Genomic DNA, 57671 nt, shown 5'->3' on the forward strand with positions numbered 1-57671 from the left:
TGATTTAACACATCGCCATTCCAAAAATCTTGATAGCCATAAATATAGGCAATTTCTTGGGCTAAACGCAAATTAAAGGCAAAGAATTGTAATAAATCAGCAGGCACTGTCGCCGCTAATGCTAATCCACCAGGCAGACCCGCCAAAAAAGAACCGCTAGAACACATCAACTTTCTTTTATTAGCAACCATTATGGCGGTCTTTTTGGCTTCCTTTTGAGAAATTAAGCCTGATGCGATTGGACCTTTTTCCAGCAATAGTGAAATATCAGATTGCTGAACCTTGCCTTTAAAAACATCAAGTAAAAAAGCATTTCGCTCAACTTTAATACCAGGTAAAGCCAAAGATTTTTCAATCAGCTCATAGGTGAAATTTGATTCATTTGACATAACAACACTCCAATTAAAGTTAAAAAATAAGATAACCCATTCTAGCACAGATTATCTTATTTTATCATCTCAAAACGTTCGCACGTCCACAAAATGCCCCGCAATCGCCGCCGCTGCTGCCATGGCAGGAGATACTAGGTGCGTGCGACCGCCATTGCCTTGACGACCTTCAAAGTTACGGTTGGACGTACTGGCACAATGCTCGCCTGATTGCAGTTTATCAGCATTCATCGCAAGGCACATAGAACAGCCTGGTTCACGCCATTCAAAGCCTGCTTCGGTAAAGATTTTATCAAGCCCTTCTTGCTCGGCTTGCTCTTTGACCAAACCCGACCCTGCCACAATCATCGCTTGTTTGATACTTGGGGCGACCTTACGACCCTTGACAACTTCTGCCGCTGCACGAATGTCTTCAATGCGTGAGTTGGTGCAAGAGCCGATAAACACACGGTCAAGCTGAATCTCGGATAGCGGCTGCCCTGCCGTTAGCCCCATATATTGATAGGCACGAGTCCAGTCATTACGCTGGACGTCATCTTTGGCATCGGCTAGGGTTGGCACGTTTTGGCTAATGGGAATGACCATTTCAGGCGATGTTCCCCACGATACCTGTGGCTCAATCTCATCGCCATTTAGCACGACCACCGTATCAAAATGAGCGTCATCGTCCGAATGCAAGGTGTTCCAATAAGCGACCGCACGCTCCCAGTCATCGCCTGTTGGGGCGTAGGGGCGACCTTTAACATAGGAGGTGGTCTTATCGTCCACCGCCACAAGACCGACCCTAGCACCGCCTTCAATCGCCATGTTACACACGGTCATACGCCCTTCAATGGACATATCACGGAACACTTGTCCACCAAATTCAATGGCGTGTCCTGTCCCGCCTGCCGTGCCGATTTTACCGATGATAGCAAGCACGACATCTTTTGGCGTAACGCCTTTGCCCAATTTGCCGTCCACACGGACAAGCATATTTTTCATTTTCTTTTGGACAAGGCACTGCGTGGCAAGGACGTGCTCTACTTCTGATGTGCCGATACCGTGAGCCAAACAGCCCAATGCCCCATGCGTGGCAGTATGGCTATCCCCACACACCACCGTCATGCCTGGTAGGGTCAAACCCTGCTCAGGCCCGACAACGTGAACAATGCCTTGACGGACATCATTGATACCAAATTGCACGACATTAAAGGATTTGCAGTTGTCATCAAGGGTTTTGACTTGAATGCGAGAGGTGTCATCAGCAATCCCTGCAATGCCTTGCTCACGCTCGTTTTTAGAAGTTGGGACGTTGTGGTCGGGCGTTGCGATATTTGCCGACAGTCGCCACGGCTTACGGTTATTAAGCTCTAAGCCTTCAAAGGCTTGGGGGGAAGTTACTTCATGTAACAGTTGGCGGTCAATGTAGATAAGTGATGAGCCGTCATCACGCTGTTTGACCAAATGGTCGTCCCAAAGTTTGTCATACAATGTTTTCGCTGTCGCTTGGGGGGTTTTGCCTGCCATTGTTATTCTCCAAATGTAAAATGGTCTGGGTATGTTGAATTTTAAAAGATTATAACACACTTTAAAAATAACAATAATTTATAATTTTTATGGTTTATTTAACTTTTTGGAAAAAGTTTTTTGGCATGATAATCTTGCCACTTATGATAAAATAGCCCAAATTCCCACGCATTGTTTTTATGAAAAAATACCTAGTCACCGCCCTACTGCTCGGCTCGCTCACACCCCTAGCTCACGCCTGTACCCTGCCCAAAAGCCACTATAAAAACGTCAGCTGTACCGCACGTTCGGGCGTATTTTTGGCGGTCAAAGACAACGGCTCGCCCGTGGCACTTTTGGACAAAAAAGGCAACAAAACAGCCGATTTATTCGCTTATGACGCGGTGCTAGGCTCGGAGTTTAGAAACGGGCTACTCCCTGCCCTAAAAAACGGTAAAGTCGGCTACATCAATGACAAAGGCAAAACCGTCATCGCCTTTAACTACGACCGCATAGACGGCAACCAATGGGCAAGGGGCGTGCGGGGCGAACGTATCATCATCAAACAAAACCGTGGCTTTGGCGTGCTAGACACTCGGGGCAAGGTCATCGTCCGTCCCGAGCGAGCCATCAGTCACATCAGCGACTACTCCCAAGGTCTTGCCACCGTCACCGCTGGCGGTAGCACCTACGCCATCGACAAGAACGGCAATCGCACACGGCAAGCCCCCAACCCATCGCCCACCCCAGAGCCGACACTTGCCCAAGGCAGTCTGCCAAACCCGAGCACGCACCTGACACTCACGCCAAGACAACAAGACGGCAAATGGGGCTTTGTCGATGACAAGGGCGTGCCGATGATTATCTACGCCTTTGATGATGTCCGAGCTTATAGTGAGAATCTGGCAGGGGTACGCATGGGCGATAATTGGGGCTTTATTGATAAAAGTGGGCAACTGGTCATCGATTTTCGTTTTCATAAAGACGGGTTTATTTTGGACAGCACTAAAAATCCCGAACTGCCCGAACCGCTGATGTTTAAAAACGGCAAGGCATGGATTGGCAATCTAAATAATGGCGACAAGCTGTGTATCAATTCGCAAGGGGTTAATGTGGCTTGTTAAGGATTGATTATTTTTAGGACGTGCCCGCCTTTGGTATTTGCAATGAAAAATGACTGTTTAAAAAAGCAGGGGAATCGCACGTTTTTTATGCAAAAATTGATTTAAAACGTTAAATTTTTATCTTATTTTACCTTATTCTCAACTTTGTATAAGTGATTGATTTATCAAGGGCGAATTGCAATTCGCCCCTACAACCCAAAAAATAATCATTGGAAAATCAATAAGTTGCAACTTTAAATTGAGATTGAAGTTTATTTTATAAAAATGTCATCAATGGTAGGTACGCTCTAAATACTCCATTATTTTAAATCCAACCAAAATCACATTTGGTCGGATATTTTGTATCAAATCCCCATCAATCATGCTAAAATATCAACCCATCTGATGTGGTTATCTAGTCATGCATTTTAAAACAGAACTGTTTATACGTCTGCCTGTCAGATTATCTTAATTCAACAATTCATTTTGTCACACGGTAAAATAACTTTATAAAGGACTTTTTATGATTAGTATTTTTGACATGTTTAAAATCGGTGTTGGCCCTTCAAGCTCGCACACGGTCGGTCCAATGGTCGCCAGTGGGCGGTTTTTGGCACTGTTAGATGAGCGACTGCATGGCGATTTTAGTCCGATTACAGGCATTACCATAGAGCTATATGGCTCGCTGTCCGCCACGGGCAAGGGACACGCCACCGATACCGCTACCTTGCTTGGACTACTCGGACACGCCCCACGCACGCTAGACACCGAACGCACGGACGAGTATTTATCAGACATTCGCACGCACCAAAAGATGAACTTGGGCGGTCGTCATATCATTGATTTTGATGAAACCACTGACATCTTATGGTATAGCGATGTTACCCTGCCCCAACACCCTAACGGCATGACACTCATCGCCACCTTAGCCGATGGCACTCGTATCAGCGAAACCTACTTTTCTATTGGGGGTGGATTTGTCGTGGATAATGATGAATTTAAAGCCCAAACCGCACAAGAGCAACTAGATACCCCCAAAAAATCGCCCTACCCTTATCCCTTTGAGCTGGGAGCGGACATTGAACGGTTATGCCACACGCATGGGTTTAGCATTAGCGAGCTTATGCTCCACAACGAAACTGCTGTCCGAGATGAAGAAGAAGTTAAAGATTATCTTAACGACATCTGGGCAACCATGCAGGCGTGTGTCAATGCCGGCTACCAAAAAGATGGTATCCTGCCCGGCGGTCTGAACGTCAAACGCCGTGCCAAAGCCTTATATGACCAGCTTAGCAAAGAATATGGCAAAGCCGATGGCGGACTGCTTGCGATGGATTGGGTGAACCTATACGCTCTGGCGGTCAATGAACAAAACGCCTCAGGCGGACGGGTCGTTACCGCTCCCACCAATGGGGCGGCGGGTATTATCCCTGCGGTGCTACATTATTATCAAGGCTTTATTCCGTCATTTAGTTATCAGGGCGTGCGTGAATTTTTGCTCGTGGCAGGGGCGATTGGGGCGTTAATCAAACAAAATGCGTCCATTTCAGGGGCGGAAGTTGGCTGTCAGGGCGAAGTTGGCTCTGCCTGCGCGATGGCAGCAGCAGGACTGGCTCACGTCATGGGCGGTACGGTCGCCCAATGTCTCAACGCCGCCGAGATTGGGCTAGAACATAACTTAGGGCTGACCTGCGATCCCATTGCAGGACTGGTGCAAGTGCCTTGTATTGAACGCAATGCGATGGCATCGGTCAAGGCGATTAACGCCGCTCGCCTTGCCCTGCGTGGCGATGGCTCGCACCATGTCTCACTGGACAAAGCCATTTTGACCATGAAAGAGACCGGACTTGACATGATGGACAAATACAAAGAAACCGCTCGTGGTGGACTGGCTATCCATGCCGATAACCGCATTCCTGTGGCAGTAGTCGGTCATGTGGGCGTGGGATTTAGCCAGTGTTGATGACACCAACAAACTCCTTTAACAAGATTTAGCAGGGCAAATAAAAGACGGGTGTAGATGTTTTACTCCGTCTTTTTGTTTATCTATCTTTACTTCGCCAAATATGTAAATATCATTGCCAAAACTCTCATAACTGTGTACAATGGCAACAAATTTTTACCGCTAAATACTCATGACTTATTCTGTAACAACTCTGCTAGACCACCCTACTTTTCGCCTGTCCGCTGTGGCTGTTGCCACCATCACGCTACTGTCCTGTGCTTCGGCTCCCCAAGCACCACAGCGACCCATCGTGGTTAAGACACCAACGCCCACGCCTGCCCCGTCTCGTGTGGTCATTGTTCAGCCCCAAACACCAACCGCCCCAATAACCGCCCCCACGCCCACGCCTGCCCCATCGGTAGAAAATCGTTACTATGGCAGTTTTGGCGATTGGAAAAGCGACTTTATCACTCGCACCATCGCTGGCGGTCATGTCTCTCATGCGGTGCATGCACTGATGGGCAGTGCCAGTCTCAACTCACAGGTCATCAGCCTAGACGGTCGCCAAGCCGAATTCTCCAAAATGCCGTGGTCGTACGTGGAATCTGCCGTTACCTCAGGGCGTGTCTCTAACGGTAGAGCCAAATTACGTGAATACCCTTCCCTACTCTCACGAGCCGAAAACCAATATGGTGTCCCCAAAGAGATAATGGTCGCCATTTGGGGTATTGAGTCCTCATATGGGGCAGGCACCGGCTCAACCGACTTAGTCGATGCCTTATCTAGCCTTGCCTTTGATGGTCGCCGTCGCAATTTTGCCGAAGGTGAACTGCTTGCCATGTTACAGATGATAGAGCGTGGCGATGTCAGCCGTTCACAACTGCGTGGGTCATGGGCAGGGGGCATGGGTCATACCCAATTTATCCCCTCTACTTGGATAAAATACGGCGTGGACGGTAACGGCGATGGACAAAAAAACCCGTGGACAATCTCGGACGCTCTCACCTCCACCGCCCATTATCTAGGGGCAAGCGGTTGGGTGTCAGGTGTGGACGCTTTTTATGAAGTTCGCCTGCCAACTGGCTTTAACTACCAACTCTTAGGGCAAAAACAGTCCCTAGAATCGTGGAAATCCTTGGGCGTGGTCTCTGCCAATGGCGAGTACTTTGGCGGTCATGCCCAAGCCGAGCTGTGGTTACCTGCCGGCGTGAATGGTCCTGCCCTGCTACTGACACCCAACTTTGACGTTATCAAAGTTTATAACAACTCATCTAGCTACGCCCTAGCCGTGGCAACCCTTGCCAAACGTATCGCTGGCGGTGCTGGCATTCGTGGCAACTGGCCACGCCACGAACAGCCACTGTCTCGCTCAGAAGTCATTCGCTTACAAGAAGCCTTAAACACCAAAGGTTACTCTGCCGGTAAAGCGGACGGCGTGGCAGGAGCGAACACCTCTCGTGCCTTTGCTCGCTGGCAGGCGGATAATGGACGCATTCCTGATGGTTTTATCACCCAAAACTCGGTGCGTGGCTTGGTCTGGTAATACAAAAGTCGGTGCGTGATGTACCGACTTTTTATTTAATCGCTCATCATGCGGTTAAGCCATCGTTGCAAATGATAACAATTTAAAACTTTTCATCTTGATAAAAATCTGTTAGATTATAGCACTTTTAACTTTTAACCTTTGGAGCTGTTATGAAAATCAAATCCCTACTACTGCTTAGCACCCTATTTTGTGCCAGTGCCTTTGCTGCACCGAGCAATCAATCCCTAGAAGAACTTGCCAAAATCATGCCTTACGAATCCACATTTTACCAAGCGGTCGTTGCCCCACTTGAAATGGAACGCATGGCAATCGCTCAGGGCATGGCACAGGACAATACACTCACCGACGACCAACGCAAAAAAGCCCTAAAAGCCTTTGACGACTATGCCGAAGGTCTTATTAAAAGCCTAGACACCAAAGCAACCAAAGACGGGCTTAAAAAATCCTACCTAAACGCCGCCAAGTCATTTAGTCAAGCCGAAGTGGATGCCATGATTGCTTTTTATGGCAGTAAAGACGGGCAAAGTGCCTTAAAAAAACAAGATGCCGTCTTTGAGTCCTATATGAAAAGTGCAGGCGAGAGCAACAAAAAAACCGTAGAAGCCTACGAAAACAAACATCTTAAAAAAATGCAGGATGATGTTAAGAAGATTTTAAATAAATAAGTTGCATAAAAATGGGTCAGAGTAAATCCGACCCATTTAGATTTTTACCCATTTTTATTAAAGCTTATTTATCACTGATTGTCTTACTAGCAACTGCTCCTACCGTGCCTGCCGTGCCTGTGATGACCGCTTTGCCACCTACGACCGAGCCACCAATTTTTGCCAAAGACGCATTGGTTAAGGCGATACCTTTTAATGTGCTAATCGCTGTGCCAGTTGATGCAGCTCCTAATGCACCCGTCGCCCCTATACTCGCTGCAATGGCAGGAGCGGCAACATATCCAGCACCACCTGTTGCTACGCCCACCGCAACGGCAGTTTTAACTGGGTTTTCTTTAACAAAATCCACCGCTCGGCTTAATAAGCCAGACTTTTTCTCTTTTTCTGTATCTATTACTGTGATAATCACTCGATTATCAACAATGGAAACTTTATTGGTTACGCTCATGGTTGACTCCATTTTAGACTAGGGGTTTTATAGATTTTAGCCACTTTCAGCCCTTTACGCCATACCCAAAAAGTGCTAAAATTTACCGAATTTCACTATTTTTTAGGGCGATGAGCAGTGGCTACCATTCATGAAAATATCCGCAAAATCAGAGACTTTCGCCAACTCTCCCAACAAGATATGGCGGAGCGTTTGGATATGTCGGTTAGTGCTTATGGCAAGATTGAACGTGGCGAAACGTCTATCATTCATAGCAAATTATCAAAAATCGCTGAGATTTTAGAAGTGGATATTTTAGACCTTTTGAAAAACAATTATTACAATTCCATTCATGGCTCACAAAATAATGCCAGTGCCATTGGCATTATCCAGCACCAAAATAATTATCACAGTGATAGCGAATTGTTACACAAGATTGAATTGCTTGAAAGTCGGCTAAGACACCAACAAGACATCATTGAGAGCAAAGATAGAGAAATAGAACTTTTGCGTAAATTAATAGAATAAGTCCGCCCTACCATCGCTTGCAAATCCTTATCATGACCCCATTATGATAAGGATTTCTTTTGATAACAACAACACCATGCAACAGCCCAAAACCACTCGTGCCAAAATCACCGAAAGTCAGCTTACCAAACAACTAGGCAATGACGATAAAGTCTTTAAAATGGTTACGCCCTTTGCCCCCAGTGGCGACCAACCAACCGCCATACAGTCCCTAGTGGACGGGGTCAAGGCAGGCAAAAAAGACCAACTTTTGCTTGGTGTGACAGGCTCGGGTAAGACTTATACCATGGCAAAGGTCATTGAGAGCTTGGGGCGACCTGCGATTATCATGGCTCATAACAAGACGCTGGCGGCACAGCTTTATGGCGAGTTTAAGGAATTTTTCCCCCATAATGCGGTAGAGTACTTTGTCAGTTATTATGACTACTATCAGCCTGAGGCGTATGTCGTGGCGAGCGATACCTTTATTGAAAAGGATTCTGCCATCAACGACCACATCGACCAAATGCGACTGTCCGCCACTCGTGCCTTACTCGAACGCCGTGATACCATCATTGTGGCGAGTGTGTCCGCCATTTATGGTTTGGGCGACCCTGAGAGTTACCTAAAAATGCTCCTGCACGTGGTCGTGGGCGATGTCGTGGACAGAACCAACCTTATCAAACGCTTGGTTGAGCTACAATACGAACGCAACGAGCTGGACTTTGGGCGTGGCACTTATCGCTTACATGGCGAGACCTTGGACATCTACCCTGCCGAGAGCGAACAGTTGGCGGTGCGGATTAGCATGTTTGATGATGAAGTCGAAAAAATCACATGGTTTGACCCTTTGACGGGCAAAAACATCAAATCCGTGCCACGCATTACCATCTACCCCAAATCTCACTACGTTACCCCACGAGAAAAATTAGAAGTGGCAATGGGTACGATTAAAGAAGAGCTTGCCGAGCGGTTAGACTATTTTCGCTCGCATGATAAGCTACTAGAAGCCCAGCGTATCAAAGAACGCACCCAATACGACTTAGAGATGATACAGCAGTTAGGCTACTGTAACGGCATTGAGAACTACTCTCGTCATCTGTCAGGGCGACAGGCAGGCGAGGCACCGCCCACACTTTTTGACTATCTACCGTCTGATGCGTTGGTGTTTTTGGACGAAAGCCACGTTACCGTTCCCCAAATCGGAGCGATGTACAAGGGCGATAGAAGTCGCAAAGAAAACTTGGTTAATTATGGCTTTCGCTTGCCGTCCGCCATGGATAACCGCCCCATGATGTTTGAAGAATGGGAGGCGGTCGTGCCAACTCGTATCTTTGTATCGGCAACCCCTGCCCCTTATGAGTTGGAACATAGCGAGCAAGTGGTCGAGCAAGTCGTCCGCCCCACAGGACTCATTGACCCCATACTAGAAATACGCCCCGTACTCACCCAAGTGGACGATGTGCTTGGCGAGATTAACCTGCGTAAGCCACTCAATGAGCGAGTGCTGATTACCACGCTCACCAAACGCATGGCGGAGGATTTGACCAGTTATTTAAAAGAATATGGCGTGCGTGTGGCATATTTACACAGCGACATTGATACGGTAGAACGCATGAAAATCATTCATGAACTTCGAACAGGGGTGCATGATGTGCTGGTGGGTATTAACCTTTTGCGTGAAGGCTTGGATATGCCTGAGGTGTCGCTTGTGGCGATTTTTGATGCGGACAAAGAAGGCTTTTTACGCTCGGAGCGGTCACTCATTCAGACCATTGGGCGGGCGGCACGGCACGTCAATGGCAAGGCGATTTTGTACGCTGATAGCATTACGCCGTCCATGCAAAAGGCGATAGATGAGACCGAACGCAGACGAGCCAAGCAAATCGCCTTTAATACCGAGCATGGCATTACGCCAAAATCGGCAAGCCGTGCCATCACCGATAAGATTGACACGGGCGAAATTGAGAGCGTGGACGCCCCAACAATTGATGTGCCTTTTGCCCTAAATGACATTGATGTGGAAATCCTACGCCGTCCTGAGCTTATGATAAAAGAAATTAACCGCCTAGAAAAACAAATGAAAAAACTCTCGGGTGAGCTAAAATTTGAAGAAGCGATGAGAGTGCGTGATACCATGCTGGCGTTAAAAGATGAGTTTAACAAACTGTAAAACATACTCCATGCTCAACTTAAAATTATAACTCATTGATTTTTAATAATTATTTTTTTGGTTGTAGGGGCGAATTGCAATTCGCCCTTGATAAATCAACCAATTATATAAAGTTGAAGTGGGACAAAATACGCCTTTTATGGTACACTTAACGGACACCCAAGGAGCATACCATGACCCAAATCATCATCAATAGCCCCACCGACAGCAGTTTGTCTATCATGTTGCCACTCAATGCGGACGGTAGTGTGGTGTTTCCTAAGTGGTTGATTGATGACTTAACCCATTCTCATCGCTTGGTAAGTTTTAAAAACAATCAAAAAACTGCCAAAGATGATGATGTACTTGCCATGATTGAAAATACAGGCGGACTGCTTGCCCCTTATGTCAAACAACCGCTAACCATTGATGAGATGAATGACGGCATAAACCACCATTTTTCACAAATGGATAAGGCGGAGTTATGATTAGTCTTGATACTAATATTTTGGTGCGTTATTTAACCAAAGACGATACCGTGCAATATCAAAAAGTGGTGACGTTATTTCAAAAATTACATACAGATAATGAACAAGGTTTTATCTCTTTATTGGTGGTTTTGGAAGTAAATTGGGTATTGGCATTTAGTTATAAAATCCCCAGAAATGAAATTATCCATTCGCTATTAGCTTTATTAAATTTTCCTTTTTTAACGTTTGAGCAAGCCAATCATCTACAACAAACCCTACTATACGCCCAAAATAATACTTTTGATTTGTCTGATTTATTGATAGCGTGCAAAAGTCGTAGTTTGCATAATTTGCCTGTTTGGGCGTACCCGCCTTTTGTATTTGCAATGAAAAATGAGAAAAATCGCACGTTTTTCAAGGAAAAAGTGAAGTTTGATAGCCATTCTATCAAACAAGCTTTTGACGATGAAAAACAAGATTTAGCCATTTTTCATGCAAAAACTGAAAGTTTAATTCTAAAAATTTTCAAAAACCAATTGAGTTACAAAGGGTGGGTACGCCCCATACCTTTGATAAAAAAGCAAGTCGGGCGGACGGTTTTGTTTTATTATAAACGGTTTTGTTTTGTTATAGAATATTATGCAAGAATCCCACCCCTTAGCCCCATTTACCCCACCCCATGCCAAAGTGCTGATGCTTGGCAGTTTTCCGCCACCGCCCATTCGCTGGGCGATGAATTTTTATTATCCCAATTTAAATAACGATATGTGGCGGATTATGGGTTTGGTATTTTTTGATGATAAAGAGTATTTTATTGACGGCAAAAAGTTTAAAGAAGCACTTTTAAAAGATTTTTTAACCCAAAAAGGCATTGCCATTTACGACACTGCCAAAACAGTCATTCGTGAAAATAACAATGCGTCCGATAAATTTTTAACCATTATCCAAAAATCCGACATCAAAGGCTTATTAGCCACTTTGCCTGATTGCAACCATATCATCACCACAGGCGAAAAAGCGAGCGAGATTCTATTGTCCAATTTTGATATAAAAATCCCAAAAGTTGGGCAATCGGTAGAGCTAACCTTTGACAATAAAATTGTTACTCTGCACCGTCTGCCGTCATCATCACGGGCGTATCCGCTTGTCCTTGATAAAAAGGCACAATTTTATAGGGCGGTGTTTGAGAAATTAGACTTATAAATATGATTGTATAACTACCATGCACAGCATGACCGCCAATAGGAGTTTTTATGAAATTATCCAACCCCACATTATTCCACGAACACGCACTCATCAATAACACATGGCAATCCGCCAAATCCGCCAATACCATAGACGTGTTTAACCCCTTTAATGATGAAAAAATCGGCACCATTCCCGATTTGTCCGCCGATGAAGTCGTAGAAGCCATCGGTTTTGCCGATGAAGCCCAAAAATCATGGGCAAGTCTAACCGCCAATGAACGAGCGGTCATTTTACACCGCTGGGCGGATTTGATTGATGAACATCGTGAAGACTTAGCCATCATCATGACCACAGAGCAAGGCAAACCCTTAAAAGAATCTCGTGGGGAGATTGGTTATGCCAACAGCTTTATCCGCTTTTTTGCCGATGAAGCCAAACGGGCGTATGGGGATGTGATACCCAGCCCGAACGCTAGCCTACGCTATGTGGTGCTAAAACAGCCCGTGGGCGTGTGTGCCAGTATCACGCCGTGGAACTTCCCGTCAGCGATGATTACCCGTAAAGTCGCCCCCGCCCTAGCGTCAGGGTGTGTGATGATTGTCAAGCCTGATAGCCAAACGCCTTTTTCTGCCCTTGCCCTAGGCGAGCTTGCCATGCAAGCAGGCATTCCTAAGGGTGTTTTACAAATCGTAACAGGTCAAGCGGACATTATCGGGGGCGTACTCACGTCCGATGAACGCATTAAAAAGCTGTCCTTTACAGGCTCTACTCGGGTCGGAAAACTGCTCATGGAGCAATGTGCCAGTACGGTCAAAAAGCTCTCCTTGGAGCTTGGCGGTAACGCTCCTTTTATCGTGTTTGACGATGCCGACATTGATAAGGCGGTCAAGGGGGCGATAGCGTCCAAATATCGTAACGCAGGGCAGACGTGCGTGTGTGCCAACCGCATATATGTTCATCAAAAGATAAAAGATGAGTTCATTGCCAAATTTACCAAAGAAGTCAATGACTTACACGTTGGCAATGGGCTGTCAGATGACACGGACATCGGCTGTCTTATCAATGATACCGCCGTGCAAAAAACCCAAAAACTGCTCCAAGATGCCCTAGATAAAGGAGCGACACTCATCACAGGGGGCAAGCCCCACCCCACACACGCACGCTGTTTTTTACCAACAGTCATCACGGACATCACGGACGACATGGACATCGCCCACGAAGAGATTTTTGCTCCGATTGCTCCGATTTTTGTGTTTGATGATGAAAAAGAAGTCATTCGCCACGCCAATAATACCCCCTATGGTTTGGCGTCCTATTTTTACACCCAAAGCCACGCCCGAGCATGGCGAGTGAGTGAAGCCCTAGAATACGGCATGGTCGCCCAAAATACAGGGCTACTCTCTACCGAAGTCGCTCCATTTGGCGGGGTTAAGCAGTCAGGGTTTGGACGTGAAGGCTCAAAATATGGCTTGGATGAATATCTCACCACAAAGTACTGGTGTATGGATGTAAGTTGATTAAATATTATGCAACCAAAAACCGCCATCCTATCTAAAATGGCGGTTTTGGCGTTTTTACCTTTACTTTTTACCTTTACTGATTAATCACGTCCACTCCCTTAGGTGGGGTAAAGCTAAATTGACTGGCAGGAATGTTTTTATTGATATTAATGTTGCTAAAACGAATCGACGTGGTCTGTCCGATACTGTCATTTAACACCATCATCACAGGCTTGCCGCCATTAAAACTGATTGACAAATCTCTAAAATTAGCCGAACTTGATTTGGGTTTTAGAACATAGTAGTTTTTGCCTTTGCTTGGCTGACTGACGGTAAAATTGCGTGTGATTTGATTGGGGTCGCCTGATAATAGCAATGCAGGTGCGTCCCCGACTTGGTTATTTACCGACTGCTTGGTTGCTTGTTGCAAGTCCTTATCATACACCCACATGGTACTGCCATTTGCCACGATGAGCTGTTCTGATGGCGATTTGGTGTCCCAGCGAAATTTGTTGCCACGCTCTACCGCCATGCTACCGCTAAAACTTTGGCTTTTCCCGCCTGCTTTAGTCGTTTGTGAGAAATTGGCGGTCATTGATTTGGTGTTTTTAAGCAGGTTATTTAAATTGGTCACTGCCGTGTCATTAGCATGAGCGGTCAAAGCCGTCATGGGAAGCAAAGTCAATGCCAATGTGCTTAGGGCGATTTTTGTATTCATGATAACTCCAAATAATAAAATGATTGGTTTGAATGCCTTATGCCACTTTTTATGGCTTTAAAGACTGATTAAAAGCTGATTAAAAAATTGTCCCATAATCATAAAACAGCCATTAAACGCTCTTAAAAAGCCATCAATGCAATTTAAGGCACTCTTGGAAAGTGGGGTCATTGTGCCACGTTTTTATGTTGCAATCTAGCCTAGTTTTGCAAAAATTTGGGGGTAATGTTACTTCTATGTGGCTAATTTTTGGCTAAACTTGATAATCGTGCCGTGATTTTATCAGTTTTGGCTTGTTTTTATCATTTTTATCAAAACTTTTGCCATTTTACCAAAATCATCGGTCAAATCAAATGTCGGCAATCGCCAACTTTTAAAAGATTTTAAATAACTTTAAATGAATGCCAATCAGGAATATTCATTGAAATTTCACCCAAATATTGGTAACATAAGCCCCCATTTTAATCATTTTAAAAAGACGGTGTTTTATGTATCTTAATCACAACCACACCTTACGCCCCATTCATCTGCGTTTGACGGGCGAGATTGTGGAACATTTGGAAAAAGTCAAGGGCGAGCATGGCTTTGAGTGCATTCAACCACTCATTCGCTTTTATATCCGTCAAGGGCTTGACCGTGATAATTCCGAATACTCTCTTAGTGATGATGTTGCCTTTATTAACGAACTCAAAGAACAAGGAGTCAGCGAGCAGTTAATAGAAAAAGCCTTGGAAAATGTCTGCAAAAAAGTTGACCAATAACTTTAATCAGCTTTAATCAGCCATCATAAGCAGTTGAATAAACGGTTGTTTTTTGGCGATTAATTGTTGCTTGTTTGTTACAATAATTTTGTTGTTTTAAACAAGAAATCATGGTAGTATTTTATAGAATACAAATGTATTTTACAATACCTGTATCGCCCAATATTTATCTGCTTATGGAGTATTGATGATGAAGTTAAAATCATTATTTATCGCTTTGATTGCGACCAGTGCCATCGGTTTTTCTACCAACATTTCTGCCAAAGTAGGTCCTGCCTATAACGGCGGTGGCTCATACGGATATGCCTGCACTCACCAAACCAATGGTAATGTACTCCTCCGTTCAGGCCCTGGTCAGAATTATAAAGTTCTAGCTCGCATGTCTAACGGAAGTGATGTTAGTATCATTGGCGAACGCAACTCTAATGGTTGGGTGTGGTACAAAGTTAAATTCGGTCGCAGTGTCGGCTGGGCTCGCTCAGATTATATTTGCAGTTAATCCATGATATTTAAAAGGCGAGCGATGCATTTTTTGCATTGCTCGTTTTGCAATCTGATTCAACCATTTTTATTTGGGTATTTTAAAAACCCACAACAATCCACTTAGTAATGGTAATCTAATAATGAATGATTTAGGTAATTTTATGAAAAAACGCACAAGAGATTTATTGATTGGTGCAGGGCTTTTGGGGGTTGGCACGGTTGGTGCGATTGCAACTTTTACAAACAACCAATCAGGCTCGGGGTATATCGCAAGCCCAAGCAAAAACACCGTTCACGTCATCAGCCAACCCACTAACCCTACCGCCATTGCCGACCAAAGTGGGCGGTCTTATACAGGGTACAACCAAAACCAACAGACCCATCATCAACACCAGCCACAGCAAGCGATGAACCAAGGCCCCGCCTATCAAGTAGAGCAAGGCAATTTTAACACGCCAACACCCCAATATGATGCTAATGCCACAGGTTCGGTATGTGCCCCCGAAGCTCTAAAAGTGGGTATCAAGCATTTTAGATATGCCGATGCCGACCCTAGCGACCTTGTGCCTAGTGGCTATGGCAGTGACCCAAAATTCAAGATTCATCGTGCCGCCAAGCCTGCCTTACAAGAGATGATTAAAGCGGCTCGTGCTGACGGGGTCACGCTAACCCCTGGCTCTATCTTACGCACGTCAAGCCGTCAAGCCCAAATCGTTGCCAATAAGAAAAAACAAGGGCAAAGTGCCAAGCAAATCTATCATACATCCTCACACCCTGGCTACTCTGAACATCATACAGGGCTTGCGGTGGACTTCTCCCCGATTGACCATAACTTTGCCAAAACAGCAGGGTATCGTTGGCTACAACAGCATGCCCATGAGTACGGTTTTTACCAAACTTTTACCCCTGACTATTCTAGATATAGTGGTGTTTCCGAAGAATCGTGGCATTGGCGTTTTGAAGGCAAAAACAAAGAGTTCTCTTATGTCTTTGCCGATAGCATCAATCGTCGCTGTTAATGGTTTGTTAAATGCATAAAAATAAAGCAGTTTTGGGACTGCTTTATTTTTATGATTTATATTAGGACTGCCCTGCCGTCCACTCTATCACTTCATCTAGTACATCATGGGCGTGCGTGTTATTGCCCGCCCCATCGGCATTGATGATGGCAACCACCACGTACATCTTACCTGACTGTCCCATGACATAGCCTGCAATGCTTGCCACATTATTTAGTCTGCCAGTCTTGATAAAGGCACGTCCGATGGCGGGACTATGGGGACGGCGTCTGGCAAAGGTTGCCATCGTGCCTGTCTGCCCCACAATCGGCAAAGACGCTTTAAATGTCTCAAATGTCGGCTTAGTCTGACTAAATGCTAACAGCTCACCCAACGCCCTAGGGGCAACCACACAATCTCGGCACAGTCCTGACGCTCGGCTCATGATGGGGGCAGGCGTGGTAAGATGTTGTTGCCACCATGTATTTATCAGGGCAAAACTTTTGGGGTAATCGCTCGTTTTTTGACCCATCATCAGAGGCAAAGATAACGCCACTTGCTCGGTCATGACGTTATTAGAGTATTGGTTAATCTGATATACCTGCTCAGACAAAGGCTTGGACGCAAAGGACAGCAAAGGCGATAACGTTCGCCCTGCCCCATCATAAGGCTGTCGCAACCTAACCTGCCCAACAAAGTCCTTATCAAGGGCTTGCCATGTACCTTTGACCGCTCTGGTAATAAACGCTTCGCTGTCAGCAAAGGTTAGCCACTCACTCGCCTGCCCACAGCTCACACCCACTTGTCCTGTGATGGTCAAAGTATCGGCAGATAAGCCAAATTTTGGCTTGGTGCGACATGACTGGATATCGCCCTGTATCATGGTCGGTGCGTGAAAATCCGCCAACTTTGGCAATACCTGCACCGCAACCGTCCCATCTGTCGGACGAAAATACGGCACAGGTTCACCAATCGTGACATCCTGCCCGGTTGTCTGCCCCGACCCAAACACCCATGTACCCGATGGTATCATACTCACTTCAAGCGTGCCAAAATTTATCAAAAAGGCATTGGGCTGGGCATTGTAGGCTCGCAGTCCCTGCCCGTCAAAAGCATTGACATCTTGGGCGACATTGACAAAGCCAGTATTATCGACAATGATGTCGCCCTTAATGTGACGCACGCCCCGAGCCGTCAGCTGTGAAAACATGGCACTAAGGCGGTCATGAGTCAGTGATGGGTCGCCACTGCCTTTGATGATAAGATTACCATACAGGGTATCACCCACCACCACGCCATCGGCATAGAGTCGTGTCTGCCAATGATAATCCGCCCCCAACAAATCTAAGGCGATGGCGGTGGTGATGAGCTTTTGGGTGGACGCTGGGGTGCGTGGTGTGTCTGCCAGATGATTGATAAGCGGGATTTGCTCCCCAGTCTCCCCAACCTTCCCAACAGGCTTAATCCAGACGCTCATCTCATGACCACTAAGCCCTGCCCTGCTCATCTTATCTGTGATGGCAGTTGGCAGTGGCACGGACGGGACGGCTTGGGGCTGGGCGTGTGACTCATGAGCATTTGCCAGTGGCATCGCCCCTGCCATCAACCCAAGCCAAATTAGGCAATACCTCATCAGACTTAGGCGAAACTTAGGCAAAATACTTATCCAACCCCTCTTGGATACCACTACTAATCATGCCCTTAAACGGTTTTGCCAAAAAGTTCAAATCCGCCTCAAAGATGACTTTATCACTGTCCAAAAACGCACGTCCATCCACACCCGCCTTAGTGATACTCACGGTATCGCTGTCCGCTCCCTCTTGGTAGGTCGCCTCAAAATCAAACTCTTGCTTTGCCTCTTCTAGCCATGCTTTGGCTTTGGTGCGAGCAGTGGCAAGGTCAAAGTTATGACGTTTTTCAATGCGTAAATCAGACATGATATTCTCTTTTTAAAATAATAAATGGTAAATGGTAAATGGTAAATGACAAGTTAAGTTTTTGGCAAAGTAACACCCGTTTGCCCTTGATATTTACCACCCCTATCTTTGTAGGACGTTTCACAGACTTCATCGGACTGGAAAAACAGCATTTGAGCCACGCCCTCGCCGGCATAGATACGGGCAGGTAGATTGGTGGTGTTACTAAACTCTAAGGTAACATGCCCTTCCCACTCTGGCTCTAAGGGCGTGACATTAACGATGATACCACAGCGAGCATAGGTGGATTTACCCAAACAAATGGTCAGCACATCACGGGGGATTTTAAAATACTCCACCGTGCGAGCTAGGGCAAATGAGTTGGGCGGAATGATACATTCATCGCCAACAATATCAATAAAACTACGTTCATCAAAGTTCTTAGGGTCAACGATGGCAGAATGCACGTTGGTAAATACCTTAAACTCATTGGCACAGCGGACATCATAACCATAGCTTGATGTGCCGTAGCTTACGATTTTCTCGCCATTGCTGTTATGGCGGACTTGACTAGGTTCAAACGGGGCAATCATCTCATGTTCGGTCGCCATTTGGCGAATCCAGCGGTCTGACTTAATCGACATGTTATTCTCTTATGATACGGGACAAAGCATTATAGCAAAATTCTTGGCTTTTTAAAATTAAAACACATGAAAAAACCGCCAAATGACGGTTCTTCTTGCCACACTTTTATAGCCAGTCATTCATGATAATAGTCATTTAACTTAGCAAACACCACAAAAAGCAAACCATAACATACCACACTGGTCACGAACAGTATCAGCAAGTTGGTTAAAGTTCACTCGTTATTAATGATGTTTGACAAAAAACCAAATGCCGACACGTTACCCCAAAACAGGTAGTTTATGAGTAGCTGTATGACAAAACCCACCGCACAAACCCCATGCGTGATGGCAGTTGCCTTTTTGGAATGAATGACAATAAAATAAACACCAATGGCAAAGACGATAAGATAAACAATAAATGACAGCAAATAAATCATGGAAATTCTCCTACCAATCCATTTTATGCCTGCAATAAAGCCCTACAAACATTAAGGCTTTTATTTTAAAACAATTATCAATCTCATGTCAAGACAAATCATCACTCTTGATAATAATCATAAGCCTTAATTAATATCACAAACAATGCCGAATAGCAAAAAATACTGATAAGGCACAGCACCATCAAATTAAAAGCACTGCGGTCATGGTCAAGATGAGCCAGTGATTCAAACGCCCCCAAATGCCCAAGTCCAACATAATTAATCAAAATCTGTGCACAAAAACCGATAAACACCAAAATGCCCACCCACCGCTCGGCACGGTCAGGCATTTTTTTGATGAATGCCATACCAAGGGCAAAAATCAGTGCGTACCACACCACCGATACTGCATAAATCATGAGAATCTCCCCGTGTAAACACAAATTGATTTAAAATGAATGATTTATATGTATCGCCATTGTAACACAATTTTTGGATTTTGGTTATGGAGATTTTTTAGACGGGTGTTTGTTCAGGACATACCCGCCTTTGGTATTTGCCACAACAAATAGATTGATTCATCAAGTTGTCATCAAGCCCACCACCGCCCCACTTAAAATCTCACAAAATCAATTCCTTATCCAAAATTTTCCCCATTTTGCCAAAAAAGTCCTGCCAAGCCATAAAAATTATGCTAAAATGGCACGCCATAAAACACATGATATAGTGATTTTATTTTAAAATAACACCATATTTAGGGCATGTTGAACATTGATAACATTCTTATAAAATAAGATGAAAAATTGACAATTTCAATCAATTTTTGCATGAAAAATGGCTAAATCTTGTTTTTCATCGTCAAAAACTTGCTTGATAGAATAACTATCAACCTGCGTTTTTTCCTTGAAAAACATGCGATTTTTCTCATTTTTCATTGCAAATACCAAAGTTCAACACGCCCTAGACAACAAGACCCAACTTCCCTTTATTTATAAAAATCAATCATCAGAGAGTGTCATGCAGTATTCTATCTTTCCCCAAACCAAAAACGACCCCCTAAAAGAACCCATGTTTTTTGGGCAAGCGGTGAACGTCTCTCGCTATGACCAACAGCGTCATCCTGTGTTTGAACAGCTCATTGAAAAGCAGTTGTCGTTTTTTTGGCGACCTGAGGAGATAGACGTTAGCCGTGATAGGATTGATTTTAGTGAGTTATCCGCCCCTGCTCAGCACATTTTTTTGTCCAACTTAAAATACCAAACCTTACTTGACAGCATTCAAGGACGTAGCCCCAATGCGGTGCTATTACCCATTGTGTCTTTGCCAGAGTTAGAGACATGGATTGAGACATGGTCGTTTAGTGAGACCATTCACAGCCGCAGTTATACGCACATCATTCGCAACATCGTCAATGACCCGAGCGTGATTTTTGATGATATTATGGATAACGAGCATATCCTTGCCCGTGCCAAAGACATCGCCATTTATTATGATGATTTGTACGAAGCCAGTCAGTTGTATAACTTGACAGGCAAAGGCGATTTGCGTGAACTCAAAAAGAAACTCTACCTATGTATCGTGGCGGTTAATGTGCTAGAAGCCATTCGTTTTTATGTGTCGTTTGCTTGCTCATTTGCCTTTGCCGAAAATAAAGTCATGGAAGGCAACGCCAAAATCATCAAGATGATTGCCCGTGATGAAGCCCTGCACCTAAACGGCACACAGCACATCATCAATCTCATGCGACAAGGTCAAGATGACCCAGAGATGGTGGAGATTGCCAAAGAATGCCAAGACGAAGCGATTGAGATTTTCCGTGTCGCTGCCGAGCAAGAAAAAGACTGGGCAAGCTATCTGTTCAAAGACGGCTCTATCATCGGTCTTAACCGTGATATTCTGTGCCAGTATGTTGAGTACATCACCAATACCCGTATGCTGGCGATTGGTCTGCCTGCCATTTTTGAGACCAAATCCAACCCCATTCCTTGGATAAATGCGTGGTTGTCATCGGACAACGTGCAAGTTGCCCCCCAAGAAACCGAAATCACCACTTATTTGGTCGGTCAGATTGACAGTGATTTGGACGGGGTGGATTTGGACGATTTTGAACTCTAATCACAAAAGTATCAATCATGCCGTGGATTTTTACAGACGAAATGCGGTTTTATCTGCATGAAGGCGAGAGCTTGCTTGATGGCATGTTACGCACCGAACATAAAGACGTGCGTTATATGTGTCGTCAGGGTTTTTGTGGGGCGTGTAAAATGCGTGTCAAAGGGGCAACAGACGCCCCCAAAGCCAAACAAATCCCACTGGCACACCTAGATGATGATGAAGTTCTGGCATGCTGTTGTGTGCCGACAGGGACGATGGTGGTCAGCTACGATACGGACAAACCAAACAAGTCAAGCAAAGCATGGCAACATCAGCGTACAGATGGGACGTGGCATTTACAAAAAACATCTATCATAAGCCGTCAGATTTTTTATAAAATAGACGGATGATGTGATTATGTGCTTTTGCTTATGACCCTAACCCGTTTTCCTATCAATAAAAAAACTCTACTCATCGGTGCCATTGCCCTTAGTCTGACGGTAGGCGGTATTGCTTTATCGGGCAGTCTGTCGGGCAACCTGTCTCGAAACCAAAAGTCCGCCAAAGATTCTGTTAATGCCGAGCCGTCAGCAGGCGTGGCGAGCATGGTTGTCGCCCCCGCCACGGCAAGTGTGGACAGCTCTGATAGCCAAACTCATACAGAGACAATGCAAGCGGTGAGTTATGTCGCCTTGGCTGACGCCACGCTTGATGTCGCCCAAAAACAAGACATCGCACGCCAAATCAAGAACTTAGAAAGCACAGGCAGTACATCGGGCGGTGTATTAACCCATGAGTTCAAATCCGCCACGCACGCCAAAATGTCTTATCGCTTTGGGCGAAAACAGTCCCTTGCCTTTGAAATGGTAAAAATCAAAGACGCTTTGCCGTCAGGCTTTGTGCTGACAGGGCGAGCGTATGAAGGGGTGCTTGGCGAGACGGGTTTTGATGGGGTGTACCGCCTATTTGAGCACCCTAGCACCAAAGCACGCCTTGAAATCACCGAAACCCACATTCATCCCGACAAGCCCTTAACGCTCATCAAAGAGCTGTACCGTGAAGACATGAACGGCACGCCCCTAAGATTTGAGCAACTTATCGATAAAAAGGGCGATGTCTATTATCATGGCGAGTTCGTGGCGGGCGACCGTTATGTCAGCATGACCAGTCGTGGCATGAATTTGCCTGAGTTTATGACGGTGGTGGACATGATGCTCATACAAGCCAAAGCGGTGCAAAAGGGGTTGTAGTTTTGCTGTTTATATTTACCCCTTAATCACACTACATCTTAGCACCACAATCAAACCCATCACGAATGGACTGTTCATGCTCATAAAGTAGGGGCAGTACCGTGCCAACGACCCACGCATGCCGATAGCCTTGCAAGCCCCCCGATAAGGCGTGCGTGTCATCGATGGGCAGACCTTGATAGACGTGATACATAAGCTCATTAATCCAACGCCCTTTTAGTAGGAGATTGCTAGGAATGTTTAGCAGGCGAGCTTGGGCGTCGGTAGCTTCGTCTAGGGCATGGCGAAAAGGCTTGGCTTTACTGGTATAAACGGGGATTTTGGCAGGCATGTCCGCTTGGGGCAGGGCTTTGGCTTCTTTGATGACACGGATTATCTCAGCACCATAACGGCGTAGGGCGGAGCGGTTTAGGGTGGTGTATGCCAAATCTTTCATGTTGGTTGGCAGGCTCTCAATAATCTCACGCAACGGCTGTTTACCAATGATAAAACTGCGTGGCTCGTTCACCGCCCGAGCCAGTGACTCTCGCCACATGGTCAAGCCCCGCAGTACCGCCAGTTGCTGTCTGGTGTAGGTCGGGGCAACATGGTCAAGATAGAGCTTATCATCGCTTAGGTGCTGAGTGTCGTACAGCTCTTTGGCATAGAGCGTGCTATCTTCATTGACATAGCCTAACACCTGTTTGTCACTAAGTGCCTGCACGACCGCCTGATGTAGGGCGAGCAGATAACGTACGTCATTGACCGCGTACAGTTCTTGCTCGGGCGTGAGTGGTCTGGCAAGCCAATTAGACTGACTCTCGCCTTTATCTAGTGCCACACCCAAAATTTCACTGACCGCTTGGCTATAACCCACTTGCAATTTGCCAGTCAGGTATGCCACGCCAATTTGTACATCAAAGACATTGGTCAAGGGCGGATTATTGGCAAGCAGATAAAATATCCCCAAATCTTCTCCGCACGCATACCACACCATGCTCGGCACTTCGCACAGGGCTTGCCAAAACTCGGTCAAATCAAGACGTGGGGCGTCCACAAGGTATATCCCTTTGCCGGTATTGACCTGCACCAATGCCAATATCGGATAATAAGTGTCACGCTTGATAAACTCGGTATCCAAAGCGACCACATCCACGCTGTCTATCTCATCAATCAGCTCATATAACTCATCATCTGTCCGCACCCATTGGGTTGGTAAATCAAGCAGGGCGTGCTGGTCATCATTGCTGAGATGAGCGTGGGGAAAGTTAAAATTGGCAGGGTTTTTTAAATCAGTCATTGTGGGTCTATGTGTCGAAAATTCCCCTAATTTTACACCAAAATCAGGGGAATGTGTGGTTATTTTAAGTATCAATCATAATGGCGTGTGATTTGTGTGTTGCAAATCTCCTTTGGCTTATGTATTATCTTTGCCTGCCGATGTCTTGGGCGTGGGCGGATTTAAGGTTGGTGGGCCTGCCAGTAGATGTTCATCCACAAACTGATTGGCACTGTTATGCTCGGCAGACTCTTCGGTGATGTACCATTGCCCTTTGCGATATAAGGTTAGTCTGTCACGCCCTAAGCCACGCAGTAAGCAGTACATCATCAAAAGCACGACGATGGCAAAGGGAAAGCCCGCCACAATCGCCGCCGCTTGTAGTGCTGACAAACCCCCTGCTGCCAATAAGATACAAGCGATAATGCCTTCGGAAGTCACCCAAAACAGGCGTTGCACTTTGGGTGGGTTGGTGTTGCCCCCTGCGGTAAGCATGTCCACGACCAGACTGGCACTGTCGGCACTGGTAACGAACCACAGTACAATCATGGCAAGAATGACGACCGTCAAGCCTTGGGTAAAAGGATAGTATTCAATGAATTTGAAAATAGCACTGCCTGTGTCATTTAATACCGCTGTTGTCAAGCCATAATCGCCAGAGAGTTCCATGTGGATGGCAACCCCACCAAAAGTGGTAAACCACAAAAACAACAGTAGCATAGGAACAAACAACACTCCAAAAATAAACTCTCTAATGGTGCGTCCACGGCTAATGCGAGCGATAAAAATCCCCACAAAAGGCGACCAACTTACCCACCATGCCCAATAAAAAATCGTCCAAGATGCTTGCCAATTGGTGTCGGCATAAGCTTCGTTCCACAGACCAACTTGTACCAGTGATGATGTGTAGTTACCCACATTCTCAACAAAGCTGTCAAAAATAAACTGTGTAGGACCTGCAACAATCATAAAGCCTAACATGATGAGCGTGCCGATGATGGTAACATCGCTAAGTAGTTTTACCCCTTTATTAAGACCTGCCATGACTGATAACGTGGCACAGGCGGTTATCCCTGCAATCAAGGCGATTTTTAATGTCAAACTTGGGGTAATACCCATGATGTCAGCCAGTCCCGTCTCTAACTGCATGACTCCTAAGCCTAATGATGTTACCACCCCAAACATGGTGCCGAATACTGCTAGGGTGTCAACAACATGACCCCATTTGCCATAAATTTTTTGCCCGATGAGCGGGAACAAGACCGAGCGAATGGATAGGGGTAGACCGCGCCGATAATGAAAATAAGCCAAACCCAAGGCGACCACGGCATACACCGCCCAAGCGTGTAGCCCCCAATGTAAAAATGAGTAGGTCATGGCTTCTTTGGCACTCTCCACGGTGCTAGGCTCGGCGGTGGGTGGTTTGGCAAAATGCAGCAGTGGCTCGGCTGTGCCCCAATAGAGCAGTCCAATCCCAATCCCTGCCGAAAACAGCATGCCAATCCACGAACCAAAACTATACTCAGGGGTCTCAGTCTGATGACCTAGGCGAATGTCGCCATAGCCACTAATGGCAATGTACAAACAAAACACCAAAGCGGCATTCATCAAAATGATAAATAAAAAGCCAAATCGTTCGGTGATAAAGGCTTGGGCGTTATTAAAGAGCTGTCCTGCCATCTCGCTAAATAAAGTGCCAAAAATCATAAAAATAACAATCAGCAGTGCAGAAGTCAAAAACACAGGTATGCTTACTTGCGGAAAAATACCAAGTCGTCCAATGGCTACTTTATTTATTACCGAATCGTGATTAAAATCTTTGGGCGTTTTGGCGGTCTGGTAACTGACTGATTTATCAAGGTCTTTATCGCTCATCATGCATCCTTATGGTTAATATATTTATTTGCAAAATTTCTTAATCATGATAGATATTAACAAAATTCATGATGGCTTACCACATAAAAACGTATTATTTCTGTACAATGACAAAAAATTAATAAATTTTTCCGATTATTGATAATATCACAAATTTGTAAATGATTGTTTTTTAAAGCAATCATCAAAATAAAGTTTGACAAAAAATGGTTTGGCTGTCATACAATTAAAAGAAAACAAATGTTTTTATTAAAAATATGCTTATTGACTGATTTTATGGCGTTTATTTTTGGTTTTAATATTAACAATTTGGGCGTATCATGTTAAGATAGACAGTATGACTCTATAACTTAGCCAAAACAAAAGGAAAACGACAATGTTAATCGAATTTACCAAAATGCATGGTTTGGGCAATGACTTTATGGTGATTGACCTAGTGACACAGCGGATGAATCTAACAAGCGAGTTGGTGCGACTGCTTGCCGACCGCCATTTGGGCGTAGGTTTTGACCAACTGCTTATCGTTGAGCCACCGTCTCGTCCTGATGTGGATTTTAAATATCGTATTTTTAATGCTGATGGACAGGAAGTGGCACAGTGTGGCAATGGGGCAAGATGTTTTGCGTCCTTTGTGCAGGCTCGTAAACTCTCCTTTAAACAGCGTTTGCGTGTGGAGACAGCAAGCGGGGTCATCACGCTGACCACTGACCGTTATGGTTGGGTGCAGGTGGACATGGGTAAGCCCAAATTTGAGCCTGCCGAGATTCCTTTTGCTCCCCAAGCCATCACCAAAGTGGGTAATTCTTACCGCCTAAATGTCGATGGCGAGCCTGTTCAGCTCTACCTTGCCAACATGGGCAATCCCCATGCGGTCATTTTGGTGGATGATGTATTGACTGCCGATGTGGCACGTCTGGGCAAGCTCATCGAGAGTCATGAAGCATTCCCCGAGCGTGTCAATGTCGGTTTTGTCCAAATTGTTAATCAACGCCATGTCCGCTTGCGTGTCTATGAACGTGGTGTGGGCGAGACGCAGGCGTGTGGCACAGGTGCATGTGCGGCGGTCGCTGTGGGCGTGCGTGAAGGTTGGATTGATGAAGGGGTTGATGTGCGAGTTCAGCTCTATGGCGGTAGCCTTGCCGTGCGTTATCAAGAAGGCTACTCGGTGATGATGACAGGACCGACATCCTTTGTCTATGAAGGGGTGTTTAGCCCTGATGGACTGGCAGCACAGGCAGGGATTAACCTGACACCAACCGAAGATTATGACGCCTAAATCAGCCATCTGCCAAATTAAACCCTTGCTGTTGCAGGGGTTTTTGTTAAACTAGGTTTTAAATGACATCCACCATTGGTATGTCATGTTTATAAAAATGCCGTCTGTTTAGCACACTCCAAGCTCAGGCACATCAAGCCCCTGCTTGGCATAAAATGTTGCCACAAATTCATCAAAGGTTTCATTTTCTAGGCTTTCACGAATGCCTTTCATAAGATTTTGATAATAACGCAAATTATGAATGGTGTTAAGCTGAGCTGAGAGCATTTCGCCACATTTGTGCAAATGGTGCAAATAGGCACGGCTAAAATTTTGGCAAGTGTAGCAGTCGCATTCGCTATCTAGCGGATTTTTGTCGTGGCGATGAATGGCATTTTTTATCTTGACCGCCCCTGTACTGGTAAACAGGTGTCCGTTACGGGCGTTACGGGTTGGCATGACACAGTCAAACATATCCACGCCCCGTCTTACCGCTTCCACGATGTCGGACGGTGTTCCCACACCCATAAGATAGCGTGGTTTATCAGACGGCATACGGTTTGGCAGATAATTTAATACTTTTATCATCTCGTCTTTTGGTTCGCCCACCGACAGTCCGCCAATGGCATAGCCGTCAAAGGGCATGTCGGTCAAGGCGGTCAAGGACTGCATACGCAAATCTTCGTACATACTGCCTTGCACGATACCAAACAGGGCGTTTTTGTTGCCCAGTTTATGATGTTCATCAAGACAGCGTTGTCCCCAGCGAAGCGATAATTCAAGCGACTTTTGGGCTTCAATGTGTGTGGCAGGATAAGGCGTGCATTCGTCAAACTGCATGACGATGTCGGAGTTTAGGGAGTGTTGGATTTGCATGGAAATCTCAGGCGACAAAAACACCTTTGAGCCGTCCACAGGCGAACGAAAATGCACGCCTTCTTCGGTGATTTTTCTCATTGCACCAAGGCTAAACACCTGAAAACCGCCCGAATCGGTCAAAATCGGCTTATCCCAACCGATAAAATCATGCAATCCGCCAAATTCATCAATCACGCTCGTGGTCGGACGTAGCCACAGATGAAAGGTGTTGCCCAAAATAATGTCCGCCCCAATGGCGTGAATGTCTCGTGGAAGCATACCCTTGACCGTGCCATACGTCCCCACAGGCATAAAGGCAGGGGTGGCGACGTCGCCATGAGCTAGGTGTACCGTGCCACGGCGAGCTCGGGTTTTTGTGTCGGTTTTATGTAGCGTGAATTTCATATCATCATCAAATAAAAAAGTGGCGTATTATAGCAATATTTACCAATTTTAGCAAATTAACCATATAATTGCTCTCGTATTTCAATTAACGTTTTTATTGCCAAATAATGTTCGGGGATTTCTGGTAAATCACTTTGCTCAAATGTCAATTCCACGTCTTTTATTAACTCATCTGCTTTTTGTAATAACTCATCATAATCAAATTGCCCTGATTTAATTGCAAGTAGCTCATCACGATTATTACGCTCCACAATCACTTTGCCTAATTTGGCAATATCTAAGGCAGTATATAACAGCCGAAAAGTGTGCATGATATTTTTGGCATCATAGCCTTTGCCATGATTGGCGGTGGACTCATAACGCTCATGATTACGTTTTTCTACCCATTCCCAATACTCTTTATAATCTTGGCAATATTTGCTATATCCCATTTGATTAAATGACAAATAAGCAATGGGCGATACATCTTTGGGAATAGAACTTAATAGCACATCATGGCTGTCATCGTGAATAATCCCCCGATAGTCGCCGACAAACATCGCATACATATGACTGGCGTGGGGCATTTTGGATAAGCCGATTTGCGATTGGGTAAGATTATGATTATCTAGCCAATCTATCAAATCCACGCTTTTTTGATTGTCAAATACCACACAAAATTCCAATAGGCTCTTTTTGTCTTTACTCATCGGATTGACGATTTTTTTATTTAAGCCACGAGATTTTTTAATTTGGCTCACGGCAAATCCTGCAAAGGTTTTTTGGCATAATTTGGAAATAAACCAATCAGGATTAAACTTATCCATAATAGGGTGCTTATATAATATCTTATCGCTTGGCGTGGCAAGGAGTTCCATAATATTGGGATTATTTTGTAATAATAAATCTACAAATCGCCCAAGCTCATAATACACCACGTCATTGGTGTCGTTACTCACCTGTGGCACATAATCATCGTGCAAACCGTAATAATAGGGCTTGGGCAAATAAAACACGCCTTTAATATCCGTATCTGATGACGGCGTATCTAATCCATAAGCACGACTGCCCGAGATACATTCTAATAAAATCAGGTTATTAGATTTTAGGTAATCAATGGTTATCATGAATTTTCTCGTTAATTTTATATAGGATTTTTAATACAGAATGGTAAATTCAATTTACCCTGTGATAAAGCATTTCTAGGCGAATAAATTGCCCCTACACGTCCACATTAAAAAATTATCTTAAAGTTATTTAAAAACAATTTTTCTAAATAACTCATTTAACACACCAACATCGCCTTTTTGTTTTTTATCAAAAGTTAAATCTTGGGTTGTTTGCCAAAGATGTTTGGTAAGTATTTGCATGGATAGGGGTAATTCATATAAATATTTTTCGCCATGTGATTGTTTTAAATAAATAATATGATTTAATTCATCAACATCATCAGGATTTAACAAGCCAAACATTTCGTTCATGCATACAGGGGGCATGGTTTGGTATTCTTTTATCCATAGGCTTGCAAGTAATGCACGAATCAGATAACACCATTTTTTAAGTTTTATCGGACGTGATATATCTAGCTCGCCATTTGCCTTTTTTGCCATGCCTTGATAATGATGATAAACCTCTTGGGGATTAAAAAAGTCTGATTGGATATATTTAATCTCTTTAATAAATTCATCATCGCCATGATAAATAATGGGCGAATTTAACCATTCAAAAATCACGGCATTGGATTTATGAATGTGTACCAACGCTTTTTTAATATCCCAACCACCAATATCAAATGGCACATCAAATAACTCATGATTGATAAATTCAAACGTGTCTTTGTCATCATAAATTTGCAAATACCAATCGGGCGTATGATGATAAATGAGCCGTACGTCAAAATCGCTATCAAAACTGGCAAAACCCCATGCCCGACTACCACTTTCTATGGCGTGTAATGGTGTAATGGCGTGGGCGTGGCAAGTGGTGTGTAGGGTGTGGGTGATTTGGCTATGGTAGTCGGTGTTGGTCATAATTAACCCCAAAAAATAGATGTTATTATAACAAAATTATCCCAAAAATCCATTTGCCAAATATATCAAAAACAGGTAATATGCCTTTTGATTTTTATGTTTTTAATAGGAAAAGTTATGAGTAACACCGCCCCCGAATTTCGCATTACCCTATCAGGTCAAATCACCCCTGCTGACGTGGCAGAATTGGCTCGCATGGGCGTAAAAACCGTGGTAAACAACCGCCCAGACTTTGAGGAAGAAGGACAACCGACATCTGATGAGATTGAACAGGCGTGCCAAGCTCACGGTATCGTCTATAAACAAATCGCCTTTGCGGGCGGTATGATGGACATGAACCACGTCCAAGCCTTTGCTGATTTTTTTAATGAAACCGAACGCCCACTACATATCTTTTGCCGTACAGGCAACCGCTCAAACAACCTTTTAACGGTGGCACGAGAAAAAGATTTGCTTGATGAAGAATAGGGCGTGTTGAACCTTTATAACACAATTTAATATTTATAAATATTTTATAAATCACATGATGTTTTTGCATGAAAAATGGCTAAATCTTGTTTTTCATCGTCAAAAACTTGTCTGATAGAATAACTATCAGCCTGCGTTTTTTCCTTGAAAAACGTGCGATTTTTCTCATTTTTCATTGCAAATACCAAAGTTCAATACGCCCTAATTGATTTTGATAAAAAGCAACTGTTTGAGTTGCTTTTTATCGCCAAAAATCTGCCAAATAACAATTTTTCTCAAAACCACTTGACAAACCGTCCACGATAGATTATATTCGTATGCAAATGAATACAAAATAATACAGGTGTCTGTATGCCAAATACGTCAAGTAATAGCCGAGTGCCGATAAGTGTCCGCATTAGCCAAGAAGACGCTGATTTTATTGCCAGTTTACAGATACAAGGGGCGAATACACCGTCCGATAAAATCCGTGAATTGCTCCGCCAAGCCCGCACCTTGCACACCCAAGGACAAGATTATGAAACCAGTCTATCGCTTGCCGAGCAACAGCTTTACACCGCTCGCCATGAGATTTTGGCACTTGAAAAGGAGCTGGGTGTACATTCGCACATTGTGGCGAGAATTTTTGAGATTTTGCCCGATTTGGTGGCAACCATGATGGCGGACTACCCCAAAACGTGCGACAAATCCGCCCTTGTCAATTTTGAAAAACAGGCAATGTGGCGAGTGGTTCGCCTAATGGACAGCGTGTTACAGCTTGCTATTACAGGCAAGGGGGCAGGCTATGATGACAGCGTGCTGGACGAGCTGGATAATACGTTACAGTTGGCGAATTTGATTTATCAGCACAATCAACACAGCCAAACCAACACCCAACCCAACCCATAAGGAAAAAACCATGAGCGAAACCCTATCCTACCGTGTCGGTCGCCTAGTCAGTGGCGGATTTCATGCCATGCTAGACAAAGCCGAAGACTTAGCCCCAATGGTCGCCTTTAACGAAAACTTGCGTGAGCTTGATAAGGCGATTGATGAAGTACGTGGCGAGCTTGGCAAAGTGGTCGCCCAAAAACACCTAGCCAGCAAAAAACTGAACGACGAAAACACCCGCCACGAGAGCCTAAACGACAGTATCATGACGGCGGTCAATGTGGGGCGAGATGACTTGGCACAGGTGGGCATTGCTGAGCAAATGGACATTGAGGCACGCATTCCTGTGCTTGAAAACACCATTGCCGACTGCACCGACAAAGAAAAAGAGCTAGAAGGCTTTATCATCGCCTTGCAAGCCAAACGCCGTGAGATAAGCCTAGCCATTGAGCAATACCAGCAGACCGTAGCGACAAGCGGTGCAAATGGGCAGACGGCTGGTGCAAGCAGTCTTGATAAAATCGCCCAACGAGCCGACAAAGCGTCCAATGCTTTTGACCGCACCATGAGCCGTCAAACAGGCATGGCACATAACACAAGCGGTAATGGCAATGCCCAAGGGCTAAAAGAGCTTGAAGAGCTATCTAGAAATAATCGTATTGCCGAGCGGTTGGCACAATTAAAAATGAAATAGGGTTTGTTTTTTAAAATGAATATTTGGTGGGGGTGAATTTAATCATTGGGCGAATGTGATTCGTCCCCACAATATCCCATTTTTATTTAAATTCAAACCTGTTTTTATTTAACTATTTTTTATTTAACTATTTTTTATTTAACCATTCCATTAAAAATTGCCAATAATTAGTTATAAGGATAATCATGCTTGATTTAATTTTTGCACCCCAAAACTTTATATTCGGTGTGGCAATTACACTGATGTTTTTGTTATTTATCCTAGAAATTGTGGCATTAATGATTGGTGGGGCAAATGATTGGGTGGACGGATTTTTGCCCGACAGTTTGACCGAAGCTCATGCCGAGATTGGCATTGACAGCCCGAGTGTGGATACGGGCGTATTTATCCGTTTTTTAAGCTGGCTATATGTTGGCAAAATACCGCTACTTATGCTTATGGTGGTGTTTTTGGCGGTATTTGGTTTGACGGGGTTTATTTTTCAGTCGGTGGTATATAGCTTATTGGGATTTTATTTACCAAAAATCATTGCCGTAATTGTGGTGTGGTTTTTAAGTTTGCCCATTGTCCGTTTATCTGCCAAAGGGCTATACAAAATCCTACCCAAAGATGAGACAACCGCCATTGACAGCAAAGAGCTGGTCGGGCGTGTGGGCGTGGTTGTACTGGGTAATGCCACCGCCAACCAATCCGCCCAAGTACGAGTTAAAGACACGCACGGGCAGACGCATTATGTCATGGCATTTGCCGATACCGATGAGACTCTAACGCAAGGCGAGACGGTACTATTGGTATCGCAGGTGGGTGTCAATTTTCGGGCGATAAAGAATGTGAATGGGGTGCTTGTTGATTGATTATGTGGACATTATTAAAAAATTTACCCAATCAAACAATTAAAGACAAAACAATGAATATTGTTTATTGGGAAATTAAAGACGACAAAGTATATCATCAAGGCAGACTTCACAAAAATGCCGATGTAGATAGTTTTGAAGTTTTTATCAATCCAACTGTTCAATATGATAAGCATGGCACGATTTTATCGCCATTTTTTAGTCGTGATAAAACGCATATTTATTGGGCTTGGAGAAAAACCAAATTAGACCGAGAAACATTTGAAATATTAGGCTATGGATATATTAAAGATAAAAATGCCATTTATTTTAAATATGAAAGTAGCATTAAGCCTGTTAAAAATCACGATTTTAAAAGTTTTGTGGTATTAGATAATGGCTATGCGTATGATGATTATCAAGCCTATTATTATGCTCGTGTTTTAAAAAAATGCCAAAATCCAAAATCATTAAAACCATTGGGATTTTGTTTTGCCAAAGACAATCAATTTGTTTATTGGCAAGGAAAAGAATTTAAAAATATTGACATAAATACCGTGCAAATCATGCCTTGTTCTAAATTTAATTTTATTAAAGATGATAAATACATTTATTATATTTCAAATAAAATAACAAGGTCGGATAACCCTAATTGGGAGCATTTGCACGGTTATTATTCAAAAGATGAAAACTTTGTTTATCATATGGATAAGATTTTGCCCAATGAAAATCCTAATGATTGGGATAAACAAAAAGCCAAATCATCGCCTTATTGATATGTTACTTTTTAAAAAGGAAAAATTATGAACCTAATCTCAATTCTTATCACCGCAGGGGTGATTTTGGTTGCCCTAGTCATCTTAGGCTTAATTTTGACTCGCCTGTATCGCCGTGCCAGCAAGGAAGTGTCCTTTGTGCGGACGGGTTTTGGTGGCGAAAAAGTGATTGTAAACGGTGGTGCGATTGTCCTGCCTGTCTTGCATGAGGTGATTCCTGTCAATATGAACACGCTACGCCTTGAAGTACGCCGTGCGTCCGAGCAGGCACTCATCACCAAAGACCGCATGCGTGTGGACGTAACGGCTGAATTTTATGTGCGTGTCAAGCCCACTGCCGAATCCATTGCCACAGCCGCCCAGACCTTGGGTATGAAAACGATGTCGCCACAGGATTTAAAGGACTTGGTAGAAGGTAAATTTGTGGATAGCCTGCGTGCTGTTGCCGCCGAAATGGCAATGGAAGAGCTACACGAAAAGCGGGTGGATTTTGTGCAAAAAGTTCAGCAGGTTGTTTCAGAAGATTTGTTCAAAAACGGCTTGGAGCTTGAAACGGTGTCCTTGACAGGGCTTGACCAGACGGGATTTGAGTATTTTAATCCCCAAAACGCCTTTGACGCTGAGGGTTTGACACGCTTGACCGAGACCATTGAGATTCGCCGTAAAAAGCGAAACGACATTGAGCAAGACACCGATTTGGCGATTAAAACCAAAAATTTGGAAGCCGAACGCACTCGTTTGCAAATCTTGCGTGAAGAAGAATATGCCAAGCTAGAACAAGAGCGTGAGATTGAGATTCGTAAAGCCGAGCAAGAGCGTGAGATTGCCGTTCGCCGTGCCGAGCAGACGGCTGAGATTGCCAGTCAAGAAGCGAGCAAACAGCGTGAAGCCGAAGAAGCTCAAATTGCCGCCAAGCGTGAAGTGGATTTGAAAAAAATCCTAGCCGAGCGAGACATTGAAAACGAAAAAATCCAAAAAGAGCAACGCATTGAGCAAGCCGAAGTAGAACGCAAAAAGGCGATTGAGCTTGCCGAGCAAGACCGTGCCATTGCTGTTGCCGAAAAATCCCGTGCCGAATCCGAAGCCAAAGCCCAAGCCGACAAGGCGCGAGCGGCAGCGGTCAAAGAAGAAGAGAGCGTGATTACGGTGCGTGAGACCGAGCGAGCCGAGCGTGCCAAGGCGGTGGAGCTCATCTCTGCAACCGAGCTTGCCCAAAAAGATGCGATTGCCATTACGGTTGCCGCCGAAGCCCAAAAACAAGCGTCCCTAGACCAAGCCGAGGCGGTGCGTATCAGTGCCGAAGCTGAGGCGGAGAAATTACGCTTGCAAGCCAAAGGTGAGGCGGACGCTCAGATTCTGCTTGCCGAAGCCAAAGAGCGTCAATATCAGGTGGACGCTGACGGGACAAAAGCGGTCAATGAAGCGTCTAACGTGCTGTCAAGCGAGCAGATTGAAATGCAAATTCGCCTTGCCCTGCTCAAACATTTGCCCGAGATTATCCGTGAAAGTGTGAGACCTATGGAAAATATTGATGACATTAAGATTTTGCAGGTTAATGGTTTGGGCGGTTTTGGGGCAAGTGGCGAGACGAGCGAGACCACAACAAATGCCAGTCTTGCCGACCAAATGGTCAATTCTGCCTTGCGGTATCGTAGCCAAGCCCCGCTTGTGGACAATCTATTAAAGGAGATTGGGCTAAATGGGGCGGACATTAACGGACTGACTCATGGACTAGATAAAGGCGTGAATAAAGACTAAATCAAAATGGTAAAACCCACAATGACAAGTTGTGGGTTTTTTATGTTAAAGGATAATACAATTTATCCGATACGCTGACAAAACTTAAAAAGCCAAAATGCCGATAAAAGGCAATGGCGTTGTCATCTTTGGCTTCTACAATAATCACACTGCTAGCAATGGGCGACTGCGTGGCTTGTTTAATGGCATTGGCAAGCAGTACTGAACCCAAACCTTGACCTTTGTGGCGTATATCAATCGCCAATCGCTCAATCAATACCGCAGGCAGGTAACGATAGCGAGCCAATTTCTTTTTAAGCGTATCGTTCAATTCATGATAGGGCATACTTGCCGAACACAATGTATAAAATCCTGCCACTTGATTGTTTTTATCCACGACAACATAGCAACTGTTGGCACGGCGTTTGACATCTTGGGAAGCCTGATGAGTAAAATAATGATTGAGAATATCGTTGCCACAATCAAAAGTTTTTCGGTCATGGCTTTTATCTAATAGCACAATCCGATAATTGGATAAATTCATACACTATCCTTAAAAAACTCATCATGGATTGCCATTGCTTTTTTCATCGCATCATTCATCGGCGGTGGGTTGATAAGAGTTTCGGCAAATTGCTCTTGGTCTTGGACGGACAGTTGATTGAGAAAATGTAGCCAAGACTGTTCTTTTTGTACGGTTTTTTGAGCGTGTTCATAGGCAATACTCATCACAAAATCACTCATCGTCCGACCTGTCATCTGACTGGCAAGCTTAATGGTGTCGTGAACGTGCTTGGGGATACGGGCTTCAAAACGGGCGGTTTGGGTGGATTGAGTTTGGGCGGTCATGATATTCTCCTGTCATGGATATATACGGTTATTGTACGGTATTTTTCCGTATTTTTCCACCCTTATCATTGCCAACTTGTCCTAATTTTTCGCCACTTTTTGCAAATTTTTGATGTCATCAGGGCTTAATTTTAGCTCACTTTCATCGGCAGGGGCGGACTGTATCACCACTTCTGGCACAAAGCGAATTTGCAATTTAATAACCCTATCATCAAGCGTGTCTTTGGCAAGGGCTTGAATTTGTTGCTCCAATTCAATCGCTTGGGCTTGGCTTGGCGTGATAAGCCCTTGAATGACCACCCTTAGGGTGTGCGTGTTTTTTTCTTCGTGCGTAAAACTGTGCGATACCAAATAATTGGCTTGATTTTGAATGCTTTGTTCGACCAAGGCGATACTTTGGCGTTCAAATTTTTGTTCATTTAAGGTTTTGCCAAAATTGACCGACAAATAACCACCAATGACAATCAGAGCAATCAGCACGGCACTGTTTCTTTTTAAAAACAGCCCAATTTGCCCCAATTTGCCAACGTCATCATCATCAAGCGTTCGGCGAAATCCTGCAAACCACAGCACCAACGCATTGGTAAACTGAATGGCGAGCATATTGGTCAAAGCCAACAAAAACGCCCCCCAAGCCAGCGACAGATGACCTGACGCAAGCAAAATCCCACTGGCAGCCAAAGGTGGAACAAGGGCGGTTGCCACCGCCACGCCAACAACCGCCACCGACAGATTGGGCGAGACCATGGCGTACGCCCCTGCTGCTCCGCCTGCCAACGCCACCATTAAATCCATGGTCGTGGGCGATGTGCGTGCCAAAATCTCGCCCGTCATGACGTTGTCGCCATGCAAAAACCCAAGCCCCATGCCAATGGCATAAATGACCAGCACCCCGCCAATGAGCGTGATAAGCGATGTTTTGAGCAAGGATAGCCGTGCATCAATGACGGCAAGGGCGGCACTGGTAATGGGCGAGAGCATCATCGCCACCAGCATCGCCCCGATGACCACCGCAGGCGAGTTGGCGAGCAGTCCATAGCCTGCAATCACCGCCGACAAGCCATTCATAATAAAGAACATTTTGGTCGGTAATGCCCCTGCTTCGATGTTGATACGGACTTCTTTGTGGTCTATCGTCTTTTGGCTGTGCTTTTTGGCGATAAGCGTACGGACAATGTCGGCTTGTTGTTGTTCGGTTTTTTGGGTGTCTTTGTCTTTATCTTGGTCTTTGTTGGTATTTGTTGAGTTGTCATTTTTTGGGTTGTCATTGTTTAAGTCATTGCCTTGTAAGTTATCATCTTTATTGGGCGGATTATCGGCAGAGTGATTGATAGACTTATTTGCCAAATTGTCTTTTAAATTGCCTTTATTATCTTGATTATCGTCTTGTTTGGTATTATTGCTATTACTAGACTTATTAATCTGATTGGCTTTATGAATATTGGCTAAATTGTTATGGTCATTTTGTTTGGTTGAATTATCAGCATTGACAATATTTGTTGTGGTGTTAATTGGGGCAACTATACCATTTTCTTTATCATCGTTTTGGGTGTCTTGATTGATGTCTTTGTTGTCGGTTTCTTTTTCGGTTTTTATGCCTTTATCATCATCTTTTTCATTGTCTTTTTCATTGGCATTGTCGGACAATTCGTCATTGACCGTTTTGACAAGTTTTTCAAGTTCGGCATCATCAATGCCTTGTTTTTTGAGTTCATCAAGTTCGTCTTGACTAAATTCAACGTCATCGTTTTGGGTATCTTTATTGTCGCTCATAAAAAACCTTATTTATGAATGGGAAATAGGGTGAATATAATCCACCCCTACGATTTTAATCATTTTCAATAATAAACTTCCTGCAAAACTAGGTTTTCCGTTCGCCCTGAGCTTGTCGAAGGGTAGGAAAACCGTCATGGTTCGACAGGCTCACCACGAACGGTTTTCCTTAATTCGGGGTTTTGCAGGAAGTCTAATGATAAATTAAAATTACCTAAACCTTAACCCTTATCCAACATCATCGCATCGCCATAACTAAAAAAGCGGTATTTTTGGGTAATGGCATGAGCATAGGCGTTTTTGATGTTATCCGTCCCTGCAAAGGCGGATACGAGCATAAGAAGCGTGGATTTTGGCAAATGAAAATTGGTAATGAGCCTATCCACCACGCCAAAGTCATAAGGCGGATAAATAAAAATCTGCGTATCGCCAGAGAACTCGGTAAGCTGTCCGTCCACACGGTGCAAATGGGCGGTTTCAAGCGTGCGAGTTACGGTCGTCCCCACGGCAATGACTTGTCCGCCTCGTGCTTTGGTGGCGTTGATTTTGTCGGCAGTCGCTTGTGGCAAATGAGCGTATTCGGCGTGCATGATGTGGTCGGTCAAATCGTCCGCCTTGACAGGGGCGAACGTACCTGCCCCAACGTGCAAGGTTACAAAGGCAATCTCCACCCCCTTATCGGCAAGACGCTCCAAGGTCTCATCATCAAAATGCAGGCTGGCGGTCGGAGCGGCAACGCTTGCCTGTTTGGCAGGGTCGTGAAATACCGTCTGATAACGGGTGTCGTCCGTGTCGTCTGCCGTGCGTTCAAAATAAGGCGGAATTGGCATTTGCCCATAACGCTCCAAATCCGCCAAAATCGGTGCGTCAAATTGTAAGATAAATAAATTTTCCGCCCGTCCGCACATCGTTGCCGTCATGCCACCGTCTGCCAGACTCACCGTTTGTCCCACCTTTAACGCACGGCTAGACCGTACATGACAATGGGCGATGTGGTTGTCGTGGTCGGTAATGCGTTCTATTAACACTTCCACCGCTCCGCCTGTGTCCTTGACCCCAAACAGACGGGCTTTCATGACTTTGGTGTCATTCAAAACGAGCAAATCGCCTTTGTTTAACAAATCGGGCAAATCGGTAAAATGAAGGTCGGTAAGCGTATCACCCTGAACGTGTAACAGGCGAGAGCCAGACCGCACGGCAAGTGGATAACGGGCGATGAGTTCATCGGGCAAATGATAATCAAAATCGGCAGTGAGCAGGGGTGTATTCATGATGTGGCTGTGTTACAATAAAAATGGCTTATTTTATCAAAAAGCCCAGCGATTTGCTTGTATTTCTCATGTTTACAAACCGTTATTTCTCATGCCTAAACTAAGCCTTTTGGCTAAATTGCAAAGTCGGCAAAAAAGGCGTATCATATAACCATTATTTTTAATGAATGTTTTACCATGCTGATGAATATCCAAAACACCGCCCCACGTCCTACATCACCCCACCCCATTTTAAATTTGGGTTTTCGCATATTTTTTGTGGGGTCGGCAGTCTTTGCCATACTTGCCATGTTGCTGTGGCTTGCTATTTTGCAGGGATTTGCTCCTTTTAAAGGCACGTTTAACCCTTTTTATTGGCACGCCCATGAGATGATTTTTGGTTATGCGTTGGCGGTGATTGCGGGATTTTTATTGACCGCCGTTAAGACGTGGACAAGCCAACCCATGCCCTACGGCTGGCATTTGGGGGCGATATTTGGGGCGTGGGCGGTCGCTCGCCTGCTTTGGCTTGGGCTACACGCCACGCCCAGTGTTGCCATGCTTAGTGTGGCGTTTGTGTTTGATTTGCTCTTTTGGGGCATGACCGCCTACTCGGTCATCAAGGCGGTGTGGGTCGCTCGCCAAAAACGCCAAATCGGTATCGTTGCCAAACTTACCCTGCTCATGCTTGCCAATATCGCCTTTTATGCAGGGGTGTTTTTGGACAGCACGACCACACAACAAATCGCTCTGTATGGGGCGTTATATCTGGTCATTGGTGTGGTATTTACCATTGCCAGACGGGTGTTGCCGTTTTTTATCGTCAAGGGTATCAGCGTGGATAATAACGGCAAACCCAACGGTTTAAATATAGAACAAAAAAATTCGGTATTGCTTGACAGAATGAACCTAGTCGGATTTTTTGGTTTTATCGTGTTTGATTTGTTTGTCAAATCGCCCATGCTCGCCAGTGCCTTTGCTCTGGTTTGTGTGATTGCCAACATTTGCCGTCTTAAAAATTGGTATCACCCTGCCATTTGGCAAAAACCGCTACTATGGTCGCTCGTCATCGCCTTTGGGGGCATGACCGCAAGTTTGGCATTCTTTGTCGTATTACCCTTTATTGAGACGAGTGTCAATGTACATTCGCTCGGCTTGCATGGTCTGGCGTTATTTGGCGTGGGACTCATGACCGTTGCCATGATGGCTCGGGTGTCGCTTGGGCATACGGGGCGGAACATTCATCAGCCCCCAAAAACCGTGGGTGCGATATTTATCCTAATGATAATCTCTGCCCTATGCCGTGTGGTCATGCCGATGTTTGGCGGTGATTATATGACGTGGGTGCTCATCTCGCAAGTGGCGTGGGTGCTGTCCTTTGGGCTGTTTTGCGTGTCGTATGTGGGGATTTTGGCAAAACCACGCACCGATGGGTTGTTTGGCTGATAGGCAAGGATTTTAAAACATGATAAAATGATAAAATGATAAAAAAGTTACCCACGAGACAATTATGTTTAACCCTTTTAAAAAGAAAATCCACATCAACATGAGCGACATTGACAAGGTTTTGCAGGATTTTCGCCTGTATGGTCAAGCCTTGCCGACTTTTATTGATGATAAATCCTTGCATGATGACACACTAGACATCGCCCTAAGAGTGCATAAGGACGCCGACCAAGCCGAGCTTGAACAGGTGTATCATGACCTGCGTGCCAGATTACATCTCATTGGCGTGGCAGAAGTGAATTTAAATGTCGTCTTATCCGACAAAGTCGCCCCTATCGCCACAACCGCCAGTGCCGTGCAAACCCACACGCCCCAGCCGTCAAATAAAATCCCAAGCCAAACCACAGACGACACCCCCACCAAATCCGCCCCCAAACAAGCGGACATCGCCCCCCACCCCCGCATTCGCCACATCATCGTGGTCGCCAGTGGTAAAGGCGGTGTGGGTAAATCCACCACGACCGTCAATATCGCCCTTGCCCTACAAAAACTCGGCAAAAAAGTCGGTATCCTAGACGCTGACATCTACGGCCCGTCCGTGCCTGATATGCTGGGCGTGGCAGGGGTCAAGCCTACCGTTGAAAATGACCAATTCGTGCCGATAGACGCACACGGCATTGCCATGCTCTCCATTGGCAATTTGATAGAAAGTGAAAATACCCCTGTGGCGTGGCGTGGGGTCAAGGCAACAGGGGCGTTAATGCAACTGTACAGCCAAACCAACTGGCCCACGCTTGACTATCTCATCATTGATATGCCCCCCGGCACTGGCGACATTCAGCTCACCCTTGCCCAGCGTATCCCCGTAACAGGGGCGGTCATCGTTACCACGCCCCAACACATCGCCCTGCTGGACGCCCAAAAAGGCATGGAAATGTTCTTTAAAACTGATATCCCTGTCATCGGCGTGGTTGAGAACATGGCACTGCATACCTGCACCAACTGCGGTCATGTGGACGCCATTTTTGGGGCGGACGGCGGAGCAAAGTTGGCAGAGAGATACCAAGTGCCACTTTTGGGGCAACTGCCACTTGCCACCGATATTCGCACGCAAATGGATAAGGGCGAGCCGTCTGTCATGGCAGGTGATGATTTTGCGGTGTATTATGAAAACATCGCCAAAAATATTGATGGGCAAATTGGTAAATTTGACAAAGGAGCAAGCGGGCGGATTTTTTAAAATGACATAAATAACGTGTATTTATAAATAGTGCGTGGTTTTGGTGGTATTACCACCCCATTACCACGCCATTCATCATCTGCCACGCCCCCATCATGACAATGACACTAGCCACCGCACACAGGGCAAACATGCCCTGACTGGTGCGACCTAACTTCTGACTCATCACATGGCACAGCCCTAGCACCACCCCCATCATCATGCCCCCAAGATGTCCTGCCACATCGATACTGGGTATGGCAAAGGTCATGACAAAATTAATGCCCATGATGAGTGCCAAGCTCTTGGTGTTTAGTCGCCACTTCTTTGCCGAACCGAACATTGACAAGGTCAAAAGCAACATGCCCAGTCCCATGATACCGCCCGACGCCCCTGCCGACAGCCCCAGCCCTTGCACGCCCTGCTCTTCTATCCGTCTTAGGGTCATGTATAGGTTTAACAGATTGCCCGCCACCACCGACAGCAGAAACACCACCAAAAACCGCCACCATCCCAATATCTGCTCACTAACCATGCCAAAATAATACATGGCAAAACTGTTAAACAGCAGATGAATCACCCCGATATGCAAAAACCCTGCCGTCACCAGTCGCCACGGCTCATCGATGAGTGTCAATGGCAAAAAATTCGCCCCATAGCGAATTAGCTCCTGCCCTGTCTGCTCGTCAATGTTTACCCCATTTATGACCTGTACGCCCATCACCGCCACAAAGCTGATGATGAGTAGTAAGGTTGTCGGGGCGATTTTAAAGAATTGTGTTAAGGTCATGATTGATAAAATGGTAAAAAGTGAAAGTGAATCGGCGGGATGACTTTTGTTATGTTAAAATAAATTTGTCAGGATAAAATTGATAAGATAGCAAGATATAAATATAGCAATACAAAAACACCGACCCTATCAACACAGCTCACGCACCGCCATAACAAACTGCTGTTCACCCAATCCTGCCACATCCGTACGCATGAGTGTGTCCACCCGACCCAAGAACTCATCTCTATCCATCAGGCTCGCCCCCAAACTCATCAAATGCGAATTTTCCAGTTGGCAATCCACAAGTGCCACGCCCTGCCTTTGGCATAACTGCATGAGCCCCCAAAATGCCACCTTTGAGCTGTCCGTTGCCCGATGAAACATACTCTCACCACAGAACATCGCCCCGATATTTAGCCCATACAGTCCGCCTATCAAGGCACTAGCTTGTGGCTCATCTTGCCATATCTCCACGCTTACCGCCACACCAAGCTCGTGCAGCTCGGTGTATGCCTGTATCATCTCATGCCCTATCCACGTCTCATTGGCATAGGCTCGTGGCTCGCTACATGCCTGTATTACATCGGCAAAGGCATGGTTGGTCGTCAGTGTCCATGTGGACTGGCGAGCCTTGCGAATGAGCGATTTTTTGGGGATAAAGTCGCTGGGCATTAGCACGCATCTGGGATTGGGCGACCACCACGCTATTGGTTCATCATGAAACCACGGAAACACCCCAGAGCGGTAGGCGTGCAACAGCGTTGCCACCGACAAATCCGCCCCCACACCCAAACACTCTTGGTCATCAGACAAGGCTTGCACCCCCTGTCTAAAACCATAAGGGCAATCATCGGCTAAGGCGTGAATTTGGTGAATGTTTATCATAAAAAACAGTTATTTAAAAATGTAAAAATAATAAAAGGTGTGATAAATTATGGTTAAAAATGGATTGGCAAGACAAATTATGATTAATTATTAAGTTTGGGTAAATTTCATTTTCCCATCTGTCATGTTAAAAACGTCTTATTTAACAAATGCCTATTTTTATCAGTGTTATAAAATAAAAATCCGCCCCCACCAGCAACCCATCACTCAAACCGCTTTAAATTTTAAAACACACCCCCATTAATGGCAAGTGTTATTTTCAATTCAACAAAACAGAGAACATTATGTTAAATAAAGATTATCGCCAACGCTTTTTTATTGAGCATTCGCCCGTGCGTGGTGATGTGGTGCGACTGTCCGACAGTTTTACCACCGTGATTAGCCAAAAAGATTACCCCCCTGCCATCAAAGCCTTATTGGGCGAGATGTTGGTGTCGGCAAGCCTGCTTATCGGCACGCTCAAAATTGACGGCAAATTATCCATTCAACTGCAATCATCAGACGACAACTCGCCCCTGCGTTTTGCCATGGCAGAGTGCGACCACTCATCAGGGCAAGAGCTGGGGGCGGTGCGTGCGTTGGCAAGTTTTGACAACAGCGATGACAAACAGGCGTTTTGGCAATCGCTTCGCACCAGTGATAACGCTTTTGCCGTCATCAAAACAGGCGTGCTATTTATCAGCATTCACCCTAACTTTGGCGAGAGCTATCAAGGCATTGTCGAGCGTGTGAGCGACAACTTAGGCGAGTGCCTAGCCCATTACCAAAAACAATCCGCCCAAATCCCCACCATCATCAAACTTGCCACCGATGAGACCACCGCCGGCGGACTGCTTGTACAACTACTGCCCCAATCGGACGCCGACAAAGAAAACGACCCTGACCTATGGGATAGATTAAGCGTACTCACTAGCACCATCAAGGCGGACGAGCTGACCGAACTGCCTGCCGATGAAATCCTATATCGCCTGTATCACGAAGAAGATGTGGTACTGCCCGAACCCACCCCACTTGGCTTTGCTTGTACTTGCTCGCCCGAAAAAAGCGAAGGAGCGATTTTGCAACTAGGACATGATGAAGCCCTAGAAGTCGTGGACGCTCATGGCGGTACACTCACGTTAGATTGTGGTTTTTGTGGTAGGGAATACCGTTTTGATAAAGATGATATTAAGCAGTTATTTGCGTGATACGTCCTACCCCACCAACGCCCACTGTCATGCAGTGGGTTTTTATTGGTGAAAAATATTGGTATAATGGGCGATATATTATTATCATGGAGATGTCATGATTGTAGAAATCCCCCAAGAATTACAAGTGATGATAGAGTACCGTGCCAAACAACAAGGCATATCATCACACGCCTTTGCCGTCAAAACCTCAGAGCAGGCGGTCAATCCAAGTTATGCCAATGGCGATTTTAATTTTGATTTGGCACGTATAGACCAATCTATTAAAAGCGGACGTATTGATGTGCCTGATTTTGATGACATGGACGAATTTTTGGCATGGGTAAATTCATAAAAGTTATTTTTACCTCACAATTTAAATTATGGCTAAAAAATTATCCAAAAGCCGACCAAATTAAAATCGGTTTGTTCGTAGAACACGTCAAACAGTTTGGACTTAACAACTTGCAAGGACGCAACAAATCATCAGACAACGTCCCCACCGATGACCTAAATTGGCTACAAAAAGTCAAATATACCCAAGCCTATCGCCTGTGGCATTACCATATCGGCATACCTGATTATGCAGGCGAATTTGGCGACAGACTGGCGAATACATTTTGCATTATCAGCGTTTTGATGATGAGATTGTCATCGTGGATATGTCCGCCCACCCACCTTTTGAACTACCTAGCATAGACCGCCTAATCTAACCATGCCAATCCCCACCCACATGGACAGTAAAACCGCCGACATCGCCAAAGATGGCTTTTCGGTCATGTATGAGTTTTACCCAAACCACCCCAGAGATTACCCCATTTATCATGATTTTGATGACAGCATGGTATTGTTACAGCATTTACCAACGTTGTTGATATTTGGTGTACTGGCAATCAGCCTTGGCAATGTGTGGCTCAATATCTTTATGGGCAATCAGTCGTTTTGGAACGCCCTGCCCTTTACGGTGGTTTTTTTATTGATTGCCAGATTTGCCTTGTTTTTGTTGTACGCTCATATTTTTATGTGGAGACATCATAATACGATGATTGAGATTGATAAAGAACATATCGCTTTTGTCAAGCATTATACCGACCGTGAAAAAACGGTCATCGGTTTTGATAGGATTTATCATGCTAAGCTAAAACAACGCACCAAAACATGGTATAAAATCGTGTTGTATTATGTGGAATTTAGCGATGACGGTCTTTATTATAAAAAGCACAAAAGCACGATTGGTTATGTGAGTAATCTATTTGGCATGGGCGAGCGGGCAAATCACATCGTAGGCGACATCATACACACCATGCAAGCATATCATGACAGTCATGATGTGAATTTGCCAAAAGTGAATTATATTAAACAAAAATTCTTTTAATTAACAATAAACTACCGATACAACGTCCGCTCATTTAACAAATCAATGTCCGCCTGTTTTAGCTCAAAATTATGCAAATCCTGCTCATTGGCATAGGGGTACATAAGAGCAGTGGGGTCATCATTATGCCCGATACTAAGGGCATGACCCAGCTCATGAGCCAGCACCAATCGCAAATCATCGATATTTTCAAACTCATAAATATCAATCTTATGCCCGTCAAACTGCCCCTTATGAAACTCTCGGGGCGTTAGGCGAGCATTAGCGTGGTCAATGGCGTGATTGATATGTCCTGCCTTGTGATTGATGTCATCTACCGCTTGGTTAAAGGCGTCTTGGGAGAGCCGATAAGCATCAATCTTGGCATTTAGGGTTTGCTGATTGGCTCGCAACTGCTTCTCTATATCTAGCAAGCGTTGGCGTTCGCTTGGGTCGTGGGTGTGATTAATGAGATGAATGGTGTGGTTATATTGCTCTTGCCAAGCGGTCAGCTCGGCTTGCAAACGATTAAATTCATCGTGCAACACCTGTCTTTGGCGTGCCAGATTGTCCGAGTCTCGCCTGTGGTTTTGTTGTAGGGTATCTAGCTCCTGCTTGATTTGTTGGCGTGCTGTGGTCTCCATTTGTCGCTCATCATAGATGAGATTGATACTCACTTTTGCACTGTCATCATAGACAAACCACTGCCGACCCGTGCCGTCATGCCATATCATCACCGCTTCATGGGCAAGGCGTTTGACTTCATCATGACTTAACCCAAAACGCTCGTCCACATCGCCAATGCGATACCGCACTCGCAAATCGGTCGGATAAGTCAGCCGATGAATCAAACTATTATAGCGAACCTGTGGCTCGGTGTGGGTCTGATATGAGAAAAACCCAAGCACCAACACCACGCCTGCCAATATCATCAGCCGAATGATTTTTAACAATGTCATTTATTTATTCAAATCAAAGAACAACTACTGCTAAATCAATCCAACAATTTAAAAAAATGCTCACGATAATGGCGTAACTCACGAATAGAATCTCTAATATCATCTAATGCCAAATGCGTACCGTCTTTTTGGTAGCCATGGACGATATCAGGTCGCCAACGATAACACAACTCTTTGATGCTAGACACATCTAGGTTACGATAATGAAAAAACGCTTCCAATTTGGGCATTTGTCTTGCCAAAAAACGCCTGTCTTGACAGATAGAATTACCACACATTGGGGAGATTCCCTCATCTGCCCATTTTGACAAAAATTCAATGGTTGCCTGCTCTGCATACGCCAGCGTTATCTTACTGCGACGAACACGGTCGGTTAAACCTGATTCTCGGTGCTGGCGAGTACACCACTCGTCCATGGCATTTAGTGCTGTATCAGGAACTTTGATGGCAAATACAGGACCTTCGGCAAGAATGTTCAGGTCATCATCGGTAACAATGGTTGCAATCTCAATAATCTCATCTGTTTGGGTATCAAGCCCTGTCATTTCTAGGTCAATCCAGATGAGTGCTTTTTTGGGTTTTTGGGTAGGCTTGGGGTGTGTGATATGAATTTTGGACATGAGTGTTTCCATCATAATTGAATGATTTTTAAGAGGGTAATTACCAATAAAAGCAATAAAAGGGCAATATAAAAAGATAAAAATGGGACAACCGCCCCACTCTCATCTACTTTATTAGCCAAAATAAACATCAGCTAAATCGCTTGGGGGTCTCGTCATACACATGAGCATGATATTGTCGCATTTGACGTTCCATAACCGTGGCTATGGCTGCTGAAATCATGCTTTGACCGATGCTGTGGATATGCTCTGCCCCAACCATTTGCTTGACCTTATCAGAAAAAGCAATGCTCACCAGTATCTCATCAGTTCCCACTTCTTGGAGCACCAGTGAACCATTTTCTGTCTCAATAAATTCCAACATGGTCTCACTTACCTGCTGGGTACTGGCTTTATTATGGTTGAATGTGTCATTAACACCTGCATGGGTCTGTTTTTTGTTGGTGCGTCTTGACCCATCGCTTTGAGCGTCGGTATTTTTGGGTTTTGCTTTTGTGGTGCTTGGTTGGTTTTGAGTGTCGCTTACTGCTTGATTATTATCAATGTCATTATCTGCTTGCACATCAAGAACAGCAGTCGCTGGGTCAGTTTTTTTATGAGTGCATTTGGGTCTGTTTTGCTTGGTGTTTTGTGTAGATACAGACGTATTATCTGTCGTCATGCCCTGCCCTGTCTGTTTGTCGGATTGTTTTACCATAATATTGCCTACTATTAGCGTGCTTTTGGTGTGCTTTTTATCACTGATATGAATCAGCCTTATTATGGTGATTATTTTGCCAAATTTCAAGTTATTGCCAGTGATTTTACTTCTTTTTCATCGCACACACCATCGCACACACCAAAGATAGGCATGAGAATGTAAACAGGCACGCTCCTTACTTTATAAATAAATATAATAACCATTATTATTTACAAATGTAATTTTTTAAGATAAAATGGCTCATTTGTTGTCATTTTGTATGTATTCTTACAGTCTGAAACAAATTTGGTAATCACCAAAATCATTCATTTTTATAAGTACCACACCATGTGCCAATACAATTTTCCCAACAACTTACCCAAAAAATCATTGCTCGCCCTACTCATCCCTGCCATAATGTGCCACGCCATACAGGCACATGCCAATGACAACGAACTCAAAGTTCATCTTGGTCATGAGACGATTACCATCAGTGGCACGCCCCAAAAAGAGGTTGGTGAACAGACCACAACACGCCGTGAACTTAATGAGCAAATGGTACAAAATAACCATGATTTGGTGCGTTATAATACCGAGGTGGATGTAGCAGAGGTGGGGCGTTATGGTAATAAAGGCTTTGCCATTCGTGGTGTGGATGGCAACCGCATCAACATGAACATTGATGGGGTGGCATTGCCTGAGGTGGAAGTCAATGAAATTTTCTCCCCTTATGGCTATCAATACGAAGGACGATTTAATCCCGATTTGGAGATGATGGGGCGTGTTCACATCATGGCAGGTTCTGACAGTCTGCTTTTGGGTTCAGGAGCGGTTGGTGGTTCGGTATCTTATCATACCAAAGAGCCTATCGGTTTGGTCAAAACAGGTAACTTTGGCGGTTATGCCAAAGTAGGTTATGCCAACAAAAACGAAGAATGGCTATCGGCATTTGGTCTGGCGGGGGTCTATGACAAAACAGAATTTTTGTTAAATTACGCTCATCGCACAGGGCATGAACTAAAAAATCATGACATGAAAGGTCATGACAGCTCACAGCTAGACCCCATGTATTTATTCCCAAAAGAGTACATGCCTGACAGCTTAAAAGCCTATAAACACAATGGCAGCACATCAAGCTTAATATACCCAGATGCACTTGACTACAAAACCAACAGTGTATTGACAAAATTTTATCGCCATCTAAGCGATGAACATCGTGTGGGCATATATGGCATGTTTCAAGAACGCAAAAACCACATGAACATTGACAGCAAAAACATCACAAATGGCTCTCGTTTGGGTGGTGGTATTAGACGAGCTCATGATATTGAAAAATTAGAGAGCTATGGCATAAACCATCGCTACACACCAAACAACAGTCAGTGGTTGGACAAATTACACCTAAATTATGCTCATAATAAGGCTTTTGGGCTGGCACATACCTGGATATACAACAGAGAAATTGACAATGAAACCGTATCATCATCAATCCTAAACAATAGAGAATACCGCCCCACAAAAACGATCACAGACCAGCTTGAACTTAGCACAGACTTTTTACCCATCTCACTGCATAAGTTTGGAGAGCATCGTTTTACCTTGAATGCAACTTACAAAAAACAAGACTACACCAGCACCGCCGTGGACAAACAAGAAAAACATGGACAATATCTAAAATACGCATTCGCTGATGCCAAAAAAGACATTCATAGCATGAGCCTAACAGACAGCATTCATTTTCACGAACGCTTAAAAGCCATGATTGGCGTGCGTTATGATAATTATAAATATTCACCCTACTTTCAAAATGCCGATGAACACAAATCCAATACCGACTCTTGTACCAATACCTTAGGGCGAGACTGGCTAAATAACAGCTTATATTGCAACACCTATCGCAAACAGGCAGGGCTAACATCAGACGACTTGTCTGCTTTTGCCCATTGGCGTGACGGTGAGGAGAAGCTCAAAAAATGGCGAGATGATAATTATGAAAAATACACAGGGCTACAAAAGAGCAAATTTGACCACATCACCTTCGGTGGTGCTATTGATTATCAAGCAATCCCTAGCAAACTAACCACTCGCTATAAGATTGGCACAGGTTTTTTGGCACCCACCGTTACTCAAATTTATAGCAATTATTCATTTAATGGGGCAAGTCAAGTTCCCAACTACAATCTAAAACCTGAAAAATCACTCAATCAAGAATTAGAATTAGATTGGAAAGTAAATGGCGACATCAACTTAACCATGGCCGGTTATCTGACCCAATATGATGATTTCATTCATACACGCTATTGGCAAGGAAGTAGAGACAACCCCGATAGCAAAGGCTGTACGGTAGGCACTTGCCTGCAATCTGTCAACTTAGATCAGGCCCGGGTTTATGGCATCAAGTTTGGGATTAACGCCGATCTGTCTGACAAACTACATACCGATGGTAGGCTTGATGTATTTGCCAACTTTCATAGTGCCAAAGACAGTGCAACCATTGACACCGATAAAAATGGCAAAATGAAAATCAACACCCTAGCCGCCGTTCCAACATCCTTACTGCTGGGTTCAACATATACATCAGCCAATGACAAATGGTCATTAGGCACTCGCATCAACTGGATACAACGCAAAAAACCAAATGCCGTTAAAAATTTAGAGATCGGAGAAAATGCAACCACAACCCATGGCTGTCCCCAAGACATCATAAATTATTATGGACATTGCCCACCCTATTTTGCCAGCAACGTAACCAAATATGACTATTATGAGTATGTGGGAAGTTATGACCAAATCCATCGCAGTAAATCTGTCATCTTATTTGACATGTTCGGCTCTAAAAAATTCGGTAAAAACAATGATTGGACTTTAAATGCAGGTATCTATAACATCACCAATGAAAAATACATTCCTTGGCAGACGTTACGCCAATTTGCCACCACCAGTGTCAATAGCATGGTAGACAAAGAAGGTCATGGCTTTAACCGCTACACTGCCCCAGGTCGTAACTATGCCCTATCGTTGACATATGAATTTTAAACCACCAATACCGAACCAGCCCATCTGATGATGGGCTTTTTTATTTGGTCATCAATTGCCAAATAAAATATTATGGCAACTTTAAATTAAGATATGTTATAATATATCCATAAATCTTTAAACTTGTCACAAATCCAGTGAGACATCAATGCAAAACGTAACTGACGCACACATCAGTTACATTTATTTACAAGAGAGTTGTCATGACCACTTATAAACATCTGTCTTTGACAGTTTTATTACTTTTAAACCATGCAGCCATGGCTGATGAGACCACAGCTAATAAGACCATGGTACAAATACCAAAGACACAAATACCAAACAGCAATGCCATGCCAACTGTGCAACTGGCACATGAGACCATTGTTGTTGATGGGGATGATTTTCAAAGTCCACTCTTAAACAACCAAAGCGTTACCAACATATTCATCAAACAAGAGGCACTACAACAACGAGCAACCACCCTAGGCGATGCTTTGGCAGGCGAGCTTGGTGTTCATTCTAACCATTTTGGTGGCGGTGCCTCAGCCCCCATCATTCGTGGGCAGGAGGGTAAACGCCTGAAAATCCTACAAAACGGCTCAGAGGTTGTGGACATGTCTGGGTTATCGCCAGACCATGCCATAGCGGTGGATACCACACTGGCAAAACAGGTGGAGATTGTGCGAGGCTCTGGTGCATTGTTGTACGCCTCTGGCAACTCAGCAGGCGTGGTCAATGTCGTTGATGACAAAATACCCAGCAAATTGCCCAGCAAATTACAAGGTGATTTGGCGGTGCGTCTTAGCAGTGCCAACCGTGAAAAATTAATCACCGCCAGTGCCGAAGCCCCACTGGGAGAGCATGTGGCGGTGCGTGTTGCAGGGCTGTCCAAACAAGCAGCAGATTATAAAACGCCACGCTTTGACCGCCATGTCTTTAACGAAGAATCTGAATACGATGACACTCAGCCAGAATTCATCTATAAAGACACTTTAAAACATCTGCCAGACAGCCATGCCAAATCACAAGCAGGAACGCTTGGCGTGTCATGGGTTGGCAATCAAGGCTTTTTGGGGGCATCGGTGAGCTTACGCCGAGACAAATATGGCCTGCCCAACCATTCACATGAATATGAAGAATGTAGCGTACATGGCATTTCTCAGTCCGCCTTACAATACAAGCCATATTTGCGTTTGTATCCTTTTTTGATGGAAAATGATGACTTAGAGTTTGACAATGCAGGGCTTGAATGCCATACACATGATGACCATGCTCATGACCACGAGCATGGCAAACCGTGGATTGATTTGAAAATGAAGCGTTATGATGTGCAAGGGCAAATCAATGCACCGTTTGCTGGCATTGATAAAATCCGAGCCAGCATGGGCAAAGCGGATTATCATCATGATGAGATAGATGGGGGTGAGAAGACCAGCTTTTTTGACAATCAAGCCAATGTGTGGCGTCTGGAAGCCTCACATACCCCCATTCATACGCCGATGGGCAAGTTTAGCGGGGTGTTTGGGGTCGGTTATCTCACCTCAAAAAACAGCGGACTTGTGCCACCTCGCTATGAAGATGGCAATAAACAAGACACCCAAAACATCTTACATAATAATAAAACCAAGACAGGCAGTGTGTTTTGGTTTGAAGAATACAAGCCCAATGACAAGCTGACAGTTGACGCCGCCGCTCGCATTGAAAAACAAACCATCACCATGGATTATGACAAAAACGCCATTTATCAGAGCTTAAACTTAGGTTTGGCAACCGCTCATGAACCAGACATACGTTTTAAACGATTGCTTGACAGCGGTACTCTAAACCCCCAAAAACAAACCGCACGCTCTTATGCTGTTGGGACGCATTTACAATTAACGCCCAAACATAAATTATCGCTGAATCTGTCGCATCAAGAACGCCTGCCAAATGCTCAGGAATTGTATGCTCACGGCATGCACCTTGCCACCAACTCTTTTGAAATTGGTAACCGCTTTTTAAACAAAGAAAAATCCAACAACATTGATTTGGGGCTGACATTTCAAGGTGATAAATGGGATTACCGTCTTGGTGGCTATCATTATGATTTTGATAACTATGTGTTTTTACAAACATTGTCGCAGTATAAGCAAGGTTTGCGTGGCATGCGTCATGATAAAGACTTAAAAACCGCACGCTATGAACAAGCAGCGGCGAAATTTTATGGATTTGATGCCAACATCGGTTATCAGATTAATGATGTGTATCATGTGGCGTTATTTGGTGATTATATTCGTGGCAAACTCACCAATTTGCCTGACAAACAAGGCAGAACCGATGCGTATGGCAACCGTCCTCTCATCAAACAGCCAGACAGTCATACGCCAAGACTGCCACCAAAACGCCTTGGCATGAAATTAACCGCCAATGTTAATGCAAATTGGTCAGGGTCTTTGGAATATCGCCATACCTTTAAACAAGATAAATTGGCGAATTTTGAACGCCCAACCCCAGCTCACAACTTGGTGAATTTGGGGCTTAACTATCAGCACAAGCCAAGCCATCAAGCAGGCTCGGTTCAGGTATTTTTTAATGCCAATAATCTATTAAACGATAAAGTCTTTGCTCACGAGACATTTTTCCCAGACATGCCACAAATGGGGCGAAACTTTATGCTCGGGGCAAATTTCAAATTTTGACAAATCATAAAATCCAAATCAAAAACCATCGTGGCAAACCATATTCTCGATGGTTTTTTGATGGCAAATCAAAGATGGTCAAAGCCCAATTTGGCATGCTGTTTGCTCGCCATATTTTTAGCCATATTTTTAAAAAACTGCAATAAAAAACTTGACATCTTATCATACTGCTGTATAATGAGCGACCAATTGGGGACGTGGCGAAATTGGTAGACGCACTGGATTTAGGTTCCAGCGGGGCGACCTGTGAGAGTTCGAGTCTCTCCGTCCCCACCATGTTTTAACTCAATCGTGAATGCGGTTGAGTTTTTTTGTGTGCAAATTTCTTGACATCTGTTCTTATAAACACAATAATAAATGTACTTCATCCATCTCTTGTAGGACATGCCATGACAACCACGCCTTTTGACACCCTACCCAAATCTACCTTGACAGGCAAACCTGTTTTGCACTTCGTTCATGCCAATGGCTTTCCCGCCCAAGTCTACACATCATTGTTTGAGCATTGGGAGAGGGTATTTAGCATTGAGTATATTAAACTCTTTGGCATGCATCCTGATTATCCGCCAGATAATCACTGGCAAAAACTGACCCATCAGGTACTAGACAACATTCATCAGACCTGCCAAAAACACAGTGTGCCACATGTTGTTGCTGTGGGGCATTCTGTGGGGGCAGTAACGACCATGCAGGCGTGTGATAAAGATCCAACGCACATCAGTCAGCTCATCGCCCTTGACCCATCCCTACTCATGGGCAAAATGAGCCTAATTTATCAGCTCTCCAAAATCATGGATGACGCCCTATGTCCCTTGACAGGGTCTCAACATTATTTTGTTGATAAAATCTCGCCTGCCAGTAAATCCAAATATCGCAAAGACACCTTTGACAGCAGGCAGACTGCCCATGACAGCCTACGCCAAAAGGGATTATTTAGAGCCTTTGACAGGCGTGCCTTTGATGACTACATCAGACACGGACTGACCGCCAAAGACGACAAATTCACACTCGCCATCAACAAGGGGGTTGAGATTGGCATTTTTCGCACCATACCATCTTTATACTGGGCTAAATCTCTGACCATCTACCGCCCTACCACGCTCATCGCTGGTAAGGACAGTTATTTTACCCACATAGGTTCATATCAAGCCATTCATGACAATTGGGGCATCCCCATCATCTATGTGGACGGCTCACACATGTTTCCCTTAGAAAATCCAGACAGCACCGCCCATCTTGTGCTAGACACCATCAACAAACAAATAAAGACTTGCTAAAATGCCCCATCTTAACCGAACTCACCCACAGATGACACAGATAACCAAACAATCACATCAATCTGTGATTAAATTTTCGCCACTGGGTCTGGTAGGACTGTGTTTATTTTGCCTATTTGGCATGTTTGCCCTGCAAATCATTGGCACATACATCGGTTCACTGGCTTATTATGAACAAGCACAAAAACTAGATATCGCCACACTCATCACACTCGGTTCAAATAACGGCGTGGTGGTCGCCATTTCGGTGTTTATCACCGCCCTGCTATTTACACTGTTCACCCTAGCTCTTGTACTGCTTAAAATTAAAACATCACCTAATACCACACCCGGTCGGTCTGCCTTGGCTCATTACTGGCAAAATACTTGGCAATTTTTTGGGATAAAAGCGATAAATATCAAGGATTTTATCACAACCTTGGTTGGTATGGGGATATTTATGGCGGTAAGTGAGTTTATTTTGTTTATATCAAACAGCTCACCCATGGATTTTTTGGATGGACTCATCACCGATGAATCACTACCGCTACTTATGTTTGCCATCGTGGTGGTCGCCCCCATCTACGAAGAGCTGGTGTTTCGGGGGTTGATATTTGGCGGACTGCTTCATCGTCATCGTGCCGAGCAAACCCCCATCCGTCTGGTCGGTTTTACCATCGCTAAGTCCACACTCATGGCAAGTCTCATAAGCAGTCTGCTCTTTACACTCGTTCATCTACAATACGACCTGCTTGGCATGATGGTCATCTTTGCCATGGCGTTGCTGTTTTGCTATATCCGTGTCAAATACGGACTCATCATGGCAATACTCATGCACATGGTCAATAATGGCATGGCGATGGCGGTGTATTTGGCAAGCTAACTCAAAAGCCCTTTTCTTTGTCATCAGAGCTTGTTATACTATTTATAAGCACACCCTAATTACAGGCTTTAACTGGGAAAACATACTAGGGCGTGCCTGCCATTTATAACATTTTTATAAAATAAGATGAAAATTTGACAATTTTAATCGATTTTTGCATGAAAAATGGCTAAATCTTGTGGCTCGAAGTCAAAAACTTGCTTGATAGAAGACTCACAGCCTACGTTTTTTCCTTGAAAAACGTGCGATTCCCCTGCTTTTTTAAACAGGCATTTTTCATTGCAAACACCAAAGGCAGGCACACCCTAATTTACTTACAAGTCATCATCAAGGTATTTTATGGACATCATTATCTTGGGTGGGGGCGTGATTGGCACGACCACCGCCTATTATCTTGCCAAAGCAGGGGCAAAAGCTACCGTCATAGACCGCCAATCGGATGTGGCGATGGAGACAAGTTTTGCCAATGCCGGACAAATCTCTCCTGGTTACTCAACCCCTTGGGCTGCCCCCAAAATCCCCCAAAAGGCGGTCAGATGGCTCATGCAAAAGCACGCTCCCCTTGCCATCACCCCTGATGGCACAGGCTTTCAACTGGCATGGATGAAACAAATGCTTGCCAACTGCAATGCCGAGCGGTATGAAATCAACAAAGAACGCATGATGCGAGTGTCAGAGTACAGCCGTGATTGCATCCGTGCCTTACGTGATGAGATTGGCATTGGCTATGAACATCGTACAGGTGGCACGGTACAGCTGTTTCGTAAACCCGCCCAAATCCAAGCCATGCGCCTTGATACCAAAGTGTTAGAAGAATGTGGTGTGCCTTATGAGATACTGGACGCAGATGGACTTATCAAGGCTGAGCCTGCTCTTGCTTATGCTACCGCTCCGCTTTTGGGCGGTCTAAGATTGCCCAATGATGAAACGGGCGACTGTAATTTATTTACCAAACGCCTTGCCGAGCATTGTACATCGCTTGGCGTGACGTTCAAATTTGACACAAACATTGACAACATCATCTTTGAAAATCAAACCATCAAAGGCATTATTACAGGTGGCGAAACGCTGACAGCAGACGGCTATGTGATGGCGATGGGCAGTTATAGCCGTGCCATGCTCTTACCACTTGGGCTGAATTTGCCCGTCTATCCTGTCAAGGGTTATTCGCTGACCGCTGAC

Annotated in this window: 58 protein-coding genes and 1 tRNA gene (2 of these 59 only partly in view); 34 read left to right on the forward strand and 25 right to left on the reverse strand. The window is 44.7% G+C overall.

Translation table 11 applies throughout. From position 1 onward, the window contains the following. Together AAHK14_RS12540 and leuC are read right to left on the reverse strand one after the other, a co-directional pair. A protein-coding gene (locus AAHK14_RS12540; RefSeq protein ID WP_065255843.1) for a hypothetical protein crosses the window boundary here: on the reverse strand, nucleotides 1-389 show its beginning. The gene continues 418 nt to the left of window position 1, outside the view; the window shows 389 of its 807 coding nt (coding positions 1-389); its start codon is at nucleotides 387-389; its stop codon lies off the left edge, out of view. Between the two features lie 69 nt (nucleotides 390-458). Continuing rightward, the gene (gene leuC / locus AAHK14_RS12545) at nucleotides 459-1898 is read right to left on the reverse strand and encodes a 3-isopropylmalate dehydratase large subunit (protein WP_065255844.1); all 1440 of its coding nucleotides are present in this window, start codon (nucleotides 1896-1898) and stop codon (nucleotides 459-461) included. 179 nt (nucleotides 1899-2077) lie between these two features. On the opposite strand from leuC, the gene AAHK14_RS12550 reads away from it, so the two are divergent. The 4 genes from AAHK14_RS12550 (at nucleotide 2078) to AAHK14_RS12565 (ending at nucleotide 7136) form a co-directional block, all read left to right on the forward strand. Continuing rightward, nucleotides 2078-3001, forward strand: coding sequence for a WG repeat-containing protein (locus tag AAHK14_RS12550; RefSeq protein WP_065255845.1), 924 nt, complete (start codon nucleotides 2078-2080; stop codon nucleotides 2999-3001). 502 nt (nucleotides 3002-3503) lie between these two features. After that, nucleotides 3504-4943, forward strand: a complete 1440-nt coding sequence (locus tag AAHK14_RS12555; RefSeq protein WP_065255846.1) for an L-serine ammonia-lyase — start codon at nucleotides 3504-3506, stop codon at nucleotides 4941-4943. Between the two features lie 172 nt (nucleotides 4944-5115). Further along, nucleotides 5116-6468: a lytic murein transglycosylase gene (locus AAHK14_RS12560; protein ID WP_083108060.1), complete on the forward strand. Its 1353-nt coding sequence runs from the start codon at nucleotides 5116-5118 to the stop codon at nucleotides 6466-6468. A gap of 152 nt (nucleotides 6469-6620) precedes the next feature. Beyond that, nucleotides 6621-7136 carry a DUF2059 domain-containing protein gene (locus tag AAHK14_RS12565; protein WP_065255848.1) on the forward strand — a complete coding sequence of 172 codons (516 nt, stop codon included), beginning with the start codon at nucleotides 6621-6623 and terminating at the stop codon, nucleotides 7134-7136. Between the two features lie 64 nt (nucleotides 7137-7200). Here the strand turns inward: AAHK14_RS12565 and AAHK14_RS12570 are convergent, their stop codons facing one another. Next, nucleotides 7201-7584 (reverse strand): hypothetical protein, encoded by a 384-nt coding sequence (locus tag AAHK14_RS12570; RefSeq protein WP_065255849.1) that lies wholly within the window; start codon nucleotides 7582-7584, stop codon nucleotides 7201-7203. A gap of 117 nt (nucleotides 7585-7701) precedes the next feature. Between AAHK14_RS12570 and AAHK14_RS12575 the strand changes: the two genes are divergently transcribed. From AAHK14_RS12575 to AAHK14_RS12595, 5 genes are all read left to right on the forward strand, one after another. Next, nucleotides 7702-8091, forward strand: coding sequence for a helix-turn-helix transcriptional regulator (locus tag AAHK14_RS12575; protein ID WP_083108058.1), 390 nt, complete (start codon nucleotides 7702-7704; stop codon nucleotides 8089-8091). A gap of 76 nt (nucleotides 8092-8167) precedes the next feature. Continuing rightward, nucleotides 8168-10243 carry an excinuclease ABC subunit UvrB gene (uvrB, locus tag AAHK14_RS12580; protein WP_065255850.1) on the forward strand — a complete coding sequence of 692 codons (2076 nt, stop codon included), beginning with the start codon at nucleotides 8168-8170 and terminating at the stop codon, nucleotides 10241-10243. 173 nt (nucleotides 10244-10416) lie between these two features. Further along, nucleotides 10417-10710 carry a hypothetical protein gene (locus AAHK14_RS12585; RefSeq protein WP_065255851.1) on the forward strand — a complete coding sequence of 98 codons (294 nt, stop codon included), beginning with the start codon at nucleotides 10417-10419 and terminating at the stop codon, nucleotides 10708-10710. 621 nt (nucleotides 10711-11331) lie between these two features. Continuing rightward, a complete protein-coding gene (locus AAHK14_RS12590; RefSeq protein ID WP_194092532.1) occupies nucleotides 11332-11895 on the forward strand; it encodes a uracil-DNA glycosylase family protein in 564 nt (187 codons plus the stop codon). A gap of 50 nt (nucleotides 11896-11945) precedes the next feature. After that, nucleotides 11946-13397, forward strand: a complete 1452-nt coding sequence (locus AAHK14_RS12595) for an NAD-dependent succinate-semialdehyde dehydrogenase (protein WP_065255854.1) — start codon at nucleotides 11946-11948, stop codon at nucleotides 13395-13397. A 76-nt stretch (nucleotides 13398-13473) separates the two neighbouring features. Here the strand turns inward: AAHK14_RS12595 and lolA are convergent, their stop codons facing one another. After that, entirely contained in the window at nucleotides 13474-14097 is a 624-nt protein-coding gene (gene lolA / locus AAHK14_RS12600) for an outer membrane lipoprotein chaperone LolA (protein WP_065255855.1), read from the reverse strand. A gap of 488 nt (nucleotides 14098-14585) precedes the next feature. Between lolA and AAHK14_RS12605 the strand changes: the two genes are divergently transcribed. From AAHK14_RS12605 to AAHK14_RS12615, 3 genes are all read left to right on the forward strand, one after another. Further along, nucleotides 14586-14858, forward strand: a complete 273-nt coding sequence (locus tag AAHK14_RS12605; RefSeq protein WP_062498883.1) for a hypothetical protein — start codon at nucleotides 14586-14588, stop codon at nucleotides 14856-14858. Between the two features lie 187 nt (nucleotides 14859-15045). Next, nucleotides 15046-15357, forward strand: coding sequence for an SH3 domain-containing protein (locus tag AAHK14_RS12610; RefSeq protein ID WP_083108056.1), 312 nt, complete (start codon nucleotides 15046-15048; stop codon nucleotides 15355-15357). Nucleotides 15358-15502: 145 nt separating this feature from the next. Next, nucleotides 15503-16360 carry a M15 family metallopeptidase gene (locus AAHK14_RS12615; protein ID WP_065255856.1) on the forward strand — a complete coding sequence of 286 codons (858 nt, stop codon included), beginning with the start codon at nucleotides 15503-15505 and terminating at the stop codon, nucleotides 16358-16360. Between the two features lie 61 nt (nucleotides 16361-16421). On the opposite strand, the gene AAHK14_RS12620 is transcribed toward AAHK14_RS12615, so the two are convergent. The 6 genes from AAHK14_RS12620 to AAHK14_RS12645 all read right to left on the reverse strand — a co-directional run bounded on the left by AAHK14_RS12620 (nucleotide 16422) and on the right by AAHK14_RS12645 (nucleotide 20235). Beyond that, entirely contained in the window at nucleotides 16422-17996 is a 1575-nt protein-coding gene (locus tag AAHK14_RS12620) for a D-alanyl-D-alanine carboxypeptidase (RefSeq protein ID WP_156065093.1), read from the reverse strand. Then, nucleotides 17989-18276: a polyhydroxyalkanoic acid system family protein gene (locus AAHK14_RS12625; protein WP_065273985.1), complete on the reverse strand. Its 288-nt coding sequence runs from the start codon at nucleotides 18274-18276 to the stop codon at nucleotides 17989-17991. The genes AAHK14_RS12620 and AAHK14_RS12625 overlap by 8 nt, the downstream gene beginning before the upstream one ends. 53 nt (nucleotides 18277-18329) lie before the next feature. After that, nucleotides 18330-18899 carry a dCTP deaminase gene (gene dcd / locus AAHK14_RS12630; RefSeq protein WP_065255859.1) on the reverse strand — a complete coding sequence of 190 codons (570 nt, stop codon included), beginning with the start codon at nucleotides 18897-18899 and terminating at the stop codon, nucleotides 18330-18332. Between the two features lie 215 nt (nucleotides 18900-19114). After that, nucleotides 19115-19318: a hypothetical protein gene (locus tag AAHK14_RS12635; protein WP_062498889.1), complete on the reverse strand. Its 204-nt coding sequence runs from the start codon at nucleotides 19316-19318 to the stop codon at nucleotides 19115-19117. A gap of 101 nt (nucleotides 19319-19419) precedes the next feature. After that, the gene (locus AAHK14_RS12640; RefSeq protein WP_062498890.1) at nucleotides 19420-19719 is read right to left on the reverse strand and encodes a hypothetical protein; all 300 of its coding nucleotides are present in this window, start codon (nucleotides 19717-19719) and stop codon (nucleotides 19420-19422) included. A 393-nt stretch (nucleotides 19720-20112) separates the two neighbouring features. Continuing rightward, nucleotides 20113-20235, reverse strand: a complete 123-nt coding sequence (locus tag AAHK14_RS12645; RefSeq protein WP_255518621.1) for a hypothetical protein — start codon at nucleotides 20233-20235, stop codon at nucleotides 20113-20115. 82 nt (nucleotides 20236-20317) lie between these two features. Between AAHK14_RS12645 and nrdB the strand changes: the two genes are divergently transcribed. The 3 genes from nrdB to AAHK14_RS12660 are packed head-to-tail and all read left to right on the forward strand — an operon-like array spanning nucleotide 20318 to nucleotide 22644. Next, on the forward strand, nucleotides 20318-21415 hold the full coding sequence (nrdB, locus tag AAHK14_RS12650; RefSeq protein ID WP_065255896.1) for a class Ia ribonucleoside-diphosphate reductase subunit beta: 1098 nt from the start codon (nucleotides 20318-20320) through the stop codon (nucleotides 21413-21415). Nucleotides 21416-21432: 17 nt separating this feature from the next. Then, a complete protein-coding gene (locus AAHK14_RS12655; protein ID WP_065255861.1) occupies nucleotides 21433-21804 on the forward strand; it encodes a 2Fe-2S iron-sulfur cluster-binding protein in 372 nt (123 codons plus the stop codon). Between the two features lie 21 nt (nucleotides 21805-21825). Continuing rightward, nucleotides 21826-22644 carry a hypothetical protein gene (locus AAHK14_RS12660; protein ID WP_065255862.1) on the forward strand — a complete coding sequence of 273 codons (819 nt, stop codon included), beginning with the start codon at nucleotides 21826-21828 and terminating at the stop codon, nucleotides 22642-22644. A gap of 31 nt (nucleotides 22645-22675) precedes the next feature. On the opposite strand, the gene AAHK14_RS12665 is transcribed toward AAHK14_RS12660, so the two are convergent. Then, entirely contained in the window at nucleotides 22676-23923 is a 1248-nt protein-coding gene (locus AAHK14_RS12665) for an HRDC domain-containing protein (protein ID WP_065255863.1), read from the reverse strand. Between the two features lie 117 nt (nucleotides 23924-24040). Beyond that, on the reverse strand, nucleotides 24041-25699 hold the full coding sequence (locus AAHK14_RS12670) for a BCCT family transporter (protein WP_065255897.1): 1659 nt from the start codon (nucleotides 25697-25699) through the stop codon (nucleotides 24041-24043). A 454-nt stretch (nucleotides 25700-26153) separates the two neighbouring features. Here AAHK14_RS12670 and dapF point away from each other — a divergent pair, with 454 nt between their 5' ends. Further along, nucleotides 26154-27053, forward strand: a complete 900-nt coding sequence (gene dapF / locus AAHK14_RS12675; RefSeq protein ID WP_065255864.1) for a diaminopimelate epimerase — start codon at nucleotides 26154-26156, stop codon at nucleotides 27051-27053. 108 nt (nucleotides 27054-27161) lie between these two features. Here the strand turns inward: dapF and tgt are convergent, their stop codons facing one another. From tgt to AAHK14_RS12690, 3 genes are all read right to left on the reverse strand, one after another. Further along, complete coding sequence (gene tgt / locus AAHK14_RS12680) at nucleotides 27162-28295, reverse strand: tRNA guanosine(34) transglycosylase Tgt (protein WP_065255865.1); 1134 nt, start codon at nucleotides 28293-28295, stop codon at nucleotides 27162-27164. Between the two features lie 56 nt (nucleotides 28296-28351). Then, on the reverse strand, nucleotides 28352-29401 hold the full coding sequence (locus AAHK14_RS12685) for a nucleotidyltransferase domain-containing protein (protein ID WP_065255866.1): 1050 nt from the start codon (nucleotides 29399-29401) through the stop codon (nucleotides 28352-28354). 126 nt (nucleotides 29402-29527) lie between these two features. Next, nucleotides 29528-30304: a nucleotidyltransferase domain-containing protein gene (locus AAHK14_RS12690; protein ID WP_194092533.1), complete on the reverse strand. Its 777-nt coding sequence runs from the start codon at nucleotides 30302-30304 to the stop codon at nucleotides 29528-29530. A 117-nt stretch (nucleotides 30305-30421) separates the two neighbouring features. On the opposite strand from AAHK14_RS12690, the gene AAHK14_RS12695 reads away from it, so the two are divergent. Next, entirely contained in the window at nucleotides 30422-30772 is a 351-nt protein-coding gene (locus AAHK14_RS12695) for a sulfur transferase domain-containing protein (protein WP_065255867.1), read from the forward strand. A 44-nt stretch (nucleotides 30773-30816) separates the two neighbouring features. Here AAHK14_RS12695 and AAHK14_RS12700 read toward each other — a convergent pair whose 3' ends face one another. Beyond that, a complete protein-coding gene (locus AAHK14_RS12700; protein ID WP_255518737.1) occupies nucleotides 30817-30948 on the reverse strand; it encodes a hypothetical protein in 132 nt (43 codons plus the stop codon). A 175-nt stretch (nucleotides 30949-31123) separates the two neighbouring features. On the opposite strand from AAHK14_RS12700, the gene AAHK14_RS12705 reads away from it, so the two are divergent. From AAHK14_RS12705 to AAHK14_RS12725, 5 genes are all read left to right on the forward strand, one after another. After that, nucleotides 31124-31660, forward strand: a complete 537-nt coding sequence (locus AAHK14_RS12705) for a hypothetical protein (protein ID WP_065255868.1) — start codon at nucleotides 31124-31126, stop codon at nucleotides 31658-31660. A 10-nt stretch (nucleotides 31661-31670) separates the two neighbouring features. Then, the gene (locus AAHK14_RS12710) at nucleotides 31671-32336 is read left to right on the forward strand and encodes a PspA/IM30 family protein (protein ID WP_065255869.1); all 666 of its coding nucleotides are present in this window, start codon (nucleotides 31671-31673) and stop codon (nucleotides 32334-32336) included. Nucleotides 32337-32521: 185 nt separating this feature from the next. Next, nucleotides 32522-33190 carry a YqiJ family protein gene (locus AAHK14_RS12715; protein WP_065255870.1) on the forward strand — a complete coding sequence of 223 codons (669 nt, stop codon included), beginning with the start codon at nucleotides 32522-32524 and terminating at the stop codon, nucleotides 33188-33190. A 2-nt stretch (nucleotides 33191-33192) separates the two neighbouring features. Then, nucleotides 33193-33945, forward strand: a complete 753-nt coding sequence (locus AAHK14_RS12720; protein ID WP_065255871.1) for a DKNYY domain-containing protein — start codon at nucleotides 33193-33195, stop codon at nucleotides 33943-33945. Between the two features lie 27 nt (nucleotides 33946-33972). Next, nucleotides 33973-35703 carry a flotillin family protein gene (locus AAHK14_RS12725; RefSeq protein WP_065255872.1) on the forward strand — a complete coding sequence of 577 codons (1731 nt, stop codon included), beginning with the start codon at nucleotides 33973-33975 and terminating at the stop codon, nucleotides 35701-35703. 40 nt (nucleotides 35704-35743) lie between these two features. Here AAHK14_RS12725 and AAHK14_RS12730 read toward each other — a convergent pair whose 3' ends face one another. From AAHK14_RS12730 to queA, 4 genes are all read right to left on the reverse strand, one after another. After that, nucleotides 35744-36226 (reverse strand): GNAT family N-acetyltransferase, encoded by a 483-nt coding sequence (locus AAHK14_RS12730; protein ID WP_065255873.1) that lies wholly within the window; start codon nucleotides 36224-36226, stop codon nucleotides 35744-35746. After that, nucleotides 36223-36531 (reverse strand): DUF1778 domain-containing protein, encoded by a 309-nt coding sequence (locus AAHK14_RS12735; RefSeq protein WP_065255874.1) that lies wholly within the window; start codon nucleotides 36529-36531, stop codon nucleotides 36223-36225. The genes AAHK14_RS12730 and AAHK14_RS12735 overlap by 4 nt, the downstream gene beginning before the upstream one ends. An 81-nt stretch (nucleotides 36532-36612) precedes the next feature. Next, complete coding sequence (locus AAHK14_RS12740; RefSeq protein ID WP_083108046.1) at nucleotides 36613-38304, reverse strand: DUF389 domain-containing protein; 1692 nt, start codon at nucleotides 38302-38304, stop codon at nucleotides 36613-36615. 221 nt (nucleotides 38305-38525) lie between these two features. Further along, entirely contained in the window at nucleotides 38526-39575 is a 1050-nt protein-coding gene (queA, locus tag AAHK14_RS12745; RefSeq protein WP_065255875.1) for a tRNA preQ1(34) S-adenosylmethionine ribosyltransferase-isomerase QueA, read from the reverse strand. Nucleotides 39576-39752: 177 nt separating this feature from the next. On the opposite strand from queA, the gene AAHK14_RS12750 reads away from it, so the two are divergent. Then, nucleotides 39753-41000 (forward strand): NnrS family protein, encoded by a 1248-nt coding sequence (locus AAHK14_RS12750; RefSeq protein ID WP_065255876.1) that lies wholly within the window; start codon nucleotides 39753-39755, stop codon nucleotides 40998-41000. A gap of 100 nt (nucleotides 41001-41100) precedes the next feature. Further along, entirely contained in the window at nucleotides 41101-42240 is a 1140-nt protein-coding gene (locus AAHK14_RS12755) for an Mrp/NBP35 family ATP-binding protein (RefSeq protein ID WP_227514689.1), read from the forward strand. Between the two features lie 49 nt (nucleotides 42241-42289). Here the strand turns inward: AAHK14_RS12755 and AAHK14_RS12760 are convergent, their stop codons facing one another. Then, nucleotides 42290-43009, reverse strand: coding sequence for a rhomboid family intramembrane serine protease (locus AAHK14_RS12760; protein ID WP_065255878.1), 720 nt, complete (start codon nucleotides 43007-43009; stop codon nucleotides 42290-42292). A gap of 129 nt (nucleotides 43010-43138) precedes the next feature. Continuing rightward, nucleotides 43139-43876 carry a leucyl/phenylalanyl-tRNA--protein transferase gene (gene aat / locus AAHK14_RS12765; protein ID WP_065255879.1) on the reverse strand — a complete coding sequence of 246 codons (738 nt, stop codon included), beginning with the start codon at nucleotides 43874-43876 and terminating at the stop codon, nucleotides 43139-43141. 284 nt (nucleotides 43877-44160) lie between these two features. On the opposite strand from aat, the gene AAHK14_RS12770 reads away from it, so the two are divergent. From AAHK14_RS12770 to AAHK14_RS12785, 4 genes are all read left to right on the forward strand, one after another. Next, complete coding sequence (locus AAHK14_RS12770; RefSeq protein WP_065255880.1) at nucleotides 44161-45063, forward strand: Hsp33 family molecular chaperone HslO; 903 nt, start codon at nucleotides 44161-44163, stop codon at nucleotides 45061-45063. A gap of 97 nt (nucleotides 45064-45160) precedes the next feature. Next, entirely contained in the window at nucleotides 45161-45397 is a 237-nt protein-coding gene (locus tag AAHK14_RS12775) for a hypothetical protein (protein WP_065255881.1), read from the forward strand. Then, entirely contained in the window at nucleotides 45382-45741 is a 360-nt protein-coding gene (locus AAHK14_RS12780) for a hypothetical protein (protein WP_197035887.1), read from the forward strand. The genes AAHK14_RS12775 and AAHK14_RS12780 overlap by 16 nt, the downstream gene beginning before the upstream one ends. Nucleotides 45742-45757: 16 nt before the next feature. Beyond that, the gene (locus tag AAHK14_RS12785) at nucleotides 45758-46417 is read left to right on the forward strand and encodes a hypothetical protein (protein WP_065255882.1); all 660 of its coding nucleotides are present in this window, start codon (nucleotides 45758-45760) and stop codon (nucleotides 46415-46417) included. 11 nt (nucleotides 46418-46428) lie between these two features. On the opposite strand, the gene AAHK14_RS12790 is transcribed toward AAHK14_RS12785, so the two are convergent. The 3 genes from AAHK14_RS12790 to AAHK14_RS12800 all read right to left on the reverse strand — a co-directional run bounded on the left by AAHK14_RS12790 (nucleotide 46429) and on the right by AAHK14_RS12800 (nucleotide 48672). Then, complete coding sequence (locus tag AAHK14_RS12790; RefSeq protein ID WP_083108044.1) at nucleotides 46429-47355, reverse strand: matrixin family metalloprotease; 927 nt, start codon at nucleotides 47353-47355, stop codon at nucleotides 46429-46431. A gap of 35 nt (nucleotides 47356-47390) precedes the next feature. Further along, a complete protein-coding gene (gene orn, locus AAHK14_RS12795) occupies nucleotides 47391-47975 on the reverse strand; it encodes an oligoribonuclease (RefSeq protein WP_065255883.1) in 585 nt (194 codons plus the stop codon). Between the two features lie 130 nt (nucleotides 47976-48105). Beyond that, nucleotides 48106-48672 carry a hypothetical protein gene (locus AAHK14_RS12800; RefSeq protein WP_227514690.1) on the reverse strand — a complete coding sequence of 189 codons (567 nt, stop codon included), beginning with the start codon at nucleotides 48670-48672 and terminating at the stop codon, nucleotides 48106-48108. 330 nt (nucleotides 48673-49002) lie between these two features. On the opposite strand from AAHK14_RS12800, the gene AAHK14_RS12805 reads away from it, so the two are divergent. The 6 genes from AAHK14_RS12805 to AAHK14_RS12830 all read left to right on the forward strand — a co-directional run. Continuing rightward, complete coding sequence (locus AAHK14_RS12805; RefSeq protein ID WP_065255884.1) at nucleotides 49003-51690, forward strand: TonB-dependent hemoglobin/transferrin/lactoferrin family receptor; 2688 nt, start codon at nucleotides 49003-49005, stop codon at nucleotides 51688-51690. 203 nt (nucleotides 51691-51893) lie between these two features. Continuing rightward, nucleotides 51894-54350, forward strand: coding sequence for a TonB-dependent receptor (locus tag AAHK14_RS12810; protein WP_227514691.1), 2457 nt, complete (start codon nucleotides 51894-51896; stop codon nucleotides 54348-54350). A gap of 191 nt (nucleotides 54351-54541) precedes the next feature. Beyond that, a tRNA-Leu gene (locus AAHK14_RS12815) sits at nucleotides 54542-54626 on the forward strand. A 113-nt stretch (nucleotides 54627-54739) separates the two neighbouring features. Continuing rightward, a complete protein-coding gene (locus AAHK14_RS12820; RefSeq protein ID WP_065255885.1) occupies nucleotides 54740-55627 on the forward strand; it encodes an alpha/beta hydrolase in 888 nt (295 codons plus the stop codon). Nucleotides 55628-55748: 121 nt separating this feature from the next. Then, nucleotides 55749-56489 (forward strand): CPBP family intramembrane glutamic endopeptidase, encoded by a 741-nt coding sequence (locus tag AAHK14_RS12825; protein WP_346818205.1) that lies wholly within the window; start codon nucleotides 55749-55751, stop codon nucleotides 56487-56489. Between the two features lie 339 nt (nucleotides 56490-56828). Next, nucleotides 56829-57671: the 5' portion of a D-amino acid dehydrogenase gene (locus AAHK14_RS12830; protein ID WP_194092534.1), read on the forward strand. Its footprint extends 411 nt past the window's final position; 843 of the gene's 1254 nt are visible here — the first part of the coding sequence; it begins with the start codon at nucleotides 56829-56831; its stop codon lies beyond the right edge, outside the window.

The organism is Moraxella sp. K1664, from assembly GCF_039693965.1.
Classification (GTDB): domain Bacteria; phylum Pseudomonadota; class Gammaproteobacteria; order Pseudomonadales; family Moraxellaceae; genus Moraxella.

Coding starts and splice junctions, on each gene's coding strand:
- leuC (WP_065255844.1), bottom strand. CDS start 1,898: ATGGCAGGCAAAACCCCCCAAGCGACAGCGAAAACATTGTATGACAAA.
- AAHK14_RS12550 (WP_065255845.1), top strand. CDS start 2,078: ATGAAAAAATACCTAGTCACCGCCCTACTGCTCGGCTCGCTCACACCC.
- AAHK14_RS12555 (WP_065255846.1), top strand. CDS start 3,504: ATGATTAGTATTTTTGACATGTTTAAAATCGGTGTTGGCCCTTCAAGC.
- AAHK14_RS12560 (WP_083108060.1), top strand. CDS start 5,116: ATGACTTATTCTGTAACAACTCTGCTAGACCACCCTACTTTTCGCCTG.
- AAHK14_RS12565 (WP_065255848.1), top strand. CDS start 6,621: ATGAAAATCAAATCCCTACTACTGCTTAGCACCCTATTTTGTGCCAGT.
- AAHK14_RS12570 (WP_065255849.1), bottom strand. CDS start 7,584: ATGAGCGTAACCAATAAAGTTTCCATTGTTGATAATCGAGTGATTATC.
- uvrB (WP_065255850.1), top strand. CDS start 8,168: ATGCAACAGCCCAAAACCACTCGTGCCAAAATCACCGAAAGTCAGCTT.
- AAHK14_RS12585 (WP_065255851.1), top strand. CDS start 10,417: ATGACCCAAATCATCATCAATAGCCCCACCGACAGCAGTTTGTCTATC.
- AAHK14_RS12590 (WP_194092532.1), top strand. CDS start 11,332: ATGCAAGAATCCCACCCCTTAGCCCCATTTACCCCACCCCATGCCAAA.
- AAHK14_RS12595 (WP_065255854.1), top strand. CDS start 11,946: ATGAAATTATCCAACCCCACATTATTCCACGAACACGCACTCATCAAT.
- lolA (WP_065255855.1), bottom strand. CDS start 14,097: ATGAATACAAAAATCGCCCTAAGCACATTGGCATTGACTTTGCTTCCC.
- AAHK14_RS12605 (WP_062498883.1), top strand. CDS start 14,586: ATGTATCTTAATCACAACCACACCTTACGCCCCATTCATCTGCGTTTG.
- AAHK14_RS12610 (WP_083108056.1), top strand. CDS start 15,046: ATGATGAAGTTAAAATCATTATTTATCGCTTTGATTGCGACCAGTGCC.
- AAHK14_RS12615 (WP_065255856.1), top strand. CDS start 15,503: ATGAAAAAACGCACAAGAGATTTATTGATTGGTGCAGGGCTTTTGGGG.
- AAHK14_RS12625 (WP_065273985.1), bottom strand. CDS start 18,276: ATGTCTGATTTACGCATTGAAAAACGTCATAACTTTGACCTTGCCACT.
- dcd (WP_065255859.1), bottom strand. CDS start 18,899: ATGTCGATTAAGTCAGACCGCTGGATTCGCCAAATGGCGACCGAACAT.
- AAHK14_RS12635 (WP_062498889.1), bottom strand. CDS start 19,318: ATGATTTATTTGCTGTCATTTATTGTTTATCTTATCGTCTTTGCCATT.
- AAHK14_RS12640 (WP_062498890.1), bottom strand. CDS start 19,719: ATGATTTATGCAGTATCGGTGGTGTGGTACGCACTGATTTTTGCCCTT.
- AAHK14_RS12645 (WP_255518621.1), bottom strand. CDS start 20,235: ATGAAAAATGAGAAAAATCGCATGTTTTTCAAGGAAAAAACGCAGGTT.
- nrdB (WP_065255896.1), top strand. CDS start 20,318: ATGCAGTATTCTATCTTTCCCCAAACCAAAAACGACCCCCTAAAAGAA.
- AAHK14_RS12655 (WP_065255861.1), top strand. CDS start 21,433: ATGCCGTGGATTTTTACAGACGAAATGCGGTTTTATCTGCATGAAGGC.
- AAHK14_RS12660 (WP_065255862.1), top strand. CDS start 21,826: ATGACCCTAACCCGTTTTCCTATCAATAAAAAAACTCTACTCATCGGT.
- AAHK14_RS12665 (WP_065255863.1), bottom strand. CDS start 23,923: ATGACTGATTTAAAAAACCCTGCCAATTTTAACTTTCCCCACGCTCAT.
- dapF (WP_065255864.1), top strand. CDS start 26,154: ATGTTAATCGAATTTACCAAAATGCATGGTTTGGGCAATGACTTTATG.
- tgt (WP_065255865.1), bottom strand. CDS start 28,295: ATGAAATTCACGCTACATAAAACCGACACAAAAACCCGAGCTCGCCGT.
- AAHK14_RS12685 (WP_065255866.1), bottom strand. CDS start 29,401: ATGATAACCATTGATTACCTAAAATCTAATAACCTGATTTTATTAGAA.
- AAHK14_RS12690 (WP_194092533.1), bottom strand. CDS start 30,304: ATGACCAACACCGACTACCATAGCCAAATCACCCACACCCTACACACC.
- AAHK14_RS12695 (WP_065255867.1), top strand. CDS start 30,422: ATGAGTAACACCGCCCCCGAATTTCGCATTACCCTATCAGGTCAAATC.
- AAHK14_RS12700 (WP_255518737.1), bottom strand. CDS start 30,948: ATGAAAAATGAGAAAAATCGCACGTTTTTCAAGGAAAAAACGCAGGCT.
- AAHK14_RS12705 (WP_065255868.1), top strand. CDS start 31,124: ATGCCAAATACGTCAAGTAATAGCCGAGTGCCGATAAGTGTCCGCATT.
- AAHK14_RS12710 (WP_065255869.1), top strand. CDS start 31,671: ATGAGCGAAACCCTATCCTACCGTGTCGGTCGCCTAGTCAGTGGCGGA.
- AAHK14_RS12715 (WP_065255870.1), top strand. CDS start 32,522: ATGCTTGATTTAATTTTTGCACCCCAAAACTTTATATTCGGTGTGGCA.
- AAHK14_RS12720 (WP_065255871.1), top strand. CDS start 33,193: ATGTGGACATTATTAAAAAATTTACCCAATCAAACAATTAAAGACAAA.
- AAHK14_RS12725 (WP_065255872.1), top strand. CDS start 33,973: ATGAACCTAATCTCAATTCTTATCACCGCAGGGGTGATTTTGGTTGCC.
- AAHK14_RS12730 (WP_065255873.1), bottom strand. CDS start 36,226: ATGAATTTATCCAATTATCGGATTGTGCTATTAGATAAAAGCCATGAC.
- AAHK14_RS12735 (WP_065255874.1), bottom strand. CDS start 36,531: ATGACCGCCCAAACTCAATCCACCCAAACCGCCCGTTTTGAAGCCCGT.
- AAHK14_RS12740 (WP_083108046.1), bottom strand. CDS start 38,304: ATGAGCGACAATAAAGATACCCAAAACGATGACGTTGAATTTAGTCAA.
- queA (WP_065255875.1), bottom strand. CDS start 39,575: ATGAATACACCCCTGCTCACTGCCGATTTTGATTATCATTTGCCCGAT.
- AAHK14_RS12750 (WP_065255876.1), top strand. CDS start 39,753: ATGCTGATGAATATCCAAAACACCGCCCCACGTCCTACATCACCCCAC.
- AAHK14_RS12755 (WP_227514689.1), top strand. CDS start 41,101: ATGAGCGACATTGACAAGGTTTTGCAGGATTTTCGCCTGTATGGTCAA.
- AAHK14_RS12760 (WP_065255878.1), bottom strand. CDS start 43,009: ATGACCTTAACACAATTCTTTAAAATCGCCCCGACAACCTTACTACTC.
- aat (WP_065255879.1), bottom strand. CDS start 43,876: ATGATAAACATTCACCAAATTCACGCCTTAGCCGATGATTGCCCTTAT.
- AAHK14_RS12770 (WP_065255880.1), top strand. CDS start 44,161: ATGTTAAATAAAGATTATCGCCAACGCTTTTTTATTGAGCATTCGCCC.
- AAHK14_RS12775 (WP_065255881.1), top strand. CDS start 45,161: ATGATTGTAGAAATCCCCCAAGAATTACAAGTGATGATAGAGTACCGT.
- AAHK14_RS12780 (WP_197035887.1), top strand. CDS start 45,382: ATGGGTAAATTCATAAAAGTTATTTTTACCTCACAATTTAAATTATGG.
- AAHK14_RS12785 (WP_065255882.1), top strand. CDS start 45,758: ATGCCAATCCCCACCCACATGGACAGTAAAACCGCCGACATCGCCAAA.
- AAHK14_RS12790 (WP_083108044.1), bottom strand. CDS start 47,355: ATGACATTGTTAAAAATCATTCGGCTGATGATATTGGCAGGCGTGGTG.
- orn (WP_065255883.1), bottom strand. CDS start 47,975: ATGTCCAAAATTCATATCACACACCCCAAGCCTACCCAAAAACCCAAA.
- AAHK14_RS12800 (WP_227514690.1), bottom strand. CDS start 48,672: ATGGTAAAACAATCCGACAAACAGACAGGGCAGGGCATGACGACAGAT.
- AAHK14_RS12805 (WP_065255884.1), top strand. CDS start 49,003: ATGTGCCAATACAATTTTCCCAACAACTTACCCAAAAAATCATTGCTC.
- AAHK14_RS12810 (WP_227514691.1), top strand. CDS start 51,894: ATGACCACTTATAAACATCTGTCTTTGACAGTTTTATTACTTTTAAAC.
- AAHK14_RS12820 (WP_065255885.1), top strand. CDS start 54,740: ATGACAACCACGCCTTTTGACACCCTACCCAAATCTACCTTGACAGGC.
- AAHK14_RS12825 (WP_346818205.1), top strand. CDS start 55,749: ATGTTTGCCCTGCAAATCATTGGCACATACATCGGTTCACTGGCTTAT.